Source organism: Rhodococcus sp. NPDC060090, from assembly GCF_042729855.1.
Taxonomy (GTDB): Bacteria; Actinomycetota; Actinomycetes; order Mycobacteriales; family Mycobacteriaceae; genus Rhodococcus.
On sequence record NZ_JBHWXB010000007.1, the window covers coordinates 1 to 56,152 of the forward strand.

The 56,152-nt window shown below is 65.6% G+C and carries 56 protein-coding genes, 1 tRNA gene and 5 pseudogenes (1 of these 62 cut by a window edge); 25 read left to right on the forward strand and 37 right to left on the reverse strand.

The features are described 5' to 3' along the window. Nucleotides 1-366: 366 nt before the first annotated feature. Together ACFWCF_RS11070 and ACFWCF_RS11075 are read right to left on the reverse strand one after the other, a co-directional pair. Complete coding sequence (locus ACFWCF_RS11070) at nt 367-1,500, reverse strand: IS630 family transposase (RefSeq protein WP_378560898.1); 1,134 nt, start codon at nt 1,498-1,500, stop codon at nt 367-369. Nucleotides 1,501-1,586: 86 nt separating this feature from the next. Beyond that, entirely contained in the window at nt 1,587-1,880 is a 294-nt protein-coding gene (locus ACFWCF_RS11075) for a DUF1214 domain-containing protein (RefSeq protein ID WP_378561458.1), read from the reverse strand. A gap of 682 nt (nt 1,881-2,562) precedes the next feature. Here ACFWCF_RS11075 and ACFWCF_RS11080 point away from each other — a divergent pair. Then, nucleotides 2,563-2,748 (forward strand): annotated as a pseudogene (locus tag ACFWCF_RS11080) (transposase); the annotation flags it as partial. Between the two features lie 255 nt (nt 2,749-3,003). Here ACFWCF_RS11080 and ACFWCF_RS11085 read toward each other — a convergent pair. From ACFWCF_RS11085 to ACFWCF_RS11105, 5 genes and pseudogenes are all read right to left on the reverse strand, one after another. Next, a complete protein-coding gene (locus ACFWCF_RS11085) occupies nt 3,004-3,138 on the reverse strand; it encodes a hypothetical protein (RefSeq protein WP_378492903.1) in 135 nt (44 codons plus the stop codon). 238 nt (nt 3,139-3,376) lie between these two features. After that, nucleotides 3,377-3,680, reverse strand: a pseudogene (locus ACFWCF_RS11090) (hypothetical protein); the annotation flags it as partial. A gap of 240 nt (nt 3,681-3,920) precedes the next feature. Further along, the gene (locus ACFWCF_RS11095) at nt 3,921-4,769 is read right to left on the reverse strand and encodes a F510_1955 family glycosylhydrolase (RefSeq protein WP_378560901.1); all 849 of its coding nucleotides are present in this window, start codon (nt 4,767-4,769) and stop codon (nt 3,921-3,923) included. A gap of 39 nt (nt 4,770-4,808) precedes the next feature. Continuing rightward, the gene (locus tag ACFWCF_RS11100) at nt 4,809-6,971 is read right to left on the reverse strand and encodes a copper-translocating P-type ATPase (RefSeq protein WP_378560904.1); all 2,163 of its coding nucleotides are present in this window, start codon (nt 6,969-6,971) and stop codon (nt 4,809-4,811) included. 54 nt (nt 6,972-7,025) lie between these two features. Continuing rightward, nucleotides 7,026-7,691, reverse strand: coding sequence for a DUF305 domain-containing protein (locus ACFWCF_RS11105; RefSeq protein ID WP_378560907.1), 666 nt, complete (start codon nt 7,689-7,691; stop codon nt 7,026-7,028). A 230-nt stretch (nt 7,692-7,921) separates the two neighbouring features. Between ACFWCF_RS11105 and ACFWCF_RS11110 the strand changes: the two genes are divergently transcribed. Continuing rightward, nucleotides 7,922-9,136, forward strand: coding sequence for an IS110 family transposase (locus ACFWCF_RS11110; RefSeq protein WP_378560910.1), 1,215 nt, complete (start codon nt 7,922-7,924; stop codon nt 9,134-9,136). 95 nt (nt 9,137-9,231) lie between these two features. Here ACFWCF_RS11110 and ACFWCF_RS11115 read toward each other — a convergent pair whose 3' ends face one another. Beyond that, entirely contained in the window at nt 9,232-10,752 is a 1,521-nt protein-coding gene (locus ACFWCF_RS11115) for a multicopper oxidase domain-containing protein (protein ID WP_378560913.1), read from the reverse strand. Continuing rightward, a complete protein-coding gene (locus ACFWCF_RS11120; RefSeq protein ID WP_378492898.1) occupies nt 10,745-11,032 on the reverse strand; it encodes an SHOCT domain-containing protein in 288 nt (95 codons plus the stop codon). The genes ACFWCF_RS11115 and ACFWCF_RS11120 overlap by 8 nt, the downstream gene beginning before the upstream one ends. A gap of 136 nt (nt 11,033-11,168) precedes the next feature. Here ACFWCF_RS11120 and ACFWCF_RS11125 point away from each other — a divergent pair, with 136 nt between their 5' ends. From ACFWCF_RS11125 to ACFWCF_RS11135, 3 genes are all read left to right on the forward strand, one after another. Then, the gene (locus ACFWCF_RS11125) at nt 11,169-11,945 is read left to right on the forward strand and encodes a winged helix-turn-helix domain-containing protein (RefSeq protein ID WP_378492897.1); all 777 of its coding nucleotides are present in this window, start codon (nt 11,169-11,171) and stop codon (nt 11,943-11,945) included. Further along, nucleotides 11,942-13,087, forward strand: a complete 1,146-nt coding sequence (locus ACFWCF_RS11130; RefSeq protein ID WP_378560916.1) for a sensor histidine kinase — start codon at nt 11,942-11,944, stop codon at nt 13,085-13,087. Before ACFWCF_RS11125 ends, ACFWCF_RS11130 begins: the two co-directional genes overlap by 4 nt. A 329-nt stretch (nt 13,088-13,416) precedes the next feature. Continuing rightward, nucleotides 13,417-14,394: an IS481 family transposase gene (locus ACFWCF_RS11135; protein WP_378560919.1), complete on the forward strand. Its 978-nt coding sequence runs from the start codon at nt 13,417-13,419 to the stop codon at nt 14,392-14,394. Here ACFWCF_RS11135 and ACFWCF_RS11140 read toward each other — a convergent pair. The 8 genes and pseudogenes from ACFWCF_RS11140 to ACFWCF_RS11175 all read right to left on the reverse strand — a co-directional run bounded on the left by ACFWCF_RS11140 (nt 14,344) and on the right by ACFWCF_RS11175 (nt 20,506). Then, entirely contained in the window at nt 14,344-14,646 is a 303-nt protein-coding gene (locus ACFWCF_RS11140; RefSeq protein WP_378560922.1) for a hypothetical protein, read from the reverse strand. The two genes, ACFWCF_RS11135 and ACFWCF_RS11140, sit on opposite strands and share 51 nt — an antisense overlap. Before the next feature lie 15 nt (nt 14,647-14,661). Next, nucleotides 14,662-14,946: pseudogene (locus ACFWCF_RS11145) on the reverse strand (cytochrome c biogenesis protein ResB); the annotation flags it as partial. A 16-nt stretch (nt 14,947-14,962) separates the two neighbouring features. After that, nucleotides 14,963-15,192: pseudogene (locus ACFWCF_RS11150) on the reverse strand (cytochrome c biogenesis protein CcdA); the annotation flags it as partial. 43 nt (nt 15,193-15,235) lie between these two features. After that, nucleotides 15,236-15,578, reverse strand: a pseudogene (locus tag ACFWCF_RS11155) (TlpA disulfide reductase family protein); the annotation flags it as partial. 70 nt (nt 15,579-15,648) lie between these two features. Then, nucleotides 15,649-16,929 carry an MFS transporter gene (locus ACFWCF_RS11160; protein ID WP_378560925.1) on the reverse strand — a complete coding sequence of 427 codons (1,281 nt, stop codon included), beginning with the start codon at nt 16,927-16,929 and terminating at the stop codon, nt 15,649-15,651. A 170-nt stretch (nt 16,930-17,099) separates the two neighbouring features. Continuing rightward, entirely contained in the window at nt 17,100-18,359 is a 1,260-nt protein-coding gene (locus ACFWCF_RS11165) for an IS701 family transposase (protein WP_378560928.1), read from the reverse strand. A gap of 331 nt (nt 18,360-18,690) precedes the next feature. Beyond that, nucleotides 18,691-19,095 (reverse strand): thioredoxin family protein, encoded by a 405-nt coding sequence (locus ACFWCF_RS11170; protein ID WP_378560931.1) that lies wholly within the window; start codon nt 19,093-19,095, stop codon nt 18,691-18,693. A 31-nt stretch (nt 19,096-19,126) separates the two neighbouring features. After that, nucleotides 19,127-20,506, reverse strand: coding sequence for a rhodanese-like domain-containing protein (locus ACFWCF_RS11175; RefSeq protein WP_378560934.1), 1,380 nt, complete (start codon nt 20,504-20,506; stop codon nt 19,127-19,129). 224 nt (nt 20,507-20,730) lie between these two features. On the opposite strand from ACFWCF_RS11175, the gene ACFWCF_RS11180 reads away from it, so the two are divergent. From ACFWCF_RS11180 to ACFWCF_RS11200, 5 genes are all read left to right on the forward strand, one after another. Then, nucleotides 20,731-21,345: a rhodanese-like domain-containing protein gene (locus tag ACFWCF_RS11180; protein ID WP_378560937.1), complete on the forward strand. Its 615-nt coding sequence runs from the start codon at nt 20,731-20,733 to the stop codon at nt 21,343-21,345. Then, on the forward strand, nt 21,333-22,211 hold the full coding sequence (locus tag ACFWCF_RS11185) for a sulfite exporter TauE/SafE family protein (protein WP_378560940.1): 879 nt from the start codon (nt 21,333-21,335) through the stop codon (nt 22,209-22,211). Before ACFWCF_RS11180 ends, ACFWCF_RS11185 begins: the two co-directional genes overlap by 13 nt. Nucleotides 22,212-22,278: 67 nt before the next feature. Then, nucleotides 22,279-22,593 (forward strand): rhodanese-like domain-containing protein, encoded by a 315-nt coding sequence (locus ACFWCF_RS11190; RefSeq protein WP_378560943.1) that lies wholly within the window; start codon nt 22,279-22,281, stop codon nt 22,591-22,593. 131 nt (nt 22,594-22,724) lie between these two features. Further along, a complete protein-coding gene (locus ACFWCF_RS11195; protein WP_378561461.1) occupies nt 22,725-23,102 on the forward strand; it encodes a BlaI/MecI/CopY family transcriptional regulator in 378 nt (125 codons plus the stop codon). Beyond that, nucleotides 23,099-24,040: a M56 family metallopeptidase gene (locus ACFWCF_RS11200; protein WP_378488903.1), complete on the forward strand. Its 942-nt coding sequence runs from the start codon at nt 23,099-23,101 to the stop codon at nt 24,038-24,040. The genes ACFWCF_RS11195 and ACFWCF_RS11200 overlap by 4 nt, the downstream gene beginning before the upstream one ends. Here the strand turns inward: ACFWCF_RS11200 and ACFWCF_RS11205 are convergent. Further along, a complete protein-coding gene (locus ACFWCF_RS11205; RefSeq protein WP_378488904.1) occupies nt 24,030-24,530 on the reverse strand; it encodes a hypothetical protein in 501 nt (166 codons plus the stop codon). The genes ACFWCF_RS11200 and ACFWCF_RS11205 overlap by 11 nt on opposite strands. Before the next feature lie 123 nt (nt 24,531-24,653). On the opposite strand from ACFWCF_RS11205, the gene ACFWCF_RS11210 reads away from it, so the two are divergent. The 7 genes from ACFWCF_RS11210 to ACFWCF_RS11240 all read left to right on the forward strand — a co-directional run bounded on the left by ACFWCF_RS11210 (nt 24,654) and on the right by ACFWCF_RS11240 (nt 28,498). Next, complete coding sequence (locus ACFWCF_RS11210; RefSeq protein ID WP_378560946.1) at nt 24,654-25,364, forward strand: DsbA family protein; 711 nt, start codon at nt 24,654-24,656, stop codon at nt 25,362-25,364. Further along, nucleotides 25,361-26,179, forward strand: a complete 819-nt coding sequence (locus ACFWCF_RS11215; protein WP_378488906.1) for a cytochrome c biogenesis CcdA family protein — start codon at nt 25,361-25,363, stop codon at nt 26,177-26,179. The genes ACFWCF_RS11210 and ACFWCF_RS11215 overlap by 4 nt, the downstream gene beginning before the upstream one ends. 103 nt (nt 26,180-26,282) lie before the next feature. Then, nucleotides 26,283-26,426 carry a hypothetical protein gene (locus ACFWCF_RS11220; RefSeq protein WP_378488907.1) on the forward strand — a complete coding sequence of 48 codons (144 nt, stop codon included), beginning with the start codon at nt 26,283-26,285 and terminating at the stop codon, nt 26,424-26,426. A gap of 564 nt (nt 26,427-26,990) precedes the next feature. Continuing rightward, nucleotides 26,991-27,260, forward strand: coding sequence for a metal-sensitive transcriptional regulator (locus tag ACFWCF_RS11225; RefSeq protein WP_378488908.1), 270 nt, complete (start codon nt 26,991-26,993; stop codon nt 27,258-27,260). A 34-nt stretch (nt 27,261-27,294) separates the two neighbouring features. After that, nucleotides 27,295-27,708, forward strand: coding sequence for a DUF302 domain-containing protein (locus ACFWCF_RS11230; protein ID WP_378488909.1), 414 nt, complete (start codon nt 27,295-27,297; stop codon nt 27,706-27,708). A gap of 306 nt (nt 27,709-28,014) precedes the next feature. Next, nucleotides 28,015-28,251, forward strand: a complete 237-nt coding sequence (locus tag ACFWCF_RS11235) for a hypothetical protein (protein WP_378489131.1) — start codon at nt 28,015-28,017, stop codon at nt 28,249-28,251. Then, a complete protein-coding gene (locus ACFWCF_RS11240) occupies nt 28,229-28,498 on the forward strand; it encodes an ATP-binding protein (RefSeq protein WP_378489115.1) in 270 nt (89 codons plus the stop codon). Before ACFWCF_RS11235 ends, ACFWCF_RS11240 begins: the two co-directional genes overlap by 23 nt. 243 nt (nt 28,499-28,741) lie before the next feature. Here the strand turns inward: ACFWCF_RS11240 and ACFWCF_RS11245 are convergent, their stop codons facing one another. Genes ACFWCF_RS11245 through ACFWCF_RS11255 form a run of 3 tightly spaced genes read right to left on the reverse strand, consistent with a single transcriptional unit; the run spans nt 28,742 to nt 32,690 of the window. Beyond that, nucleotides 28,742-29,263 carry a DUF6262 family protein gene (locus tag ACFWCF_RS11245; RefSeq protein WP_378488910.1) on the reverse strand — a complete coding sequence of 174 codons (522 nt, stop codon included), beginning with the start codon at nt 29,261-29,263 and terminating at the stop codon, nt 28,742-28,744. 2 nt (nt 29,264-29,265) lie between these two features. After that, nucleotides 29,266-31,770, reverse strand: a complete 2,505-nt coding sequence (locus ACFWCF_RS11250; protein WP_378560949.1) for a tyrosine-type recombinase/integrase — start codon at nt 31,768-31,770, stop codon at nt 29,266-29,268. Continuing rightward, on the reverse strand, nt 31,767-32,690 hold the full coding sequence (locus ACFWCF_RS11255) for a tyrosine-type recombinase/integrase (RefSeq protein ID WP_378561464.1): 924 nt from the start codon (nt 32,688-32,690) through the stop codon (nt 31,767-31,769). Before ACFWCF_RS11255 ends, ACFWCF_RS11250 begins: the two co-directional genes overlap by 4 nt. A gap of 403 nt (nt 32,691-33,093) precedes the next feature. On the opposite strand from ACFWCF_RS11255, the gene ACFWCF_RS11260 reads away from it, so the two are divergent. Continuing rightward, nucleotides 33,094-33,324, forward strand: a complete 231-nt coding sequence (locus ACFWCF_RS11260; protein WP_378488913.1) for a hypothetical protein — start codon at nt 33,094-33,096, stop codon at nt 33,322-33,324. A 377-nt stretch (nt 33,325-33,701) separates the two neighbouring features. Continuing rightward, nucleotides 33,702-34,703, forward strand: coding sequence for a hypothetical protein (locus ACFWCF_RS11265; RefSeq protein WP_378560952.1), 1,002 nt, complete (start codon nt 33,702-33,704; stop codon nt 34,701-34,703). A gap of 737 nt (nt 34,704-35,440) precedes the next feature. Here ACFWCF_RS11265 and ACFWCF_RS11270 read toward each other — a convergent pair. Further along, a tRNA-Thr gene (locus ACFWCF_RS11270) sits at nt 35,441-35,515 on the reverse strand. Between the two features lie 122 nt (nt 35,516-35,637). Here ACFWCF_RS11270 and ACFWCF_RS11275 point away from each other — a divergent pair. Then, a complete protein-coding gene (locus ACFWCF_RS11275; RefSeq protein WP_378488931.1) occupies nt 35,638-37,260 on the forward strand; it encodes a threonine/serine exporter ThrE family protein in 1,623 nt (540 codons plus the stop codon). Between the two features lie 9 nt (nt 37,261-37,269). Here ACFWCF_RS11275 and ACFWCF_RS11280 read toward each other — a convergent pair whose 3' ends face one another. The 3 genes from ACFWCF_RS11280 to ACFWCF_RS11290 all read right to left on the reverse strand — a co-directional run bounded on the left by ACFWCF_RS11280 (nt 37,270) and on the right by ACFWCF_RS11290 (nt 39,922). Next, entirely contained in the window at nt 37,270-37,509 is a 240-nt protein-coding gene (locus ACFWCF_RS11280; protein WP_378488932.1) for an MbtH family protein, read from the reverse strand. Beyond that, a complete protein-coding gene (locus ACFWCF_RS11285) occupies nt 37,506-38,894 on the reverse strand; it encodes a lysine N(6)-hydroxylase/L-ornithine N(5)-oxygenase family protein (protein WP_378560955.1) in 1,389 nt (462 codons plus the stop codon). Before ACFWCF_RS11285 ends, ACFWCF_RS11280 begins: the two co-directional genes overlap by 4 nt. Before the next feature lie 227 nt (nt 38,895-39,121). Continuing rightward, nucleotides 39,122-39,922, reverse strand: coding sequence for an alpha/beta fold hydrolase (locus ACFWCF_RS11290; protein WP_378560958.1), 801 nt, complete (start codon nt 39,920-39,922; stop codon nt 39,122-39,124). Between the two features lie 205 nt (nt 39,923-40,127). Here ACFWCF_RS11290 and ACFWCF_RS11295 point away from each other — a divergent pair, with 205 nt between their 5' ends. Together ACFWCF_RS11295 and ACFWCF_RS11300 are read left to right on the forward strand one after the other, a co-directional pair. Further along, nucleotides 40,128-40,295 (forward strand): hypothetical protein, encoded by a 168-nt coding sequence (locus tag ACFWCF_RS11295; RefSeq protein WP_378488935.1) that lies wholly within the window; start codon nt 40,128-40,130, stop codon nt 40,293-40,295. 31 nt (nt 40,296-40,326) lie between these two features. Next, entirely contained in the window at nt 40,327-41,832 is a 1,506-nt protein-coding gene (locus tag ACFWCF_RS11300; protein ID WP_378560961.1) for a trehalose-6-phosphate synthase, read from the forward strand. Between the two features lie 22 nt (nt 41,833-41,854). Here the strand turns inward: ACFWCF_RS11300 and ACFWCF_RS11305 are convergent, their stop codons facing one another. The 12 genes from ACFWCF_RS11305 to ACFWCF_RS11360 all read right to left on the reverse strand — a co-directional run bounded on the left by ACFWCF_RS11305 (nt 41,855) and on the right by ACFWCF_RS11360 (nt 53,628). Beyond that, nucleotides 41,855-42,442, reverse strand: coding sequence for a twin-arginine translocation pathway signal (locus tag ACFWCF_RS11305; protein WP_378560964.1), 588 nt, complete (start codon nt 42,440-42,442; stop codon nt 41,855-41,857). Next, the gene (locus tag ACFWCF_RS11310; protein WP_378560967.1) at nt 42,439-43,071 is read right to left on the reverse strand and encodes a hypothetical protein; all 633 of its coding nucleotides are present in this window, start codon (nt 43,069-43,071) and stop codon (nt 42,439-42,441) included. Before ACFWCF_RS11310 ends, ACFWCF_RS11305 begins: the two co-directional genes overlap by 4 nt. Beyond that, nucleotides 43,071-44,486, reverse strand: a complete 1,416-nt coding sequence (locus ACFWCF_RS11315; protein WP_378560970.1) for an MCE family protein — start codon at nt 44,484-44,486, stop codon at nt 43,071-43,073. The genes ACFWCF_RS11310 and ACFWCF_RS11315 overlap by 1 nt, the downstream gene beginning before the upstream one ends. Beyond that, on the reverse strand, nt 44,483-45,700 hold the full coding sequence (locus ACFWCF_RS11320; RefSeq protein WP_378560973.1) for an MCE family protein: 1,218 nt from the start codon (nt 45,698-45,700) through the stop codon (nt 44,483-44,485). Before ACFWCF_RS11320 ends, ACFWCF_RS11315 begins: the two co-directional genes overlap by 4 nt. Continuing rightward, the gene (locus ACFWCF_RS11325) at nt 45,697-47,025 is read right to left on the reverse strand and encodes an MCE family protein (RefSeq protein ID WP_378560976.1); all 1,329 of its coding nucleotides are present in this window, start codon (nt 47,023-47,025) and stop codon (nt 45,697-45,699) included. Before ACFWCF_RS11325 ends, ACFWCF_RS11320 begins: the two co-directional genes overlap by 4 nt. Beyond that, nucleotides 47,022-48,080 (reverse strand): MCE family protein, encoded by a 1,059-nt coding sequence (locus ACFWCF_RS11330; RefSeq protein ID WP_378560979.1) that lies wholly within the window; start codon nt 48,078-48,080, stop codon nt 47,022-47,024. The genes ACFWCF_RS11325 and ACFWCF_RS11330 overlap by 4 nt, the downstream gene beginning before the upstream one ends. Continuing rightward, a complete protein-coding gene (locus ACFWCF_RS11335) occupies nt 48,077-49,096 on the reverse strand; it encodes an MCE family protein (RefSeq protein ID WP_378488943.1) in 1,020 nt (339 codons plus the stop codon). The genes ACFWCF_RS11330 and ACFWCF_RS11335 overlap by 4 nt, the downstream gene beginning before the upstream one ends. A 2-nt stretch (nt 49,097-49,098) precedes the next feature. Then, nucleotides 49,099-50,277 (reverse strand): MCE family protein, encoded by a 1,179-nt coding sequence (locus tag ACFWCF_RS11340; RefSeq protein ID WP_378488944.1) that lies wholly within the window; start codon nt 50,275-50,277, stop codon nt 49,099-49,101. Between the two features lie 10 nt (nt 50,278-50,287). Next, nucleotides 50,288-51,136 carry an MlaE family ABC transporter permease gene (locus ACFWCF_RS11345; protein WP_378488945.1) on the reverse strand — a complete coding sequence of 283 codons (849 nt, stop codon included), beginning with the start codon at nt 51,134-51,136 and terminating at the stop codon, nt 50,288-50,290. A 13-nt stretch (nt 51,137-51,149) separates the two neighbouring features. Beyond that, nucleotides 51,150-51,914: an MlaE family ABC transporter permease gene (locus ACFWCF_RS11350; protein ID WP_378489116.1), complete on the reverse strand. Its 765-nt coding sequence runs from the start codon at nt 51,912-51,914 to the stop codon at nt 51,150-51,152. A 465-nt stretch (nt 51,915-52,379) separates the two neighbouring features. Further along, complete coding sequence (locus tag ACFWCF_RS11355; RefSeq protein WP_378560982.1) at nt 52,380-53,297, reverse strand: 3-oxoacyl-ACP reductase; 918 nt, start codon at nt 53,295-53,297, stop codon at nt 52,380-52,382. A 130-nt stretch (nt 53,298-53,427) separates the two neighbouring features. Beyond that, entirely contained in the window at nt 53,428-53,628 is a 201-nt protein-coding gene (locus ACFWCF_RS11360) for a ferredoxin (RefSeq protein ID WP_378488947.1), read from the reverse strand. A 105-nt stretch (nt 53,629-53,733) separates the two neighbouring features. Between ACFWCF_RS11360 and ACFWCF_RS11365 the strand changes: the two genes are divergently transcribed. The 3 genes in view from ACFWCF_RS11365 to ACFWCF_RS11375 are tightly spaced (at most 34 nt apart) and all read left to right on the forward strand, a layout consistent with a single transcriptional unit that may run on beyond the window. Further along, on the forward strand, nt 53,734-54,912 hold the full coding sequence (locus tag ACFWCF_RS11365) for an acyl-CoA dehydrogenase family protein (protein WP_378560985.1): 1,179 nt from the start codon (nt 53,734-53,736) through the stop codon (nt 54,910-54,912). 15 nt (nt 54,913-54,927) lie between these two features. Beyond that, a complete protein-coding gene (locus ACFWCF_RS11370) occupies nt 54,928-56,043 on the forward strand; it encodes an acyl-CoA dehydrogenase family protein (RefSeq protein ID WP_378560988.1) in 1,116 nt (371 codons plus the stop codon). Between the two features lie 34 nt (nt 56,044-56,077). Next, on the forward strand, nt 56,078-56,152 hold the start of the coding sequence (locus tag ACFWCF_RS11375; RefSeq protein ID WP_378560991.1) for a long-chain-fatty-acid--CoA ligase. 1,545 nt of this gene lie beyond the right edge of the window; 75 of the gene's 1,620 nt are visible here — the first part of the coding sequence; the start codon lies at nt 56,078-56,080; the stop codon falls past the right edge of the window.

Here is a 56,152-nt window from a genome sequence, read left to right on the forward strand (position 1 = left end):
ACTGGCCGTGCTGCAGAGGGGTAGTGGCTGTCGCATGACTCGAGGGGTCAATTTTCGGTTGCCGGAAAGGGGTCAGTTTTCAGGTGCCGTTGACAATTCTGACCGCCCTGTCACCGGAACTCCCCGCGGGACGAGGTCCCGGTTCAGTGTGAGAGCACTCATGCCTGGGTACTGTCCGCTGTCGCCGGGGCAGGATTCGGGTCGCACACACTCGCCCACCGAACTGCGACCAGGAGGCTTGTCTGCTCCGGCCCGCCAGGGCGTGTTGATCAAGTCGATCTCTGGTTGATCCTGGTGACGACTGGCGGGGCCCAGTCCCGTCGAGGATTGCTTCTTTCGGCCAGTACGCACGGATCTAGTGCCGCATCACGCAACGTTTGCCCTGTCGACGATCTCCCGTAGCCGCCGGTCCTCGGCGTGCTTGTTGCGCCAGATGATGTAGCGACGGATCATCGACGCCTGCTCGCGGTGACTGCTGTGGTCGGTGCCGTCGAGCGCGAAGTACCGCAACGCGGTGAACTGCGCCTCGATCCGGTTCAACCACGAACTGTTCGTCGGGGTGTACGCGAACTCGACGTTGTTCGCCTCTGCCCACTCGGCGACTCGCCGACATTTCTTGGTGGTCAGGTGCGGTGAGAAGTTGTCGCACACGATCGCAACACGGACATCGGCCGGATACAAGCTGCGCAGGTAACGGCAGAACTCGAGGAACTTGGTGCGGTTCTTCGTCGTCTTCACATGACCGTACAGCTTGTCCTTTCCCAGGTCGTATGCGGCGAACAGGTGCCGCACCCCGTGCGGACGGGTGTAGGTCGCCCGCCGCCGGCACCGCGGCTCCCGGTCCGGGTCCTTGTGCTTGCCGCCACGCTCGGCCCACTGCCGGCCCGGATGCGGCTGCAGATTCAAGGGTCCGAACTCGTCGAGACAGAAGATCACCTGTGGCTCATTGGGATCGGGCGTCACCTCACCATCGGCGATCGCATACAGATGCTCGACCCGGGCCTTCTTCACCGCGTACTCGGGGTCCCGAGATCTCTTCCAGGTCTTCACTTTTTGAAAGGAGACACCCTCCTCGCGGAGCAGCACGCGCAGAGTTTCGTGGCTGATGTCGTCGACCACCCCCTCGGCGACCAGGAACTCGGCGAGTTTGGTCAGGCTCCAGGTCGAGAACGGCAGATCGTGCTCGACGGGGGTGGACTTGGCGATCTTCTTGATCTCCCGGCGTTCGGGCAGGGTGAACTTCTTCGGTCGCCCGCCGGCGTACTTCGGGTACAGCGAGTCGAACCCATCGGTATTGAAGTTGTGGATGACATCGCGGACCCGGTCCGCGCTGGTGAAGCTGACCTCGGCGATCTTCGGCACCGGCATGCCCTGGGCCGAGAGCAGGACCATCTGGGCGCGTCGCCAGGTCACCACCGATCCGGTGCCTCGGCGGATGATCCGCACCAGCCGTCTGCCTTCGTCGTCGTCGAGTTCTCTCACTCGTACTCGTTCCGCCACTCGACCAGGCTGACCGATCCCGTGGCCGACACTCCGCAACCGGTCGGCGTGTCGGCCAGAACGGGCAAAGGTTCACGGGTGCGGCACTAGATGGAGAAGTCGTCGGCTGGTGCGGGGATCCAGTTGCTGTGCGGCGCGGATGTTGGTCGAACGTTGCCCAGGTAGAACGTGAGAGAGCCGTCATCGTCGCGGACAAGGTCGGGGTTCTTGGTGCCGAGCGAGTAGCGGCCAAGGTCGTACTCGAAATAGAAGTGATGCTTGTTGTACAACGTCATGGAGAAGAAGCCGTCCACGGGGGGCAGTTCCCCGGGTGCGAATGTGACGGTGTACTGATGGGTGCCGATGAGTTGGTCGCCGGCGGTGACGGTGTCGGTGAATATTTACTTCGTCTCCTGGGGCACGTTCTCGAACATGTTCGATCGGGCAATCGCGGTGCGGGTGAGGTAATCGGTCCCGAACGTGGAGTTGTTCTTCGGGGAGTAAGCCGTTTCCCGCGGCCGGGCCGTTGTGCTCCCACCGCAGCAGCGGGGTGATCACGTCTCGTTCGGTCTCCCTGGCCGCCTCGGCCAATGCCGCCTTGATAGCGGGGTCAGAGTCGGCTACCGCGAGCACGGCACGGAATTGCTGGTAGAACGCTTCCTCGCCGGGCAGGGGCGGCACAGCGTCGAGGACTTCTGGGAGGTGATCGAAGTAGCGGTCGGGGTCGACCCAGTGGATCTCGTCGGCCGGGACATCGCCCGGCACAGGGAACGAGGCACGGATGCCCAGTCATACTCCTTGACGGCACCGTCGAACTCGTCGAGCGGATAGATGTTGACCTTCCGGATGAGTTCGGCGACCGATCGCTTTCACATAGGCCGGTGTCATCACGGTTCCCGGCATGGGGCGGCTGCTGCTGCGGTCATCATGGCTCCTCATCTCGCGAACTCGTGTCTTCGACCAACCTATCCGCCGGTCTGCAGGCGTCAGGCCAGTAATGAAACACCAAACACACCCGGCATCGTCTCGGCTGCGTGCCCCGAGACGCTTGCGATGGTGACTCGAACTGAGGTCTCCGACGAGATGTGGGCCATGATGGAGCCGTTGCGGCCAGCAGTATTGGGGAGATCGCGGCCCTGGACAGACCACCGGCTCGCGGTCGAGGGAATGGTGTGGCAGCACCGCACCGGGGTGCCAGGCGGGACGTGCCGGAGGTTCGGGAAGTGGAACTCGATCTACAAGCGTTTCAACCGGTGGTCGGCCGACAGCACCTGGGAGCAGTCGAAACCTCGACACCAGTTCGACTGCATCTCGACGACCCGAGCAGTATGCGACCAGCGGCACTGCACCGATGTCAGCTCGACCAGCGGGTCGGCCGATCAGCGGCCGGGCTGGCAGTCAACGGCCGCTGGTGATCTGCCCGCTGGAGATTTACTCCGCGCGGAGCGAAACCGGGACCGCACGCCATCACCGCGATCGGGCAGGTCGACGTGCGCCTACGTGCCGCGGGATCAGGGAGATGTATCAACTTCCCGGCAATGCCGAAAGACAGTTGACGAGCCTCACGACCGGGATACCCAGCGGAATCAGGATGACCGTCACGCACAGCAGCGCACCGACGAGCCAGAGCACGGCCGCAAGGACCCCCGTACTACTCACCCAGGCCCCGTAGCAGTTCCATGTTGACCTCCTGTCCATTTCTGCGCGCCTGCGCTCTGGGGTGCACCTGGCTGTAGAGCAATTCTGCACACCGGAGCGCCGCATCCCAGGGACGGAAACCCCTGGGGCGGAAGCGAGAGCGTGACCTCGATGAGGCGGACACAAGCGTGTACGCAAGGCCGACGTGTGCTTCGAGCGTCTGAAGTGTCTGGTGATGGCAGCAGCACTGATTGCCCGATCATCTGGTCCGCAGCCAAAGCATGGCCTCCGGCCCGCCCGCGCCGCGATTCACCGGACACGGATGACCAAAGAAGCGGTAACTCTTCTGCGGCGACGCACTTTCCGAGGAAGTCAGCGTTGCAGCCAACCCAGCGAGGAAGATATCGATGCCGCGTTCGAGTTCGGCGGAGCCGTCGTACGAGGGCCAGTGACGACGCCAACCCGCGCAGGAGCGGGAATTCTCCGATCGGCAGCCGATGTAGCCCCAGGCGCAGTAGGTCGTCGGATTCTCCGGGCTGCTCGACAAGTTTTTGCTTTTCGTCACCGACCCGCACAAACCTTGAGTGATACCCCCCAGGTCACGAAAATGCGCCCGGCGTGCGCATTTTACCCCAATTTTTTGAGTGTGTTCATGCAGGCGACGTGCATCCACCGATCCTGTGCAGGACTTACAGGAAAACAAGGCTCCACCTGGAATTATGATAGAGAAGGCCGTACGATACTCCCGTATTTCCCGAGAGGCCGCGCGGGAATGTCGGTGAGATCGCGGGAGCTGAGGAAGTTCAGTTCAGTGGGTAGAGCATCTCGGCGGTCGCGGCGTAGGCGATGTCGAAGTCGACGGCCAGCACGGCTTCGACCCGCCCGACCACCGCGCGTGGTTCCCAGCTCTGCCCGGTGCGGCTGCGCCACGCGGTACCGGCGGTGTCGATGCCCCACAACGAGCCGTCCTGCGCGGCGGAGAGCAACGCCAAGGACGGGGCGCCGGGTACCACGGTGAAGGTGAGCCCGGAGTCGGTGCTGTGTTGCAGCCCGGCGGTGGTAGTCGCCCACACCCCGCCGTCGGTGACAGCGAGCGCGGCCGCGGCCATCGGAGCGCCTGGGGTCCAGCTGGTTCCGCCGTCGGTGGAGGTCAGCAATCCGGTGGTGCCGTCGAAGCCGACCAGCAACATGCCGTCGGTGGCCAGGGCGTGAAAATCCACCTCGCCGGTCAAGGATTTCGGGGTCCAGGTGCGGCCGCCATCGAGGCTGTCGATCAGCCCCAGCGGGTTCGGCGCCGAACTCGACGGCCCCGGATGCCCGGACGCGAACAGACGGTCAGTGCCCGGCACCCCGGTCAGACCCATGAAGTCGTCGTCGGAGCCCCCAACTCGGGTGGTGCGCCCGTTCGACGCGATCTCGACGAGGCCAGTATGGGTGCCGGCCAGCACCACACCGTCCGCATCGAGGTGCAGACCGTGCAGATGATCGAGTGCCGGTTCCAACGCGGTGGCGGACACTTCCGATACTGAGGCTGGTGAGTCCGAATCCGCTGGGGTGGTGGTTTGTTCATCGGTAGCACAGCCGGCGAGGACAGCCACCGCAGCAACAGGAGCCAGGACACGCGCCCACCGGCGCAGGGGAAGAATCGACATGAGAGAAAGGAACTCGTTTCGGATCGATGGGGTGCCGGCTCAGGAGCGAGCCAGGCGGGTGGGGTCGAGGTCGAGGCGGCGCAGCAACTGGGCGTTGAGTGCCACGACGATGGTCGAGACCGACATCAAGATCGCGGCGACCGCCGGGGAGATCGCAACCCCCGCGAAGGCCAGCACACCGGCGGCCAGCGGCACAGCGATGACGTTATAGCCGGTCGCCCACACCAGGTTCTGCCCCATCTTCCGATAGCTGGCATGGGAAAGTTCGATGATCGACAACACCGCCCGCGGATCGTTCGCCGCCAGCACCACCCCGGCGGATTCGATGGCCACATCGGTGCCGGCACCAATCGCCACACCCACATCGGCGCGGGCGAGCGCCGGTGCGTCGTTGACGCCGTCGCCGACCATCGCAACCTTGTGACCGCGATCCTGCAATTCGGTGACCTTGGCGTCCTTGTGTTCGGGCAGTACCTCGGCAAAGACCTCGTCTATACCGAGATCTGCGGCCACCGCCTCGGCGACCTGCCGCGCGTCACCGGTGATCATCGCGACCTTCACCCCGCGAGCATGCAACGCGTCGATCGCCTGGCGCGATTCCTCGCGCACTGAGTCTTCGAGCGCGACCGCGCCGAGGACCCGCTCACTGTCGGCGACGTGCAACACCGAGGCGCCGCGTGCCACCCACTGCTGGGCCGCGGCGGTGACGTCGGCCGGTACCGACAACGACAGGTCGCTGAGCATGGCCGGGCCACCGACAGTCACCTCGGTGCCGTCGACGAGTGCGCGCACCCCACGCCCGGGCAGCGACCGGAAGTCGGTAGCGATGACCTGCTCGGACGCCGGGACCCGAGACTCGGCCGCGGCCACGATGGCCCGCGCCACGGGATGTTCACTGTCGGCTTCGACCGCCGCGGCCAGCGCCAGCAACTGCTTCTCGCCGATGTCGGCGGTGGAGGTGACGCCGGTGACCTGATGCCGGCCCTGGGTCAACGTGCCCGTCTTGTCGAAGAGCACCACGTCGACGGTGCGCATGCGTTCGAGCGCGAGCCGGTCCTTGACGAGCACCCCGGCGCGGGCGGCGCGTTCGGTGGAGATCGCGATGACCAGTGGGATCGCCAACCCGAGAGCGTGAGGACAGGCGATGACCAGGACGGTGACGGTGCGCACCACGGCCTCGTCGATGTTGCCCAGCAGCGACCACACCGCGAACGTGAGCAGGCCCGCGACGGTGGCGAAGTAGAACAGGAACGCGGCGGCCTTGTCCGCCAGCGCCTGCGCGCGGGACGAGGAGGCCTGGGCGTCGGCGACCATCCGCTGGATGCCTGCTAGAGCGGTGTTCTCGCCGACCGCGGTGATGCGCACCCGCAGGGCACTGTCGGTCGCCACGGTCCCGGCGACGACGGTGTCGCCGACCTCGCGGGTGACCGCCTTGGATTCGCCGGTGATCATCGATTCGTCGACCTCGGCGCGGCCGTCGGTGACGGTGCCGTCGGCGGGTACCCGGGCTCCGGCGCGCACCAGCACCAGATCCCCGAGCGCAAGCTCCGACAAGGGAACGTCGGCGGTACCGGTGTCGGTGATCTTTTCCGCGGTGTCCGGCAGCATCGCCGCGAGGGCGTCGAGGGCGCCGGAGGCGGAGCCGAGGGCGCGCATTTCGAGCCAGTGCCCGAGCAGCATGATCACGATCAGCAGGGCCAGTTCCCACCAGAAGTCCAGGTTGAACCCGCCGAGACCCAAGGTGGTGATCCACGAGGCGAGGAACGCGACGGTGATCGCCATGGCGATCAGCAGCATCATCCCGGGTCGGCGCGAGCGTAGTTCGGCCCAGCCGCCGGTGAGGAACGGCATGCCGCCGTAGACGAAGATCGCTGTGCCCAGGATCGGGGGGATCCACATGGCGCCGGGGAAGTCCGGCATGGTGTAGCCGAGCAGGTCGGCGACCATGTGGCTGAAGAACACCACCGGTATCGAGAGCACCAGCGACACCCAGAACCGGCGGCGGAACATTTCCCCGTGTGCCCCGTGCCCGGCGTGCCGATCATGCCCGCCGTGGCCTGCATGGGCGTCGTGGTCAGCGTGGGTGTCGTGGCCGACGTGCGCATCGTGCTGCTGAGGTGGCGGGCTCTGGACGTCGGCGCCGGGCTCGTGTCCGGCGGGCGCCGGGTCCGGGTGGGGGTGTCCGTGCTCCGGATGCGACATCGAAAAGCCTCCTGGGGTGGCGGGGCCGAGAGGAAACCAGGCGGGACCTGCCGGTTACAGGGTGGTCAGCAGCTCACGCATGGTCTCGATCTCCTGCTGCTGGGTGTCGACGATGGTGCGGGCCATCTCCACCGCGTCGGGGAACTGTCCGTCCTCGATCTCGGTCTGCGCCATGTCGACCGCGCCTTCGTGGTGGGCGATCATCTGCTCGAGGAACAGGCGAGCGGCCTCAGTGCCCTGCGCATCGGACAGTGCCTGCATGTCCTCCTCACTCATCATCCCCTCCATCTGCATTCCCCCCATACCGTCCATGCCCTCGTCCATGTCCATGCCGGGCATGTCGTTGTTTCCGGTCTCGGGCATCTCGGTGGGCTCGCCCCACTGCTCGAGCCAGGACTCGAGCTGTTCGATCTCCGGGCCCTGAGCGGCCTTGATCTGCTCGGCCAGGGCGGTCACGTCCGCGGGAATATCCTGCTTGGCCAGCAGCATGTCGCTCATCTCGATGGCCTGACTGTGGTGCGGCAGCATCATCTGCGCGAACATCACATCAGCGTCGTTGTGCGCTGCGGCCTCGTCGGCGGCCGAGGTACTCGCCGAGGTCGTGGCGGGCGAGGTCGCGACGGTGGTGTCGGTGTCGGTCCCGGTGTCGCTGCACGCAGCGGCGGCGAACACCACCGCCAGTGCGGTGGCGCCGACGGCGAGAACCTTCTTGTTGTTCATGGGTAGATCCCTAAGTTTGTAGGTGTCTGGGGTAAGTGCCCTGGATGCCCAGAGCGGTGGGGTGTAGCTGATGGGTTTTTGCTTCGGTCGAGGCTCGGAAGGACTGGCTGCCCCACCGCGCTGGACGCTCCGACTGCTGATTGAGAGCTTGTTGCGGATCGTCGTCGCTGTTTAGGGATCTGTCGGCGGGGTTGTCCACGGGCATGAACTGCGAGGTCAGGAGCACACAGATGACAACTCACCCGGAGATATGGGTCGGAATCGATGTCGGCAAAACAACGCATCACGCGTGCGCCGTCGACAAGGCCGGCACGACGATATTCAGCCAGAGGCTCGCCAACGACCAGACCGCGATCGAAGCCGTCATCGCCCGCGCCGGCCGGACCGGCGATCAGGTGCGGTGGGCGATCGATCTGACCAGCCCGATGGCGCTGCTGCTGATCAGCGTGTTGCTCGCCGCCGACCAGACGGTGACGTACGTGCCTGGCCGGGTGGTCAACACGATGACCCACGGATTCCGCGGAGAAGGGAAAACCGACGCCAAGGACGCGAAGGTGATCGCCGAAACAGCCCGCCTGCGCCGAGACCTGAGCCAGGTCACGATGCCCGACGAGCTCGTAGTCGGACTGGCCCAACTGACCAGCTACCGCACCGACCTGATGTCGGACTGGGTCGCCGGAATCAACCGGCTGCGCTCGCTGCTCGGATCGATCTTCCCGGCACTCGAGGCCGCGTTCGACTACTCGAACCGAGCCCCGCTGATCCTTGTGACCGGCATGTGTACCCCAGCCGAGATCCGCGACGCCGGAACGGAAGGAGTCGCAACATATCTCGCCAATGGCGGCGCCTGGAAGCCGGGTATCGCCAAGACCGCAGTCACGGCGGTCGAGGCCGCGCAGCGGCAGACGCTGACCCTGCCGGGCGAAGCTGATACCGCGATGTTGATCAAGCGCATCGCGCGCAAGCTCCTCGATCTCGATCGTGAAATCAAGGACACCGACAAGCTCGTCACCACACGATTCCGTCAGCACCCGTGGGCGCACATCATCGAATCCCTGCCCGGGATGGGGCCGGGACTGGGCGCGGAATTCCTCGTCGGCACCGGCGGCGACCTGACCACTTTCGCCAGCGCTGGACGCTTGGCATCCTATGCCGGGCTGGTGCCCGTCCCACGTGATTCCGGCCGGGTCTCCGGGAACCTGCACCGCCCGAAACGCTACAACCGGCGCATGCGCAGGGTGTTCTACATGGCGGCGCTGTCCAGTCTGCGCTACAAGAACGGGCCGTCGCGACGCTTCTACGACCGCAAACGCAGTGAACGACAGGTCCATACCCAAGCTCTCCTAGCCCTGGCTCGACGCCTGGTCGATGTCCTGTGGGCACTGCTGCGGGACGGCCGAGAATTCAGCATCGACAACCCGGCTCCGGTCACGGCTGCGGCTTGACACGGTCATTGAGAGTCCTTTCTGGAGCGGTCGTCGACCAGGGAGCTGGTCGACGCGAGGCGGGACAGACAGGAATCCAGGCGGCAGACCTGAGCCTAAGCCAGGTAGGACACGGTGGTCATCATCCCGGCTTCCTGGTGATACGCGTTGTGGCAGTGCAGCGCCCACTGGCCGGGGTTGTCGGTGTCGAATTCGATCTCGACGGTGCGCATCGGCCCGATCGTGACGGTGTCCTTCCGCAGACCGGTGTCGGTGAGCGCGAAGGTATGTCCGTGCAGATGCATCGGGTGGAACATGTCCGACATGTTCCGCATCCGCATCCGCACCCGCTGCCCTTCGGTTACGTTCAGCGGCGGAATGTCGGGGTGGGCACGGCCATTGAGGGTCCACCGGTACGGCGTCATGGTCCCGCCCATATCCACGCTGTGATACACATCGTGGTCTTGCTCGGCCAGGCGCACATAGTCGCGGGGCGTGAGGTCGGTGCCGAGCAGCACCTGCCGGTCCAGCTCGCCGGGGCGAGGTTGGGCGGGTAGTTCGCCGGCGGCGGTGCGCACCAGGGCCTGTCCGTGCCCGGTCTTGCCTTCTGCCTGGGCGAACAACGGGAAGATGCCGTCGCCGAGGGTGACGAGCACATCGAAGCGTTCGCCCATGCCGATCAGCAGGGCGTCGGTGTCCTGCGGGACGACGGGGAAGCCGTCGGTGTGGGTGATCGTCATCCGGTGCCCGCCGAGGGCGACGCGGAAGGCGGTGTCGGCGCCGGCGTTGATGAACCGGATCCGTGCCCGCTGCCCGGGTGTGGCGGTGAACACGATCGGGTCCTCGGGGACCCGTCCGCCGACCAGGAAGTGCGGGTAGCTGACGTCCCCGGCGCCGCCGAGCAGCGGGGAGAGCATCGTTTCTTCACCCATGTCCATGCCGTCCATGTCCATGGCGCCGTGGTCCATCCCGCCCATCCCGGCATCGCCACTCTCACTCGGGGCGGCGCCGATGCCCAGGTCGCGGGCCACCTCGTCGGGGGTGCGGCCGGTGCCGTCGAGCCAGTCGTCGAGTACCACGATCCATTCGTGGTCGTATTTGCCGGGCTCGTTCGGGTCGTCGATGACCAGAGCCCCGTACAGGCCGCGGTCGAGCTGGAGCCCGGAATGCGAATGATAGAAGTAGGTGCCCGGATCCGGGACCGTGAACTCGTAGGCGAACCGCGCCCCGGCAGCGATGGGATCCTGGGTCAGCCCGGGCACCCCGTCCATGTCGTTGCTCAACGCCAGCCCGTGCCAGTGCACGCTCGTCTCGGCCGGAAGTTGGTTGTCGACCTCCACCCGCAGCAGATCCCCGGCACGGGCCCGGATCAGTGGCCCGGGCAGACTCTGGTCGTAGCCCCAGGTCGAGACGATACGCCCGCCGAGGTCCACCTCGACCGGGCGCGGCGTCAACCGGGCCGTGACCACCTGCTGGCCGCCCGGGCTGCGGCGCGCTTGCTCGGCACGGCGTACCGCAGTCGACGAGGGCTGCACGGGGGCACCGGTCGGCGAGCCCGAGCCGGAACAGGCCGCCAGGACTCCGGCGCCGGCAAGGACTGATCCGAGAAGGAAGGATCGGCGGGTCAGCTCAGCCATGGATATGCCCCTGCCGGTGATCGGTCGCGGTGGTGTCGTCGGGGTGCATCAGCACCTGCCGGCGGGCCATGAATTCGTCGAAGTCGATGTCGCCGCGGGCGAAGCGTGCTTCGAGCAGCTGCAGCGGATCGGCCTCCGCGGTGGTGCGACCAGGCCCGTGGGCGCGGTCGGTGCGGAACATCATGGCCACCAGGTAGATCACCACCGCCCAGAACGCGACCATGCACACGGCCATGACGATCCATCCGGTCCAGGTCAGCTCACCTGCCCAGCCCATCATGGTCGCCTCCTTTCCCAAGTTCGTGTCTCCAGCCTGGCGCGTGTACCCCCCGATTCCTGTGGAGGTCGTATGAAGATTTGCTCAAGAAGCCCCACCGAGGCGTCGACACCAGGAATGGCTGGCGAAGATGGACGACATGGACTCCTCCGCTCGCACCCCTACCGCGACCAGCGACCCGGCGGCGCCGCAGCGCCCACTGACCGGGTTGCGGGCGATGGTCGTCGAGGACGAGGCGCCGTTGGCGACCCTGATCGGCTCGTATCTCGAACGCGACGGGTTCGAGACCGCGATCACCGGTGACGGCGCCGACGCCGTCACCCTTGCCCGGCAGGTCGACCCCGATGTCGTGGTCCTCGATCTGGGCCTGCCCCATCTGGACGGGGTCGAGGTGTGCCGGCAACTGCGCACCTTCTCCGACGCGTATGTCGTGATGCTCACCGCCCGCACCGAGGAGATCGACACCCTCATCGGGCTGTCCGTCGGCGCGGACGATTACATGAGCAAACCGTTCAGCCCCCGGGAGTTGATGGCCCGCATCCAGGCCATGCTGCGCCGTCCCCGCACCGGTATCGCCGCACCGAGGCCGGCCGAAAGCGCCGCCGCGGATCTGGTCCACCGTGTCGGTGACCTGGCCCTCGATGTCGACGGCCGCGAGGTCACCGTCGCCGGGATGCCGGTGGCGTTGACCCGCACCGAATTCGACGTCCTTGCCGCCCTGGCACGCGATCCCGGCGTGGTGCTCACCCGGGCTCAGCTGATCGAGGCGGTGTGGGGGCCGAGCTGGACAGGGGATGAGCACCTCGTCGATGTGCACATCGGGCATCTGCGCCGCAAACTCTGCGACGACGCCACCCGCGGCCGTTACGTGCGCACCGTCCGCGGCGTCGGCTACCGGATGGGCACCGGAGCATGAACCCCCGAACCTCCGTGTCGGGGCCGTCGGAGCGGCGCGCGTTGACCGGGTCGAGCTTCGGCACCCGGCTGTTTCTCGCACTGACCGTGGTGGTGGTCGGCTGCGCCGTCAGCGCCTGGATCGTCGCCTCCGCACTCGCCCCCGGCATCTTCCACGACCACCTCGGCCAGGCCGGCATCGACCACAACTCCAGCCAGGCCGCCCACGTCGAAATGGCCTTCACCTGGGCGATCGTCCTCGCGTGGGGCATGGCGATTGCGATCGCGGTGCTACTGGCGCTGGCGGTGAGCTGGTATCTCACCCGCCGTGTCCAACGCTCGCTGACGGCGGTGACCACCTCGGCTGCCCGGATCGCGAGCGGCCGCTACGACACCCGCGTGCACAGCCCCGGGCTGGGCCGTGAATTCGACGAACTCGCAGTCACGGTCAATGAGCTCGCCCGCCGTCTCGAGGCCACCGAAAGCACCCGGCGCCGGATGCTGTCCGATCTCGGCCACGAGATGCGCACTCCAATCGCCACCCTCGACTCCTATCTCGAAGCCCTCGACGACGGCGTCCGCACCTTCGACGACGACACCCGCCAGGTGTTGCGCGGCGCCACCCACCGGCTGGGTCGTCTCGCCCAGGACATCACCGCGGTCTCACGCGCCGAAGAACATCTCACCCGCATCCGACCGGTGCCGACGACCACCGGTGCGCTGGTCACAGCCGCGGTCGATGCGGTGCGCGAACGCTACGAGAGCAAAGGCGTCGTGTTGCACAGCCGGATCGACGACTCCATGGTTGTAGCGGCAGATCCCGACCGTCTCGGTCAGGTGTTGGGCAACCTGCTCGACAACGCCCTACGCCATACCCCGGCCGGCGGCACCGTCACCGTTGCCAGCAGTCGAGCGAACTACGATCGGGTGGAGATCACGGTGGCTGATACCGGTGAGGGCATCGCCTCTGATCACCTCGATCATCTCTTCGACCGCTTCTACCGGGCCGATACCGCCCGCGACCGCAGCCACGGCGGCACCGGGATCGGACTGACCATCACCCGAACCCTGGTCGAGGCGCACCACGGCCGCGTCCGGGTCCACAGCGACGGGCCCGGCCGCGGAGCGTGCTTCACCATCGAACTGCCGATCATCAAGCTCTGATCTGCTGGGGCATCACACGATTCCACGCCCCGACATGCGCCGCAGGACGAACCGGAGAGGTCTTTCCCCTACGTGTAAGGAAAGCAGGCCGCAGGACTCTTTCACCTTGAATCGGCGGCATTCGTATCAACTCGAGTACCTCCGCGGCGTACCCGGCCTACTACCGCAACCGCGGCGGTCCCGATCAGGGCTTCGGTGAAGCTCAATCCCGGTGCTCCGGCTAGCTGTAATGACCAGGGACATTGTGCACGGCGTGGCAGCGACAGATAGGTGAGGACCTCCGGTATCGGTGTGGTTACCACAACTGCACCGACAACCGAGAGGTCCTCGTGTCCCACGCTAATGCCTTGCTCGCCCCGAAGGGCAGATTGAAACTCGCGATGACCATCGTTGTGGAGGGTTGGACGATCCGGCGCGCAGCCGAACGGTTCCAGTGCTCACCCACCACAGCCAAGAAATGGGCGGATCGCTACCGGGCCGGCGGCGAGGCGGCGATGGTCGACCGCTCCAGTCGCCCGCAACGCAGTCCTGGCCGTACCCCGACCAAGACTGAACGGCGAATCGTCAACCTGCGCTTCACGCGGCGCTGGGGGCCACACCGCATCGCCTTCCACCTGCACCTACCTCGGAGCACCGTCGGAACGGTGTTACGACGCTTCAAGATGCCGTTGTTGCGACATCTGGATCAGAACACCGGGTTGGCGGTCCGGCGGCCGAAGCCGGTTCGCTACGAACACGACGCGCCGGGTGATCTGATCCACGTCGACATCAAGAAATTGGGCAAGATCCCCAACGGCGGCGGCCACCGCAAGCTCGGGCGCCAAGAAGGCAAGCGCAACAACACACGCCAAGGTTTGGGCTACGCATTCATCCACCACGCCGTCGACGACCATTCCCGGCTGGCCTATTCGGAGGTCCTGGGCGATGAGAAGAAGGAAACTGCCTCAGCGTTCTGGATCCGCGCCAACGCCTACTTCAGCCTCCACAACATCATCGTCAAACGAGTCCTCACCGACAACGGATCCTGTTACCGATCAAGGCTATTCGCAGAAACACTCGGTGACGATATCAAGCACAATCGGACCAGACCGTACCGGCCGCAGACCAACGGCAAAGTCGAACGGTTCAACCGAACCCTGAATCAGGAATGGGCCTACGCTCACACCTACCTCTCCGAGGATGCCCGCGTAGCGACCTACCAGACCTGGGTCCATGACTACAATCACCACAGACCCCACACAGGCATCGGCGGAAAATCACCCATCGACCGCATCATTGTGCACAACGTCCCCGGGAAGAACAGCTAGCGAGGCCAGCGGCAGCAACGGTCCGTCGGTCTGTCCGAAGGCGAGACGGCCCCACGGAAGGCCACCGAACAGCACGCGCGCACGCACCGCCTCGGTGACCACCCAGGCCCCCGGCGATACCGGTTCCGGTGCGGTGCGGCATACCCGCACGGCCGCGAACTCGGCGACAAACAGCGTCAGCGCCAGCAGATACACGGCGAAAGTGGTTTCGAGCTCAGATCGGAGTAGCGGGCGAGGGTCCCGTCGATCCACATGCGCTAATGGTCTTTATGGGGAAGCCGCCGACGTGTCGAGTAGCAGGCGTTGGCACAGGTCGGTGAACTCCGATCCCCACCCCGCTTGGTCGGTGCGGGCCAGTCCCCCGGGCTCGACGGCGGTGGCTTCGCCGACGGGGCTCAGCCGCACCCAGATCCGGCAGCGTTTGATCACCAGCGAGGCCAGCAGTCCACCCATCATGGTGATGGCGAAGACCAGCACCCAGTTCTGGGCGGGATCGTGGGCGACCTGTGGATAAGCAAATTCCTCGGCGCCGTCGAACCTCACCGTCGTGCCAAGATGACCGCGAACGGGCGATGAGCATCACACCGCCGACGATCTGAATGTGTCGCGAATGCCGCCGTAGCCATCCGATACCGCGCAACGCCGACGCCGACCCGAATGCCACGGCCACGAACGGCAGGCCCAGCCCCAGGCACTACGCGACGATCAGCAGCACTCCGCGGGCTGCGGTGGCGCCTTCGGTGCGGCAGCCCCGGACAGCGTCGGGCCGAGGCACGGCGTCCATCCAAGAGCGAACACCACGGTGCACCCCGCGACGAACAGACCGGCGGCGACGGTGACCCCGTTCGATGACCGGTTGCAGGTCCTCGTCAACAGCGCTCGTAGGAATACCGCAGCCACCCGATGGCCACCCGATGCTGCCGACCGAGCACGGGATGACACCGGTGGGAAATTGTCGCCGAGGGCGGTCAGGGCGCGCATCGGCGGGTCGTAGATCAACGGGTAGGTGACCTGGTTGTCGATGACAAAGTCCTGCGCCTGGTCACGCTGGGGATCGCGGACGTTGATCCGAGAAACTGCACGTCCAGGTTGCAGGTAGCACCGAAGGCCCTTTCGAGGTAGTCGGTTTCGCTGCGACCCGGTGCGCACCACGAGGCCCAGAGATCGAGCAGTGGCGGTTGACCCTGTCCGCGGTGCCCCGTCGAGGAGACCGAGGGAGGACACCGAGCGCCCGATCGTGCAGCGGTCCTTGTCCTACCGATCGGCCGGGAGCGGTTGGTGGGTTTCGTACATGCGTACGGCCACGATCAGCGCGGACGTAGCGCTGGCGGCGGCGGCCACCCAGACGGCCGCGTGCAGACCCATCAGGTCGGCGACGATCCCGCCGAGGATCGCCCCGACCGCGTAGCCCAGATCGCGCCAGACACGGTAGACGCCGACGGCGCGTCCACGCCAGAGCGGGTGAGCGACGTCGCCGATCACAGCCAGGAGGGTCGGATAGACCATGGCCGTACCCGCACCGACCAGCACGGTGCCGATCGCCCAGCCTGTGAACGTGTCGCTCTGCGCGATGACCACCAGAGCGACCGCCTGAGTGATCATCCCCGCGGTGATCAGATGTTTGCGTCCGATCTGGTCCGAGACGGCTCCGGTGACAGATTGGCCTGCTCCCCACACTGCCGGATACAGAGCGAACAGCAGGCCGATCTGTGCCACGGTGAGATCCGCGGTGGCGAACAATAATGGGAAAAAACCCCACGAGAGACCGAAATTGAGGTTGTTGACCAGTCCCGCCTGGCTCGCCGAGGACAGAGCGGGTTCCCGCAGGCTCGTCTGGACCAGGATCTGCCGGTTGGTCAGATCCGCGTGGAGATGGTCGTGGAGACCGTCGGCGCGGGCCACGTGATGCCCGGCGTCGAGCAGCGCGTGCGCCCGGGTCTCCTTCACGAAGACACCCGACAACAGCAGTGCCAGAGCGGCATATGCCAGCCCCAGCAAGAAGGGCGCGGGCCGCAGACCGAAATGCTCGGCCAGGTAACCGGCGAACAACGAAGTCACGGCGACGGCACCGTAACCGGCAGCCTCGTTGAGGCCCATGGCCAGGCCGCGCCGCGACGGGCCGACCAGATCGATCTTCATCACGACCGTCGTGGACCAGGTCAGTCCCTGATTGATACCCAGCAGCACGTTGGCGGCCACCACCCACCACCAGTCGGGGGCGAGAACGAGCATCAGGGGCACTGGTAGGGCGAACAACCATCCCGCCAGCAGTACGGGTTTGCGTCCGTAGCGGTCGGAGAAGGTCCCGGCGAAGTAGTTGGCGATCGCCTTGGTGATACCGAAGGCCGCTACATAGGTGAAGATGAATGTGTAACCGCTCAAACCGAATTCGCCCTCAGCCAGCAACGGAAGTACAGTCTGCTGCTGACCGACCATGCCTCCGACCAGAGCATTGACGGCCACGAGGAGTGCGAACTGGGCGGCGTTGGCACGTAGGCCCAGCACCGGAGGCCGGGGCGTGTCCCTGGTGCTCACGACCCGGCCTCCACGGCCTGGGCTGACGATCCCGTCTCCGGGCCGGAGATCACCGCTTCGACCGCTACTAGTAGGACTTTGTTACGTCGGGAAGGCGTGGTGACACAGTGGGCAGGTACCGATCCAACGAGCAAGCGCGCGTTGGAGTTCACGGAGGATTCCGTAGAGGGTCAGTCCTGCCCAACCGCTTTTGGGTCGGTCAACCGTAAGGTGGTGATGAACAGGTGAGCGGCGGTGACCAAGGTGGCGTGGTGATGCCATCCCAGCCAGGAACGTCCCTCGAAATGGTCAAGCCCAAGACCGGTTTTCAGCTCCCGGTAGTCGTGCTCGATACGCCAGCGAATTTTGGCGAGGCGGACGAGTTCGGCCAGCGGCGTGTCTGCCGGCAGGGTCGACAGCCAGAAATCGGTGGGCTCCTCGGCACCGTCCGGCCACTCGGCCAGCAACCACACCTGCGGCAGCGTGCCGTCCTCACCGCGGGAGATGTCGCGGTTCGCCGGACGGACCCGCAGGGCGGCGAACCTCGAGCGCATCGCCGCGGTGGGGTTGCCGGGGTCGGCCTTGGTGCCGTGGCGCCACGTCACGTCCCGCAGAGCGGAGGTTCCGGCGGCGAGGACCAGATCCTTGCAGGTCGAATGCGGATCCTGGTAGCGCGGTGTCGGCGGGCGTCCGCGCCCGGTGTACGCCGCGGCCTCTGGGACGACGCCACCGGGATAGGCCGTGGTAGCGCCTTTGACGGCGACGACATAGCCGATGCCACGGTCGGTCAGGCCCTCACGAAACGCGGTGGCGTCGCCGTAGCCGGCGTCGGCGGCCACCATCGGCGGGACCCGGCCCCACTCGATCAGCTCGTCGATCATCTCGAGCGCCAACTCCCACTTGCGGCGATGATGCTCGCCGGTGGGGACCGCGGACCGCATCCGGCGAGCGGTGATCGCCGCGACCGCCTCGGGGTCGGTCGTGGACTGATCATCCCAGCTCTCGGGCAGAAACAGCCGCCAGTCCAAGGGCGCCGAGGCGGCATCGGTGGCGGCATGCACACTGACCGCGATCTGACAGTTGCCGACCTTGCCCAACGTTCCCGAATACTGCCGCGCCACCCCGGGCGAGCCGTCCCCGTCCTTGGCGAAGCCGGTGTCGTCGATGACCCACGCGTCCGGATCGATCAGATCGCATGCCTTACGCGAGAGCGTCTTCCGGACCGGGACCACGTCCCACGGCGAAGTCGTCACGAACTGCTGCAGGCGCTGGTGGTCCACACCGAGGCGCTGCGCCATCGGTTGCATCGATTTGCGGCGGCCGTCGAGCATCAACCCCCGCGCGTACACACCCGCGGTCGCCCGCTGATCCTTGCGCGTGAGCGAGGAGAACACTTCCTCGACAAACACATCGAGACGTTCACCGGCGTTCGTCAGGGCTGCAGCATCCACCCCGTCATCGTCTCGAGAATCACGCCGAATCTCGAGCCCTCACAGCCGAAGTGACAAACCTAACAAAGTCCTACTAGGAGTCGACGGATGGACATCGCGTGTGCGGCGATGGTCAGCGCCGGAACAGCGAACGCAAGGTGCGGCGTTCGGCGGTGGCCGGGGCGGTGGCCTGGCTGCAGGTACAGCGATCGGCGGCGGGCACGGAACGCATGACCGCGTCGACATGCTGTCCGCATCCACCCCATCCGGTTCTTCCGCAGTTCGAGCAGGTGACGGGGTAACACATGAGAGTTCTCCTCGATGAGAGTTGGATCCTGCACCAGTACAGGGGTCAGGAGCGGGAGGCCGCGCGTTGTTCGGCAATCCGGTTGTGGATCTCGGCCATGTCGAGGGCCTCGATCCAGGTGACCAGGTCCTCGAGAGCAGGTGCCGGCAACGCGCCGGGCTGTGAGTAGACGAGCACGCCTTCTCGGAAGGCCATGATCGTCGGAATCGAGCGGATGTTCGCCATGGCGGCGAGTTGCTGCTCGGTTTCGGTGTCGACCTTGGCATGCACGATCTCGGGGTGCGTCTGTGACGACTTCTCGAAGACCGGAGCGAAGGCACGGCACGGGCCGCACCACGGTGCCCAGAAGTCGACGAGCACGATGCCGTTGCCGTTGCCGTTGCCGTTGCCGTTGCCGTTGCCGACGATGGTTGATTCGAAGTCCGCCATCGTGAGGTTCTTCGTTGTCATGGGTTCCGTTCCTTCTTCGACGCCGGAATAATCAGGCGGGTACGTGGGATTCGGCCCACGCGTTGTAGCCGCCCAGCAGATCTGTAACGTTCTCGAAACCCTGAGCACGCAGCAGCGACGCCGCCACGCTCGAACGCCATCCACCCGCGCAGTGCACCACGATCGGCTTACCGGAAGGAACCTGGTCGAGTCGAGTACGCAACTGCGCCAACGGGATCGGAACCGCACCCGGAATGGTTCCGGATTCGAGTTCACCGGGATTGCGGATATCGACGAGGGTGACCGCATCGGCAGCAAGCAACCGGTCGAGCTCGTCGACCGTCGTCCGGGGTGCAGTCTCGATCAGATCGGCCAGTTCCGCGGGAAATACCCCATCGTGGTCGACATTCAGATAGCCTACGGCACCGTCGGATCCGATACGGGCCAGACGCATCGCGGCGTCCTGCTCCTCACCGCGATAGGTGATCAGCACGATCTTCTCACCGACCTCGGCGACCATGCCACCGGTCTCCGCGAAACGCCCGTCGAACCCGACGTTGACCGAACCACGCAGATGCCCGGCGGCGAAATCATCGACGCTGCGCGCATCGAGAACACGCGTGCCGACGACGAGTTCGGCCCTCACCTGCTCCGGAGTCAACTCCGGAATCATATGGTCCTGCATCAGGAGCGGATGGATCCGCTTGTTCATCGCTGCATCGACCGAGAAGTACGCCGGGGCAGCCGGCTGACCTTCGGTCACCAGGGCAACGAAGTCGTCCTCACTCATCGGCTGCACGGACGGGTTGGTGGCGCGCTGCTCCCCGATGGTGGAGGTGAGTTCGGTCGACAGGTTCTTCCCGCAGGACGAACCGGCACCGTGGGCGGGCATGACGACGACCTCGTCGGGCAGCGTCAGCAGCTTCGCGTGCACGGTGTGGAACATCGCACGCGCCAGATCACTGGTCGAGCCGTCCCCGAGGTTGACCAGGTCCGGGCGGCCGACATCGCCGATGAACAGCGAGTCGCCGGTGAGCACCGCTGCCGGGACGGCCTCGGAATGCTCGCGCACCAGCACCGAGATCGACTCCCAGGTATGTCCCGGCGTCGACAGGATCTCGAGTTCGACCTCACCGAGCGACAGCTTCTCCCCGTCGCGCAGGCGGCGGATGGGGTAGTCGGTCTCGGCAGCTTCGCCGAATCCGATCCAGGCGCCGGTGGCGTCGACCAGTTCGAGGTGGCCGGAGACGAAGTCGGCGTGGAAGTGGGTGTTGATGACGCCTTCGATGGTCAGTCCGTATTTTCTTGCGTCGTCGAGGTATTCGGTGATATCGCGACGGGGGTCGACGACGATCGCCCGGCCCGTGCTCTCGTCGCCGATGAGGTAGGACGCGTGGGAGAGGCACTCGATGTAGTACTGCTCGAGAATCATGGATTCCTCCGTAAAGGTCGTTTCGGTCTCGATGTAGACAAGGATGGCATATACCCCCTAGGGTATGTCAAGTACCCCCCTGGGTATCAACATCCGCATCGAAACTCGTCGTACCGTGCCGGTTGCACATACCCCTAGGGGTATGACTACGATAGTCGAGTAATACCCCCGGGGGCACCGTTGACAAACATCCCTCTCCAATTTCCCCGACCGAAAGGCCACCCATGACCGAGCCCGCTGCCAGTACTGTCGATTCGCACTCGTTGCGCGAGACGCTCGACTCCGGCAAGAACGTACGGATCGTCGACGTCCGGACTCCGGGCGAGTTCGAGTCGGTGCACATCCCCGGCGCCTACAACGTCCCCCTCGACCTGCTGCGCGAGCATCGCGACGAGTTCTGCGCCCATCTCGACGAGAACGTCGTGCTGGTGTGCCGCTCCGGCCAGCGTGCCGGCCAAGCCGAACAGACTCTGCGCGAAGCAGGATTGTTCAACCTTCACATCCTCGAGGGCGGCATGCTCGGCTGGGAATCGGCCGGGCTTCCCGTCAACCGCGGTGCCGATCGCTGGGATCTCGAACGCCAGGTCCGGCTCGTTGCCGGCTCGCTCGTACTGGGTTCGGTGCTCGGCAGCGTCGCCGTACCGAAGCTCAAGTGGCTCGCTGCCGGAATCGGCGGCGGATTGACCTTCGCGGCACTGTCGGATACCTGCGCGATGGGCATGCTGCTGTCCAAGCTGCCCTACAACCGCGGGGCAACGCGCGATCTCCAGAACGTCGTCACCCAGTTGGCCGGGGGCCCGTCCTGCCCGGCCGAAAGGAAAATGGCATGGTCGCGCTGACCGTATCTCTCGCGGTCCTGGTCGGTGTCGCTCTCGGGTTGCTCGGCGGCGGAGGCTCGATTCTCACCGTCCCCCTTCTGGCATACGTCGCAGGGATGGATGCCAAGGAAGCGATCGCCACGTCCCTGCTGGTCGTGGGTGTCACCAGCGCGGTCGGTGCGATCTCCCACGCGCGCGCCGGCCGCGTCCAGTGGCGTACCGGAATCCTGTTCGGGCTGGCCGGCATGGTCGGCGCGTACGGTGGCGGTCTGCTCTCGCGCTTCATCCCGGGCACCGTCCTGCTGCTCGCCTTCGCCGTGATGATGATCGCCACCGCGATCGCGATGCTGCGCGGCCGTAAGAACAAGGCTGTGGCCGAGGACGGCAACAAGGTCATGCCCGTGGGAAAGATCCTGCTCGACGGCGTGATCGTCGGCCTGGTCACCGGCCTGGTCGGCGCCGGCGGCGGCTTCCTCGTCGTGCCCGCCCTGGCGCTGCTGGGCGGGCTGCCGATGCCGGTCGCCGTCGGCACGTCGCTGATCGTGATCGCCATGAAGTCCTTCGCCGGGCTCGGCGGATACCTGTCCACCGTGCAGATCGATTGGCGTCTGGCAGCGATGGTCACCGGCGCCGCCGTGGTGGGCAGTCTGATCGGTGGCCGCCTGACCTCGCTGGTCGATCCGGACACCCTGCGCAAGAGCTTCGGGTGGTTCGTGCTGGTCATGTCCTCGGTCATCCTCGCGCAGGAGATCCACCCCGGTGTCGGGATCGCTGCGGCAGCACTCATCATGGTCGCCGCGGGCGTCACCTATGTCTGCAGCCGCAGAGAGCACTGCCCTCTCCAGCGGCTCGGGGGAGGCTCTCGCGCCTCCGTCGCGGCAGGCTGAGCCGAAGAGCGACAACCCCCGCCTACCTTCTGGTCCTTTGAGACAGACCTGAATCGAGGAGGTCACCATGCACGAAGTCGACATCGCCGCGCTTATCCGGGCCTGGGAGTCCGGAGCTCCGGTGCTGGACGTCCGCGAAGACTACGAGTACATCGAGGGCCATGTCTCCGGTGCCCGGTCCATCCCGCTTCCGGAACCGAGTGCCCGCGTGGGCGAGGTCCAGCCGGGAGACACCGTGTATGTGATCTGCGCGTCCGGCAATCGCAGCAAGCGCGGGGCCGAGATCCTCGAAGCCGCCGGACGCTCTGCGGTGTCCGTGGCAGGCGGAACCCGGGCATGGATCTCCGCGGGTCGGGAGGTTCGCCGTGGGCCCACTCCCTGAGAACGGCGGCCGAACTCCCCGCTCTACGGTCTGTGCACCGTCGCCGACGACGGTGCACAGACCGTAGAGTGGAACCCTGCCGGGCCCGCGCCCGGGCGGTGGGAGTGAACGGAAGCGGTGACACGGACTTGATGGGCCTGGGCGACCTGGAATCGGCGATCATGGATGTGCTGTGGCAGAGCGACGAATCCCTTCGCGTGCGCGATGTGCTGTCGCGGCTCGAGCCCGAACGGTCCCTGGCCTATACGACGGTGATGACGGTCCTCGACAATCTGCACACCAAGGACATGGTCAAGCGGAACCGGCTCGGCCGGGGTTACGGCTACCGGGCAACCCGCAGCCGCGAGGAGACCGCCGCGGAGCTTCTCCGTCAGGTGCTCCGAACCTCGGGCAACGCCGAGCAGGTCATGCTGCATTTCGCCAGTTCTGCGACCGAAGACGAATCCCGGATCCTGCGCCGAGCCGCGCGGCGGACCACGAACCGTACCCGTAGAAAACCGCTCTCGTGATCGTTGCCACAGCTCTGTTCGTGGCAGCGCTCGTGCTCGGCTTCGCAGCGCCACGGTGGCTTGCGCGTCTGACTGTCCCCGGTCGGGATCCACGTGGTGCGCTCACCGCATGGATATCGACGCAGGTGCTCTTCGTCGCCGCACTGGCCGGTGGACCACTGGCGGTGGCCACGAAGCCCGGCTTGCAGCTGGACCGGCTGCCCTTGCCCGTGGCGTGTGTACGAACGGCACGGGAGGACGGACTGTTACCGTGGCTGCCCTATCTTGAGACTGGACTGTGGGTCGTCGCCGGGGCAGTCCTGACACGGATACTCGTAGTGGTCTCGCGTTCTTACCGCAGGCATCGTCGCGAGACCGCCGCTCATCTCAACCTTGTCCGCATTCTCGGTGAGAGCCGGGCCGACGCCGACGGCGAAGTGATCTGGCTGCGGGATGCAGCCTGCGCCGCATACAGCATCGGTGGCCGCGACGGCACCGTCGTCGCCACCGAAGGGCTCAAGGCACTAGACCCGACCGCACGCCGAGCAGTACTCGACCACGAATACGCGCACATCCACGGACACCACCACATGCTCGTGGCGATCAGTCGTGCTTTGAGCAGCGCATTGCCTTTCGTTCCGTTGTGCCGGCAGGGCGGGCTGCGGATGCGGGTGCTTGTCGAATTGGCAGCGGATCGCCGGGCCGCGTATTCCTGTGGCCACGAGGCGGTTCGAGACTCGTTGCTCCAGTGCTCCCGGACCCACGAGGCGGCAGTCCGCGACGAAGCATCCGGCGGCTTTCTCGAAGCGCGGCTCCGGTGGCTGGCTCCCGCTCGTCGCTCCGGTCTCCCCCACTGCGTGCTCACCCGGCCTTTCGCGTTGGCTTATTCCGCTTTTCCCGCCTTGATCACTGGAGTTTCCGTCGTCGGGATCGTGACCGCGTCCTGCCTCACGGTGTGATCGCCACGCTCGGAGATTCACAGGAGTTGCCGCAGGGACGTTGGCGCCACCGGTAGAGAACCGCGCCGGCGAGAAGTGCCAGCGAGACGATGGCGAGGATCGGTTGTAGCGGGGCCCACCATCCGAGCGCTCCGGACGCGCCGATCGTGACGAGCACTAGTTTGTTGCAGATCGGACAGCCCACAGCGAACACGGTCAACATCACGCCGGCAGCGGGTGTTGCCGCCCGTGGCCCGTCGGAGCGAGAGTTCTGCACACCGAACCACAAGGCGGTCAGTACCACCGTCGCTCCCAGCACCGGATACTCCCACCACCGCACCGGAATCTCCCGGCCGAACCACGGGTTCGCGAGGATGTCGGTCGGTATGCCGACGAGCAGGACCGTGACCACCCCTGCTGCAGCGGCCCGGAACACCGCCGTGACCCGATCCGGAATCTGCTGTACTGCAGGATGATCGCGCGTGCGCCGATCTACGCGTGGGGTTGTCACATCTGATCCTTGTCGAAGGGAAGGGGCTCGATCTACTAAGCCAGATAGTAGCTCGAGCTACTATCTGGCTTAGTAGATCGGGGTGATCGCCCCACCCCGGGACGACCGACCGTGGAGGAACGCATGACCCCGACGAAGCAATCCGCCCGTTCACGCCGAGACCTGTGGCTACTCGGCGCTCTCGGCGTCGTCGTGGCGGTGCTGTTCGCGTTTCTCGTCGTCGACCGCACTGGCGCAGACGAGACAGTCAAACCTGCATCGACTCCACAGATCGGGCCGGTCGGAGACATGTCCCGACGCATCGACGGTGACCCGTTGGCGATCGGCTCCGTGGACGCTCCCGTAGTGATGGTCGCGTACTCCGACTACCGCTGCCCGTTCTGCGCCAAGTTCAGCCGGGACACCGAACCGGCCTTGATCGACAAGTACGTCGACGAGGGCATTCTGCGCATCGAATGGCGCGACCTTCCGATCTTCGGCGAGCAGTCGATGGCTGCGGCCCGCGCCGGCCGCGCCGCTGCCGCACAAGGGAGGTTCTGGGAGTACGCGACGGCCCTGTATGCAGCCTCTCCCGATCGCGGACATCCCGACCTGACCGCGGAGGCACTGCGCGGTTTCGCGGCGACGGCCGGAGTTCCCGACCTGGGTCGGTTCGACCAGCAGGCCGCCGGCCCGTCCGTGGACCAGGACATCTACGCCGACATGCTCGAGGCGAACACTATTGGCGTATCGAGCACGCCGTCGTTCGTGATCAACGGCACCCCGGTCCTTGGCGCACAACCGATCGGGGTCTTCGAACAGGTCATCGAGGCAGCAGCCGGGTCGGAAGAGTGACCGAGATCGGTCTGCTCGGAGCCCTGCTCGGCGGCGTTCTCTCCCTCCTCAGTCCATGTTCGGCCCTTCTGCTGCCCTCGTTCTTTGCGTATGCCTTCGACGGCATGGGACGCCTGGCGACACGCACCGCACTCTTCTTTGCCGGATTGGCCGCGGTGCTCACGCCCCTGGGAGCCGGACTGGGATTGATCGGTGCGCTCCTGACTCAGCATCGCGCCTGGATCACCCTGGTCAGCGGCATCGTGCTCATCGGCCTCGGCATCATGACCGTTGTCGGCGGAGGTTTCGCGTCGAAATCGGCGCAGCGAGCAGCGAACTCGCTTACCGGCTCCGGCGCCCTGTCGGTGTTCGTGCTCGGAGCCGTGTACGGATTCGCGGGATTCTGCTCCGGCCCCCTGCTCGGGAGCGTGCTGACCATTGCGGTCGCCGGCGGTCACCCACTCCACGGTGCGACGCTGATGGCCGTTTACGCCCTCGGCATGGCACTGCCGTTGTTCGCACTCGCCGTCGTGTGGAAACGGTTCGATCTGCACAAGCGCACCTGGCTGCGAGGACGTCCCGTTGTGCTGGGCCCATTGCGAACTCATACCACCTCGCTGATCTCGGGGCTGCTGTTCGTCGGCATCGGCGTGCTGTTCCTCGTCACCGACGGGACAGCAAATCTGACCAGCCTGATGGGCGTCGACGAGCAGTTCGACCTGCAGGTCGAACTCGGACGATGGGTCGCAGACATGCCTGGTCCCGGGATACTCCTGATCGCCGCGCTCGGCGCGTTCGCTGCTGTCGCAGTCCGCGTGGTTCGGCAACGACGGTAGAGCCGAGATCGGTTCCGTGCCGGTGCGCGAACGACATCGACACTGGGTCGACCGTGCCCGTCCGGGGTACAACTGCCAGAGCATCCCGACGGAAAGGATCGAAATGACGTTTGCGCTCACGCTCGGCTTCGGCGCCGTCATCGGCGTGCTGCTCATCCTGCTCGGTGGAGGGAGATCGAACCCTGCGGTCCCGGCGCGAGTCTTCTGCCTGATCCTGCTCATGGACAGGCCATCTCGATCCCACTGACCGTCGTCGGCGTGGCATCAGCAGTGGGGCGCTGCAGAAAGTGCGCGTCCACCAGGTCGAGTGAGGTCTGGCAGGCATCTTTGCCGCCACCGGCATTCCGGGCCACCTTTGCGGGCAGTGCCGTGGGGTTGCTTCCGGACCGTGCACTGCCGACCGGCCTCGCGGGCCTGATCTCGCGCCTGAGAGGCACGAGCATCGACTGGGCGATCACCGCCGCCTTCGACGGCTCCGTCAGCAGCGCACAGCACGAACTGCGGCCGTCTCGACGGGGTCCCCCGGAGGGAGAGGTCTGGGAGCACTACACATCCGGCTACCGCTCGTCGATCGCCGCATCGATGATCGATGCGGCCGAACGCATCGTCGCTCCCGTCAACAACGAATTCGACTGCGCCCGCGAACTCGGCCTCATCGGCGGAGCCGAAGCCTGCCGGCCGACAGGCTTTGCGTCCGCACGTGTGGGTGCCACACACATCGTCGGCCGAGGCAGGTCCGGTCGCACAATTCACACCCAGGAAAGATACCCCCGGGGGTACACTGGTCGACACAACCAGGAAAGGACGTGCCATGGTCGGCGACGAAGACAGCATCGCTTCGGTACTCAACCGGCTGCGCCGCGCACAGGGGCAGCTCGGCGGAGTGATCACGATGATCGAACAGGGCCGCGATTGCAAAGATGTCGTGACCCAGCTCGCCGCAGTCTCGCGTGCCCTGGACCGCGCCGGATTCAAGATTATAGCGAGCGGTCTACGGGAATGCCTCACCGGAACGGCCCAGGACGGCAAGGAACAAATGGCCGAGAGCGAGCTCGAGAAGCTCTTCCTCGCTCTCGCTTGACCCCCACCCCCTCCGCAGAGAAAGCAGGACACTCATGACACTCGCACTCTCGACCACCCTGCGCACTTCGTTCGCCGACGCAATCGAGCGCACCCGCAAAGCACTGTCGGAACAGGGATTCGGCGTTCTAACCGAGATCGACATGAAGGCCACCCTGAAAGCGAAGCTCGGCGAGGACATGGAGGACTACGTCATCCTCGGCGCCTGCAATCCGCCACTGGCACATCGCGCGGTGACCGTGGACCGGCAGATCGGACTCCTGCTCCCCTGCAACGTCGTGGTCCGCACCGATCCCGAGTCCCCCGGAACGGTGGTGGTCGACGCGATGAACCCGCAGATGATGGTTCAGGTCGCCGATCGGCCGGGACTCGCGGAGGTCGCCGACGACGCAACCACCGCGTTGCAGGCCGCCATCGACTCCCTGAAAGCAGATACAGCACAGAACTGATGCCCTCGACACTTCGGTGGGACGATCCATGGTGCCGGTTTGTGCACCAGACGCAGCAGGTCGACCCGGTTCGTGAACCGTCGCGACCACGCCCGTTCACGGCATGATCCGCGGCGCGGACCGTCCTGGCCGGATCACCATCCTGGCGAACAAATCCTGGCCCCGAACCAACGGTTCGAGTCGGGACACAAGGCGGGCGCGGCGGCGGAAGGTGAGGCGCCCACCACGCCGATCGACTGTCCCACCCGACGGCGATCGTGATCGCGCAGACTGCAGCCGAGTACGGGAGCTGCGCCGCCTCCCGTCGTGACCGACGCGCTGATGTTGACCCGCGACAACATCGCCGACGTCATCGACGCCAAGGCGATGATGTGCGTGCACGGCGATGCCGGGGTGGGAAAGACGTTCTCGGTCAACGCCTCACTGCGCGAACTCGCTGCGGACACGGTATGCCGGGTGCAGTTCCGGGCGCGGCCCCTTCGATGCGCTCGGTGTCGCCGGGGTACCGCCACTGCGGCCCATCGAGTTCGACCAGACACTTAAAAGCGTGCTGGCCGAACGGTTCCGGGTGCTGGTCTGCGATGAGGCGCAGTGGATGTCGCGGGAGTGTTTCGAGTACTGGCGGCATCTGTGGGACGACCGGCGCACCGACATCGCGATCGTATTCGTCGGTGGCGGGGACTGCTACCACGTGCTCTCCCGGGAGCCGATGCTTCTCTGGGGGAAACCCGGAAGGAATGTCGGATCTGAAGACGTTTGTGCAGCTCAGAGGCTCTCGGGCAAACTGTAACAGATCACGACAGGTGTGGTGCACGAACTGGTGTGTGCGGTGTCGGTGTGGCATCACTGGCGGGTGCCCGAGAGCGGCCGGGAAGGCCCGGGCTGCAGGATGCCCGCAGCGCCGGGAATCCAGCGGACCCGATGACCATCGGGGAGAATCCTTGTTGCACGTCGACCTTCGCCGACCACGTGGTGCGACGCGGATGTCCGACTTCTGCTGGGACCCGCGCGGGAACACCCACCAGCTTCCTTGTCAGTGCGGTTTGTTCATTCTGGCGATCAGTTCCCGGTTCGTGGCCCGGGCTGCGTCGAGCTCCTGATCGCGTTCTTCCAGCTGAGCGCGCAGCTCGACGATCTGCTGTTCCAGGGCCACGATCTGCCGCTGCACCTGGTCGACCGCGACCGGGGGTCCGAGTCCGGACTCACGCCAGGCGTCGTGGCCCAGCAGCTCGGACAGTCGTTTCTCGAGCTGCTTGTTGCGTCCGGCCAGGCGCGCGATGCGGGCCTGGGCGTTGGCCACGTCGGCCCGCAGCGACGCCATCGTCACCGACGCCGCGGTCCCGTCGGGCGGCGGCGGGCTGGTTTGGGCGGTGTGGATCTGGGCGAGCAGGTCCGGATGCCGATAGAGAAAGCTGCGGTCGACCCCTGCGGCGCGAGCGATCGCTGAGACGCTGATCTCGCGGCCGTCCTCGTGAGCGGTGTTCAGTGCCTCGGTCACTCGCTTCCGTCGTCGTGCGGAGTCGGCTTTCCGGCCTTGGATCATGGTGTTGGTCATGCTCAGTCAGTCCTGTCCGGGCGAACATCGGGAAGAGACTGTCGGACCCGCGGTAACCCGAGCCCGACGACGGTGTTGCGGGCGCGGCGCACAACACTGACAGCTTCGGTGATCTGGGCGCGGTCCTCGGCGGACAGCTCATCGACATCGTCCTTGATGCCGGAGAGCAGGCGACGGATGCGGGTGATTTCCTCGTCCGACGGCATGGCCTCGGCCTTGGCCCAGTCATCGGCGGCGAACGCGGCGTGCAGCCGTTCCCGGCTGCGCAGCAGATCGGCCAGATATGCCTCCAGGTCCGGCAGGTAGGACACGTCCGTGGAGAAATGCGCGCAACCGACGCAACGGAACCGGACCGGGCACTCGCCGCCGCCGGCGGTGACGTTGCCGGGTTCGCTGCAGGTGCCGTAGGGAACGGCGACCTCGCCGACGGCGCGGCGCAGGTGCTCGGAGTCCAGTAGTGCCCTGGCGTCGCGCCAGAGGCGGTTGCCGTGCCGGTCGAACTGCATCGTGGTGACTCGGTCGACGGCATCCCTGCGGCGTTTGTCCCCGACGCGGTAATAGCCCTGAGTGGTGGTCATCTGGCGATGGGACATCAGTTCCATCAGGACATCGACTGCGACGCCGGCGTCAGCGTGACGCTGGGCGAAAGAATGCCGGTACACATAGGGAAAGATCTTCTTCTTGTCGAACGGCAGCATCCTGTTGGTCGGCTTGCCCTCGACGTGGTCGGTGCTGGGTACCAGGATGTCCGGGAGAGCATCGACCCATTCGCGATGCCGGGTGGAGATGGTGTCGCCGGTCAGCGGTTTCCCGCCGTGCGGGTTCTTGATCGGTGAGGGCAGCAGCTTCAGCCGATCCATCGGCTCGGTCGGGTAGCGATGCCGGACTCGTTGCTGCTGGCCTTCGATCAACTCGGCCGTGGTTTCGTGGATGGGAAGGCGGCGTCCCAGGCGGTGGGATTTGACGTTGTCATAGACGAGGACCGGTCTTCCTTGCTCGTCTCGTTCGAGACAATCGAGTGCGAGCCGGCAGATTTCGTCGGGCCGGCGCCCCGTGTCGATCAACAACTCGACGCCGACCCGGGTTTCTCGGTTGGCCATCGCCTCGAGCAGGTCCAAGTGTTGGCAGAGGTGTCGCATGACCTCGACCGGCAGATCCTTGCCGGCCTCGGTGTCCTCGGGGTCATCGGGAAAGTCGTGGACGGTGACCGCGAAGTCGTCGGGAAGCCTGTGCAGTGGTTGATCGGGGCGGGTCAAGCCGAGTGTGCGCATCCGCTCCAGGATTCGGCGCAGATTCCGCACCGTGTTCAGTCGCTGGTAAGCGCTGATGGTCCCCTCCCTCTGCAAGAACGCCAGCCGGTTCAGACAGTCCGTGATGTCGGTTCGGCTCAGGACCGATGGATCGGCACCGTGGTCCTGGCGTTGCAGGTGCAAGCTCTCCGACAACTGCACCAGGCTGTTGATCTTGGCCTGGCAGGTGCCCGCGACACCGGATCCGCGGCGACGCGGCAGATCGTCGAGGGCCCAGGCTTTCGCCGCCTCGCGAAGCCATCGTTGCGCGAGACCTGTGAAGCGCACTGTTCCCCCTGAGCAACCGAAAATGACTGCGTCCCACTCGTTTTTGAGTCTTTCTGTGTGCGGGTGACTGCGGTGACGATGCAAGGCCAGCAGCGTTGCTCGGAGCACCTTTGCTGCGCCCTCCCCTACCGCCGTCGGGTCCAGTTCTTCGAGACTTCCGCATTCCAGCCGTCGCGCGGCATCGCCGATGCTGCGGAGCGTGGAGGCAGTGGTCTTCGCGCCCTGGGCGATCCGGTGCTGCAGGCCGAACAGCAACTCGGCGATCATTCGATCGGGCAGGCCGCGCACACTGATCTCGCCATCGGCGGCGATCCCGCCCTGGGTCCGACGCCAGTGCTGCTCGTCCCATTCGCCGGTGCGGATCTTGCCCTGCTTCCGCAGTGCGCGTATGCGCTGCATGTGCAGGTGGCAATACGGGCCTGTGCCGGTCCTGTCCCGCGTGCACGCTGCAACCTCACAGGGGCCGAACGACGGCAGTCCGACGACCTGGGGATGGTGCAGAAACTCCGCCAACGGCAGCTGGAGGACGAATCGTTGCTGATAGTGGTGCGTGTCGCAGACTGCGGCTGTCGCGGTCTTCCACGGACGCCGGCAGCCGGCAACAGAACACGGCTGCACCCGCAGTCGACGAACCTGCGCTCGTTCGACGGCACTGAACCCCTCGGGTGGTGGTTGGCCTGCCGCCATCCAGCGCTGGTGACACATGCTGCAGAAACCATGGCGGCTCATACCCCTCTGATCGCAGTTCACTACTGCGCAACCCCGCCAGCCCAGAACCGGGTGGTGTTGCGGAAATCTGAGCACTCGGCGTTCGTCGGACCAGTTCACCAGCTCGAGTAGCTCCGGCGAGAGCGCAGCCCACAACTCTGCGGTGATCTCATCGGTGTCGTCGCGGACCGCAGCGGCAGCGATCACGTTGCGCGCGGTCACCGGAGTCCCTCGAGCAGTCCCCGGGCAGACGGCACCCGCTCGACCGCGGCGCGTAATCGGTCCGACGAGGGATGCAGGTACGGTTGGGCGGATGTGGGGCTCGCGTGCCCCAACAGCATCTGGATCTCATCGAGCATCGCCCCGGAATCGGCGAGGTTGCTGGCGAAGCCATGCCGCCCTTGATGCGGCGAAATCGACCGAGGCAACCCTGCTCGCCGGCTGAGTGCCTCGAACAGTTCGTTCAGCGCATCCGGTGGCATGGGTGCGCCCAGGGGCTCGCGGAACAAGTTGACCAGAAGAAAGTCGCAGTCTGCGGCCGCGGACAGTGCGTCGCGTTCGATCAGGTAGAGGTCGATCGCCCGGACGGTGAGGAAGTCCAGCGGAACCGCCCGGTTGTGGCGCGATTTCGCCCAGGCGCCGTTGGGGTTGTCTCGGCGGATCACGTGCAGGTGCGCGCCCTGGAGCCGGCAGTCGTGGACTGTGTTGTCCGGCAGCAGGTGCAGATCGCTGCGGCGCAGGCCAACGGCTTCACCGCGGCGCAGACCGGCGCGCGACAGCATCAGCACGATCAGCCGGTCCCTGGCTGAGTGGCAGACCCGGAACAACGCGACGATCTCGGCGTCGCTGGCGCGGTCCACCCTGGTCTCGGGCTCATGCAGGCTGTGGCGAGCGCGCAGCCGATACCGCAGCCGACTCGCCTCGCCCTGAGCCACCGTCGGCAGGTCTCGGGTGTCACCGATCTCGAAGAGCTGATCCATCACTTCGCCCGGTGCCTCCCTGGCCGTCACCGCGAACACCAAAAAGCCGCGTGTCGCCACGAGAATCTTGTTGATCCGCGACTCCGTGCGGACCGGTGCGGCCCCGGGCCCCATCACCACCCACCCACCACCGCGGGCCGGAGTGTATTTCAGCCACACCATGAACAAGCCGAACTCCTGTGCTGCAGTGCGCCATTCCCGATTCGTGCTCGCGCACCAGCGCAGGTAGAGCGACACACTCTCGGCGTAGGCCTTCGTTGTCGACTCGGCCCGATCCCGCCCGAACCGCAGCTCTCTCAAGTACCGGTCGGCAACCGGCTCCACCTCATAGTTCTCATCGATCACCGTCCAGTACCGGCCACCCGACGGCATCCTCACCAAAAATGCTCGCACCACCACTCCGTTCTCCGTTCTCGATCGTTACGGAGCCACAGAGCTACACGCCCCAGAGAACCGACGCAAAACCCCTCCGGAGTGTCAGCGACACGACATCACGCCACGGGTCCAGTTCCCCCAGAGAACGATGCTCTCGAGCCGGGTGTACGTGTGGCAGGAATTCCGTCGGATGACCCCGGAACAGATACTCCGGGTGATTCCGGCGTTCCACCCGGTGTGGGAGCACATCGATCCGGACGTCCTCTCCTTCGCCGATGCGCACGCCGGGCACGGCAACTTCCGGTCCTGGGCCAAGCTCACCGCGCACACCGTCCGTGCACTGCAGCGCCTCGACCGCGACTGTGTCGACCGCGAGGTGCTCGGCTCGGTGTTCGCGAAGATGGCCGGCCGCAGCGGGTGACGCGACGTCCCCGCCCACTGGTGCCCACGCCGCCGCTCTCACCCCGGTCACCGTGCTGCTCGACCGGGACGACGACGCACACCTGACCCACACCCTGCTGCGGGCCCACGACCCTGCGTCCGCGGTGGTGACCCTGCACCCCACCCCCGGGATGTCGACCGCGGTCATGCTGGCCCACGACCTGCTGCTCGCGCTGGGGCACTCGCTCGACCGAGCGGGGGCAGCAGGAGCGACCGGCCCGGACTCGGCGTGGCGGGCGGTGACCGCATGGGTCCACGGCGACGGCATCCGGCACCTGATCGTGCTGCGCGCCCACCGACTGTCGACCGCTCAGCACACCCGGCTGCTTCGGCTACGCCACGACCGGGCTGCACCTCGTGCTCGTCTGGCACTGCCGCGACCCGCTCACCTCCCGCCTCGAGATGCCGGCCGGGGTGCGCCACCACATCACCGACGACCTGACCGCCGTCACAGACCGTCTCGCTCCCCCGCGACGCGACACCCGCCCGCCGACGGACACGACGGAACTGCCCGCAGTGCCCGACAGCGACTGCGCTACTTTCCTCCTCGACGCGGCCGCCGTACTCTCGCGCGCCGACTACACCCGCGTCGCCGCCATCTACCATCACGCTGCCGAGACGACCGGCAGGCGGTTGACCACCTGCGGCCGGTCCCCCGATCTGGCGCAGCGGATGCTCGCCTACCTGCCCGCGCAGCGCTCCCACCTACGCACCCTCTACGGCACGATCCCGCACGGTCGGGCCCGCCGTTGGCATGCCACCGTCGGCCTCTGCCGACTCCTCGGTGATCTCGTGGCCGACAGTCCCGGCCGCACCCACACCCTCATCCGGCTCCGCGGTGCCCGGGCTGCGTTCGAACGGCACGGTCTGACGCTGACGTTGCCGCCGAACCTGAACCACATGGTCGGGGTGGGCCTGAGCACCACCCCGATCACTGAGCAGGTCATCGCCCGGATCCGGGCCCACGTCGCGAACCCGGCGCACGCCGCCGCGCTGGCCACCGTGTTGTTCACCGGCGCCGCCTATCGGGAGCTGACGTTTCTTCAGCGGTGCGCCGTCACCGGGGACACGATCATCTTCACCGGTACCCGCGGTGCCGGTCACCCGGCCGACCTGGGTGTGTGGGTGATCCCACCACCGGCGAGACCGTTGCTGCACGCCGCCGTCGTCTTCCAAGAAACACGCACCGGACCCGCTGATCGGTTGTTCGCCGAGGCGATCGGCAGGGACGGCGGACTGCACCGCACCGCCCGCATGTGCGGGCTGATGCTGCCGGCCCTGCACCCGTGGCGCGACGGCTGGCTCCACAGCACCGCCGTCCTCAACCTTCCCGGGATGTTCCCCGACGCCGTGTGCTGATCCCGCCCGTCCAGCCTGGTCGGACCGGGCCCCTACCAACATCGAGTGGAAGCCCACTACCACGGAGGGAAACCCCAGCTCACCGCACTGACATCCCCGGGACGGACTCTCTCCGCGGCCACTGACATTCTCGTGACGAGAGCCACTGACATGCACTGACGAAACCGCAGGTCGCACCACTGAAATTTTCGTGCAGAGTCTCAGGGAAGTCTCACGTCGCCCTTCGAGTGGCATAGAAACCAAGAAATAGGATAAATCGGGCGCTTTTTCGTGACCTGGGGGTTTGTCACTCCTGGTATGCGCGGCGTGACCGACGAAAATTGTCATTATCGCACCGTCTCCCCCAAACCTCCTGGTGAGGACGTTTTCCTCGCGCAGAGGTGTCGGAGCAGACCGGTAGCCTCCGGTCTCGTGCACAGCGACCAGCCGAATCCCCCACCGCAGAGCGTTCCCGTGCCCGTAGAGACGTCCGGGCACCGTCCGCAGCCACCGTGCCGAGGCTTTGCGCCTCGAGCCCGCGCCCTTGCTGACGCCAAAGCGCTCGCCCACGACCTGGCCGAACGTAACGTCCCCGTCCGCGATATCGGTGCGATCCTCGACGTTACCTTCCAACGAGCCAGCCAACTCGTGAACTCGTAACTCACACCACGCATGAGGTGAGGCGCAGCCCGTCACGGGACCTGGATAGCAAAAGACGGGACCCTGACCACCATTTCGGCTGGTCAGAGCCCCGTCACTGGAGCCCCCTGTCAGGATTGAACTGACGACCGCTCGCTTACAAGGCGAGTGCTCTACCACTGAGCTAAGGAGGCATCTCGAGCGCGGCCCATCATATAGTGCGTCACACTCGCCGCGCACATCCACCCTGTGTGGCTACCGTGGGTCCCATGCGTTTCACCCTTGCCTGCCACGAGTTCGCTGTGGACGGTCGCCGGTGAACATCCTCAATGACGCCGCGAATCTGATCTTCGGGAAGCGCCGCGCGACCATCGACGCGGTCACCGCCGCACCCGCGCCGCTCCAGCCGATCGACCTGACGGACGACGCAGTGGTCGCCGAAGCCCTCGATGTCGCAGTCCGCGTGGGTGAAGTTCTGCTCGCCGCGGGCACCGGCGCGATCGATACCGCCGAACAGGTACGGTTCGTCGCCGCGACGTACGGACTGGCCCAGTGCGACGTCGACGTCACATACAACTCGATCGTGCTGTCGGCCTATCGCGGACAGACGATGCCTCCGGCGAGCAGCATGCGCGTGGTGCAGTACCGGTCGATGGACTTCACGCGTCTGGCCGCGGTCGATCGCCTCACTCGAAGAATCCGACGCGACGCGATCTCTCCGGCGCAGGCCCACGAAGAACTCATGGCGCTCACCACAGCGCCTCACCCCTACAACCGTTGGGTCGCCACGGTCGCATGGTCGGGCATGGCCGCGGCGATCTCCGTGTTGCTCGGCGGCGGGTTCCTCGTCGCATTGGTGGCCTTCGGGTCGACGTTCGTCATCGACCGCGCCAACCGGCTTCTCAACGGTGCAGGGTTGCCGTTCTTCTTCCAGCACGTGATGGGCGGCATCATCGCGACGGCCCCCGCAATCACCTTGTACGGGTTCCGCGAAACGCTCGGTTTCGAGATTTCGCCGGGACTGATCATCGCGGCGGGCGTCACGGTGCTGCTGTCCGGCCTCTCTCTGGTCGGCTCGGTGCAGGACGCCATCACGGGCGCACCGATCACCGCATCTGCGCGGTTCTTCGAGTTGCTGATGATGACCGGCGGGATCATCGCGGGCGTGGCGACGACGCTGCGCATCGCCGAAGTGTTCGGAGCCGAGCTTCCCCTCATCACCTACGCTGCGCTACCCGATCTGGCTCAGTTGCCTACGAAGGTCACTGCGGGTGCCGCGGCCGCCCTGTTCTACGCCCTGGCCTGTTATGCGGAGCGCCGGGCACTGACGGTGGCGGCACTTGCCGGCGCCGCCGGTGCCCTCGTCTACCAGTTGTCGCTGGGGCTGAGCCTCGGTCCGATCGTCTCGTCGGCAACAGCCGCGACGGTGATCGGCTTCGCGGGTGGTCTGATGGCTCGCCGCGCTCTGATCCCGCCGCTGGTCGTCGCGGTTGCCGGTATCACTCCCCTGCTGCCGGGTCTGGCCCTGTACCGGGGTCTGTACGCGATGCTGCGCAACGAGGTCACCAGCGGCATGACGGCGCTGTTCTCGGCGTTCGGCATCGGGTGCGCCCTCGCCGCGGGGGTGACCCTGGGTGAGTGGCTCGCCCGCACGACACGTCATCCTCGTTTTCTCCTCGGCGCCGCAGCGAGCGGGTTGCGCCGGCCGCAGATGCGTCGGACCGGGTCGCGGACGGCCAGGGAAGAAGCAGAGGATCGCCCCAGCGCCACCGCAACGACCGGACCGATACCGGTCATCGACGGCACCACCGGGGCCCTACCCATGTTCGACGGCACAGGACCGCTTCCGACGTCACCGCTCTCCACCGCACCGATGCCTACACAAAAGACGAGAGTCACGCAGCGATTTCGTCGGCTGCGTGACTCTCGTCGAATGTAGAAGAAGTTCCTAGGCGCTACCCTGGCGGGCCTTCTGGTCGGCCTCCATCGCGTCGCGCAAGCTCTTGGGACGCATATCGGTCCAGTTCTGCTCGACGTACTCGACGCATGCGGCGCGCGACTCTTCGCCGAATACCACCCGCCACCCCTGCGGGACCTCGGCGAAGGTCGGCCACAGCGAGTACTGCTCCTCGTCGTTCACGAGAACGTAGAAGCGGCCGTCTTCGTCGTCAAATGGATTCGTGCTCATCTCGCCTCACTTGTTGCGTAGGTGTGCTGGTTCGGTATTCTACCAAGCTCGCCGATCCCTGCGTGTTCCACCGATTGCTCCCGCAACCGGCGCTCGAGGACCGAGGAGAGGACCTCTCCCGCCCGAACCGCCGCATTCGACAATAGCGACGCGGTCAAACCGTGAGTCTTCTCCGTCCCTCCCAGCAGGTACATGTCGGCTGCGACGTCGTCCGGCAACTCCAGACGGTAGTCGCGCGCCACCGGCGGCACCGGGGTATCCCACGCGAGATCTCCGAGCACCGAGCCGAGCTGCGTCGGCTCGAAGCCGGTCGCGAGGACGACGGCGTCGCACTTCAGTGTGTCGGACACGCCGTCCAGGTTGTTACGAATTTCCACTTCCATGCCCGCAGCGGTCTCCGTGGCCGCGACCACCTCGGATGCACGACGCATGAACAGGCGGCGCGGCCCACGCACCCGCTCCCGGTATTCGGCTGCGTACAACGCTTCGATCAGTTCGGGCGCCACGACCGCGTAGTTGGTGCCCTTGTGCAGCGCGAGGAGACGTTCGCGCTCCTCGATCGGGGCTCCGTGCAGTTCGTCGACCACTTCGGGGTCGAAGATCCGGTTGGCATACGGGCTGTCGTCGGCGGGGCTGTAACCGAACCGGCCGAAGACGTTGTGGACTTCGGCCTGCGGGTAGTTGGTGTGCAGGTACTGCACCACTTCTGCAGCACTCTGACCGGCACCGACCACGACGAATCGCTGGTGGACCGGCGCAGGCATCTCCTCGAGGTGGAACAGGAAGTCGTGGTTGTGGAAGCAGCGCGACGACTCGCTCGCCCACTCCGGAACGCGGGCCCGCAGGCCGACACCCATCACGACCGTCCGAGCATGCACGACGCTTCCGTCGGCAGCACGGATCGCGAACAGGTCCGCGGTTCCCCGCGCGTTGCGCAGCGGCTCGACGGACACGATGCCTGAGTCGTAGCGAACCTCGGCAGTGACCCGTCGAGCAGCCCATTGCAGGTAATCCTGGAACTCGAGCCGGGTAGGAAAGAACGTCTGATGATTGACGAAGTCGACGAGCCGGTCGTGCTCATGAAGGTAGGAGAAGAAGCTGTAGCTGCTGGTCGGATTGCGGAAGGTGACCAGATCCTTGGGGAACGCGATCTGCATGGTGGAGCCTTCGAGGAGCATTCCGGGATGCCATGCGAACTCGGTACGACGCTCGAAGAAACACGCGCGAACCTCGTCGCGCGGAGAGGTTTCGTTGTGTTCCTCGATCGCGATGGCCAACGCCAGGTTCGCAGGTCCGAAACCGATACCGACGAGGTCGAAGACCTCCCCGTGCGGGTCGCCCTGCACCTCCGATTGACCGGTGAATGTGCTGGATCGGTCGATCATCACTCAACTTCCGTTGTCGGGGGCAAGATGCCCGCAGCCGGCTCGCCTCAACCCCCTGAACAAAGCTCAGGCTAACCTTGGTTCGGGGAGCGTACCAAGCGAAGTCCGCTCCGTGGGGACCTCCGATCGGACACATCCCGACCGATCCCGAAATGCCCGGAAATGCACGAGCGCGGCGGAACCCCATAGGGATTCCGCCGCGCTTGCCACGCGTTCTACTGCCGCTTCTAGTCGGCCAGGAAGTCCAAAAGGAGCTTGTTCACAGCCTCCGGACGCTCGAGGTACCCGTAATGGCCGGCGTCCGGAATCTCCTCGTACCGAGCATTCGGAATCGCATCGGCGACCTCACGCGACAGGTACGACGGAATCATCCGGTCGTCGGCGAAACCGACCGACAGACACGGCACACGCACCGCCCGGTAGGCAGCACGGCGATCGAATTCGCGATCCATCCCCAGCTGGGCTCGCACACCCGGGGATGCGCGACCACCACTGAATTCGAACACGTCGAGCCAGTCGCGGGCGGTGTTCTCGTCGGCCAGCGACGCAGGCGACAGGTTCATCACCGCGGTGAGCGCGGCCTTGTACTTCGCGGGCAGTTCCACTCCACTGTCGTACAGCTGACGCTCACCTTCGGTCAGCGTGATCTGGAAGTGATCCATCCGAGCATGCCCCGCGAGGAACACGGCCTTTCGCACGAGATCCGGCCGGGCCAGTGTGAGTTCCTGCGCAACGCGCGAACCCATCGACGTCCCGACGACGTGCGCCGGCCCTCCGAGCAACTCGATCAGACCCGCGGTGTCCTTCACCATGTCCTCGATGGTGATACCGCCGAGGCTCTCCCCCGACGGTGCGATACCGCGATTGTCGAACGTCGCGACGCGGTACCCCTCCTTCACCAGCGCAGGAACCTGATGCAGATCCCACACACGGCCGGGGCTGCCGGTTCCCATGATCAGGACGACCAGGTCGCCGGAACCCTTGACCTGGTAGTTCAGTGGGATTCCGTTGATCGTGGCGATGGGCATGAAAACCTTCCTCGGCGAATAGCGAACAGCGCCACGCGTCGACGCGGTGGCGCAACTCCCGATACACCGTACCGTGGTGGGTCATCGCCCCGCCCGGTCCAGGTACCGAACTCGGTCCAGCGGAAGGCGGGTGGCGTCGAGGTGTCCAATTCTCATAGAGTCAGGTAGAGCGCCTGCTCACAGCAGTCACCCCGGGAGGATAATCATGGCCGCGGAACCCACGGCGAAAGACATCGCGGACGAGGATCTCGAACCCCTCGCCGACGAAACCGCACGCCAGGCGCAGCGCGTCGTCGCCGCATACGCCGAGGATGCGGATGAGTGCCGCATGCTCCTGTCGATGCTCGGCATCGCCCCCGTCGACAAGCACTGATCACACAAACCACAGGCGGAGAGGACACGATGTGACGACTGGCGAGGCGATACCACGCCAAGATTCCGACACGTTCACCGAATCGGATTTCGTGGTCGTGGCGAACCGCCTCCCGGTCGACCTCGAACGCCTACCGGACGGCACGACACGCTGGAAGCGCAGTCCCGGCGGTCTCGTCACCGCGCTCGAGCCGATCCTGCGCAGCAACCGCGGCGCATGGGTCGGCTGGGCGGGTGTCGCAGACGCGGACATCGACCCCATCGTCGAAGACGACATGGTCCTGCACCCCGTACCACTCAGTGCAGACGAGATCTCCGACTACTACGAAGGCTTCTCGAACGCGACCCTGTGGCCGCTTTATCACGATGTCATCGTGCGCCCGGAGTACCGGCGCGAATGGTGGAACTCCTACGTCGAAGTGAACCGGCGATTCGCCGAAGCCACGGCGAAGGCCTCCGCGCAGGGCGCGACGGTGTGGATCCAGGACTACCAGCTCCAGCTGGTGCCGAAGATGCTCCGCATGCTGCGGCCCGACCTCACCATCGGGTTCTTCCTCCACATCCCGTTCCCGCCGGTCGAGCTGTTCATGCAGATGCCGTGGCGCACCGAGATCGTCGAGGGCCTGCTCGGCGCCGACCTCATCGGCTTCCATCTCGCGGGCGGCGCCACGAACTTCCTCTACCTCGCCCGTCGCCTCGCCGGACACCAGACGTCCCGCGGGACGGTCGGTGTGCGGTCCAAACTCGGTGTCGTGCAGGTCGGGTTCCGCACCGTGAGGGTGGGAGCGTTCCCGATCTCGATCGCGTCCGGAACGTTGGACGAGCAGTCTCGAAGCAAGGAAATCCGGGCGCGTGCCAAGGCCATCCGCAAGGAACTCGGCAACCCGACGAAGATCCTGCTGGGCGTCGACCGGCTCGATTACACCAAGGGCATCGACATCCGGCTCGACGCACTTCGGGAGCTCATCGCCGAAGGTCGCGTCGACCCCGCGGATACGGTGATGGTGCAACTCGCGACACCGAGCCGTGAACGCGTCGAGTCGTACGTGCAGATGCGCGGCGAGATCGAGATGGTCGTCAGCCGCATCAACGGCGAGTATGCCGAAGTCGGCCGCCCCGTCGTGCACTACATCCACCGCCCGGTCCCCCGCGAAGACCTGATCGCGTTCTTCGTCGCAGCCGACGCGATGCTCGTGACTCCCCTGCGCGACGGCATGAACCTCGTCGCCAAGGAATACGTGGCGTGTCGCAGCGACCTGGGCGGAGCGCTGGTTCTCAGCGAATTCACCGGTGCCGCCGAGGAATTGAAACAGGCATACCAGTGCAACCCGCACGACCTCGAAGACGTCAAGGACAAGCTCGAAGCCGCACTGACACAGACCCGCGAGGAAGGCCGCAAGCGGATGCGGGCCCTCCGCCGTCAGGTGCTCACCCACGACGTGGATCGATGGGCTCGCGCGTTCCTCGACGCGCTCGCACACGAGGGGGCCGCCGGACCGGCGCTGATCGCACCCGGGGAGGCAGGCGAGCCGAACTGACCGGCGCCCCCTCGGGACACCCTCAGATGGGGGTCAACCGGTTCACGAGCCAACGCCCGTCCTGATGCTCGAGTTCCACCCGCACCCGGCTTCCGCTACTCACCGCCTCCGGATTCTCCGAACTGGTGGTGATCTGGTTCAGGAACAGCAGCGTCACTGCGTGATCGGCGTCGGCCGACACCACCGACGACGCCTGCACGTTCACTTGCACACTGATCGACTTCTCCTTCGCGCCGGGCGCGATGATGTTCTGCATCAGATTCATGTATTCGTCGCGGAAGTCACCGGTGAGTCCGTCGGCCGCGGCCGCGGTCTGCTCGTCGACGTTCTCGAAGTCGTACGCGAGCATCGCAACTGCCTGCTCCTGCGCCGCGGCCACTGCGTCCGCCCGGGCTGACTCGGCGGCCGCATCCTGGATCGTGCCGTAGCCCAACCAGCCGACGAGCACCGCGAACACCACCGCCACCACACCGAGGGCACCGGCGATCAGCGGCAGATGCGACTTCGACGGCTCGACATCCGACACACTCCCGGCGGCGGTCTTGGTCTCGGCGTCGGTGGTGTCGGCGTCCACAGCTGTCACAGGGTCTTCCTTCCGGTCATCACTCATGGCACGAACTCCACCTTCGATGCCAACAAGCGGCCTTCCTCGTCACAGATCGTCACCCGGAGCCGGAAGTCGCGGGGTGCGGGCTCGGTCTGATCAGCATTGCTCACCATCGCCCGTGACGCCACGAGCGATGCCGTGCAGGGCCCGTCCTCGGTTTGAATACCCGCTTCGAGCACTTCGCCGGTGGTCGTGACCCCCGCTTGCTGCACGACCTCGACGAATGGTCCCTCTCGGCCTTCGAACTCGGCCTTGAAGTCTCCGGTCGCGCCTTCCATGAGCCGCTTGACGTCGGCATCGGCGGTCTCGGCCTGAATGCTCGTGAGGTTGAGGACTGTCTGCCGTGCTGCCTGCAGATACTCTTCGCGTCGGTCGTTGCGGTCGGCGGCGGACTGCCTCTCGAACAGCAACCACGCCCCCGCCGCAATGAGCGCGACAACCAGTACCGACGCTACGACGGTGACGAGCTTCGCCCAACGCGGGCCCGCAGAGGGAGCCGGGTCTACGCGCTCAGGTTCCGAATGCCGTTCGGGATCGTCGGCCTTCGTCAGGTCGACGGCACTGTCCGATTCGATGGCACTGTCCGATTCGACCGGAGCTTCGCGGTCCTTCTTCTCTTCGTCGTCGGCCATCAGCCCTGCTGCGCCTTCATGTAAGTTTCCAAACTCGCTCCATCTCCGAGGTCGGCGTGCCGGAACACGTTGCCTTCCGGACCAATGTACGTGCCCGTTTTCGGATCGATCCGTCGCGCGGTCACGCCTGCCGGAACTTCGTCGGCACCGCTTTCCGTGTGCGAAGCCGGTGTCGGCATGTCGTTCTCCGATGCGACCGGCGTGGGCGGGCCCCGCCACGGATTGTCCGTGTAACCCGGCGTGTAACCCGTGCGGCACATGTCGGGGGTCGGCGCACGTCGCCCCGGGTACTCCATGCACGGTACATTCCGTGCACCGCGTACGGCATTCGGATCCGATTGCGGCAGTTGGCAGAAGATGTCGTCGGGCGTGTCCACCATCGACGTGTCCGCCGGGCTTCGCCACTCTTCGGGAGGCACGAAGCCGGACAGGCACGGCGGCGGGTCGTGCAACTGCAGGTGGAAGTCCACGACCGCACCGTCTTCGGCGGGGCCGCCGCCCGCAGCGGTGATCAACGCGGTCGTCATCGGCGGGTACAGCACGAGGATCTGCTCGATTCCCGCGTTGTAGATGACGCCCACTTCACCGACACTCACCAGGTTCGCGAGCAGCAGCGGCAACGTCGGGCGCAGTTCCTGCAGAAGAGTTTCCGCCTCCGCAGCAGCGGCGGGACCCTTCTCCATGACGGAACGTATATCCGGGTCGCTCTCACGGAGTCGGTCGGTGAATGTGACCATGTCGCGGGTCCACGATCGGATCGAATCGCTGGTGACCACCTGGGTGTCCAGTAGTGGCCCGAGCTCGTCGAGGAGCCTGCGCGTTTCACCCGAGTTCGCCGAGGCCTCCTGTACGAAAAGCCGTGTGGAGTCGAGGAGCTGCTGCAGTTCCGGGCCGGTCCCGTTGAACGCGTCGAATGCCTCGTCGACGACGGTCTGCAATCGTGTGTCGGAGATGCTGGCGAGCAGAACATCCGCTTGATCGAGCAGCGCACCGACCTCCTGCGGAACCGTGGTCCGATCGACCGGGATCACGTCGCCGTCGGCGAGATGAGCATCTGCCGATGCGCCTTCGTGCGGCACGAGGTCGACGTACTGCTCGCCGACCGCCGAGACGCTGCGCACCGCGGCATCGACGTCGGCGGGAATCTTCTGGTCGGAATCGATGGCCAGTACTGCATCGACACCGCCGGGCGACAACGTCACGCTCGTGACCTTGCCGACGGCGTTTCCGCGATACGTCACGTTAGAATGCGGATACAGCCCACCGGTCGACTGGAGCTCGACGGTGACGTTGTACTGACCGATACCCACCAACTGTGGAAGACGCACGTACATCAACGACATCACCACGAGCCCGATCACGGTGAGTACCGCGAAGATCGAGAGCTGGATGCGGACGAACTTGGTGAGCATCATGGTGTCGGCACCTCCCAGGGCAGTCCCGGAATCTTGATTTCGCCGATGCCCGGGATGGTCACCGTCCCTTCCGTGCCTTGCGGCGCCGGAGGGGGAGGCGCCAGCGGCGCTTGGAACGGGTCTACCGCCTGTGCTGCGAGTCCTGCATCCGTACCGAGGATGCCTTCGGGGCCCGCCAGTCGTCCGGCCAGTGGGGTTCCGGTCAGGAAGTTCAGGTCGAGCCGCTCGAGAGTCAGGTCGATGGTCATCGCGAGGTTCGCGTAGTCGCCGCGGATGACCTGATCGATCCCCGCCTGCGGGAAGGGGTAGGTCAGCAGCACACCGAGCACCTCCGTGAGCGCACTACCCGAATCGGCGAGCGCACGTAGCGTGGGAGACAGCGCCTGCAGGTTCGTCTTCAGATCCTCACCGCTGTTCTCCACGAGCCGGCTCGCGACCGTGCTCATCTCTCCCAGCGACGTCATCGCCGCCGTGAGGTTCTGCCGCTGACCTGCGAGTACCTCGAGCGCGGGAGGAAGTTCCTCCAATGCTCTGACCAGCGTCTCGTTCTGATTGTCGACCGTGGACGCGAGACGATCCATACCCTCGAGTGCCGACACGATGTCGTCGCGTTGGGTGTCGAGGGTGGAGACCAGCTCGTCGACACGCGGCAACAGATTGCGGATCGAATCCTCGCGCCCCACAAGGGCCGCATTGAGTTCGGTGGTGATGTCGTTGATCTGCGCGAGTCCGCCGCCGTTGAGTACCAGCGACAGCGACGAGAGGGTCTGCTCCGTCGTGGGGTAGGCGCCCGCACGCTCGAGGGGAATGATGTCGCCGGGTTCGAGCCGGCCCTGCGGAGGCTCGGCGGTCGGCGCCGCCAATTCGAGATGCTGCGATCCGAGCAGCGAAGTCTGACCGATGCGGGCGGTCGCGTTGGCGGGTAACTCGACGTCCCCTTCGAGCGACACCGTCACCAGCGCGTGCCAGTTCTCGACCTCGATGTTCTCGATGGAACCGATGGTGACGTCGTCGATTCGCACGGGCGAATTCTGTGTCAGTGTCGTGACATTCGGCATTCGTATCTGAACCTGGTACGAGTCGGCGCCGCGACCCGCCGCACCGGGCATCGGAACGGAGTTGAGCCCGTTCCATTCGCACCCGGACAGCGTGGCCGCCGCGATCACCGTCGTTGCCGCTGCGGCGAACCGCACTGCTCTGCTCTGAATTCTCATCGTCCTCCTCCCGGCTGCAGCAGCGACCCGAGATCGCCCGGAACCGTGATCCCTGGAAGCCCCGGAAGCACACTGTCCAGCGGCGAAGCAGGCATCGCGGGCTGTTCCGGAGCGGTTCCACGCCCGGCCGACGCCTCTTCGAGCCCCGGCTCGGAGTACTCGATCTGGTCGGGGAACGCCTGGACACCGGCCAACGGATTTGCCAGGACCGGAAGGTAATTGGCTTGGATCGAGGACAAGACCGGACCGAGATGCTGTCGGCACAATTCTTCGCTGCGCTCGGACGTCGCATTCGCCGCAGCACCCACCGACCCGCACATCCACTCGATCGGGTTCGCCGTGTTGTTGATGGCGAGTGCGCCGGTGAGCGAGCCCTGGGCCGGCTTGTAGATGTTGTAGAAGTTCGACAGCGCCGTCGGGCCGGAGTGCAGCACACGTTCGATCTCGGGGCGCTTACGGGCGAGCACCTCGGTGGCGTCGGCGAGTCGCTCCACCGATTCGGTCAGCCCTGCGCGGTTGTCCTGGATGAACCGCTGGACGTCCCCGACGGCGATATTGAGATCGGAAAGGGAGACTCCCAATTGGTCGGAGCTTTCGGCCAGCACATTCGACACGGATGCCAGGCGACCGCCGAACTGCACGATCTGCTCGTTGCTCTGCGACAACACCGACACGAAGGCCTGCAGATTACGGACAGTGCCGAACAGGTCGGTGCGTCCCTCCGACAGCGTGTGCATCGTGTCGGACAGTTCCCGAAGGGTGCTGTTGATCGTCGCACCGTTGCCCTCGAGGTTCTCCGCAGCGGTGTCGATGAACCGTCCGAGCGAACCCTGCGGGTCGAGCTCTTCCGGTCCGAGTGCCTCCGACAACCGCATCAGCTCGGTCTTGATCTCGTCCCATTCGACGGGGGATGCGGTGCGCTCCACCGGGATCGTCGCTTCGTCGGCGATCTCTTCTCCGCCCGAGTAGACCGGTGTCAGCTGGACGAACCGCGCCGAGACGAGACTCTGGGCGATGATCACGGCTTTGGCGTCGGCCGGGACATCGACCGAGTCGTCGACCTGCATGGCCACCCGCACGATCTCGTCGCCGGGATCGATGTCGGTGATCTTCCCGACCGACACCCCGAGCACCCGCACGTCGTCGCCTTCGTACAGGCCACTCGTGGAGAGGAATTCGGCATGGATCGTTCGTTTACCCAGTCCGGAGAACACTGCGAGTCCGACCGCGACGAGCGCGATGACCACGACGCAGGCGATCGTGGGGAGGAGCCATTTCGGTCGGCTGCGGGCCGCGCTCTCGGCGGGTGTGGTGTGGGCGTTCATTCGCCATCCCTCTTGATCGACGGCGGTTCCTTCGGAATCACGTCCTGTAGATCCTGCGGCAGCAGGTCGGGTGCCAGTTGACTGTCCACTATGGCCTTCCACCACGGCGCCGGGAGGATGTTCGACACGTAGGCGTTGAAGAACGGTCCGCTCGCAACGGATTCGCCGAGAGCGCTGATGTAGGGACCGAGCCCGTCGAGAGCGCCGGCGATGTTCTCCTTGTTCGCCTGCAGATTCTCGGTCACCCTGTTGAGCACCTCAAGCGTCGGTCCCATCTGGGCCTGGTTGTCCTGCACGAGGCCGGTCAACTCCCGCGACACCGACGAGATGTTCGCGATGAGTTCGGTGATGGCGTCGCGCCGCAGGCTCAGCTCACCGAAGAGCGAGTTCGCGTCGACGATCAGCTCGTTGACCTGATCGCTGCGCTCCGACAGGATGCCGGTGACACCCTCCGCGCGGGAGAGAAGCTGTGACAGCGATTCGTCGCGCGCGTTGATCGACTGCGACAGGCGTGTCATGCCCTCGAGGGCCCCGCGGATCTCGGGCGGCGTGTCCTGCAACGTATCCGACAGTGCCTCGAGCGATTCGTTGATCTGGTCGGTGTCGAGTTCGGACGTGGTCGTCGTGAGGTCGCCGAGGGCGTCCGTCAGCGAGTACGGCGAGTTGGTGCGTTCGAGGGCGATCACCGAACCCGGCCGCATCACACCCTGGCCGCCGGGACGCACCGCGAGGGACTTCGCACCGAGCACGGTGTTGGTCTTGATGTCGGCGCCCGTGCCGTCGCCGAGGCCGATGCCGTCGCGGATCCTGAAGGTCACGAGCACGGCATCACCGTCGAGGGCGACGTCGGTGACCGCACCGACGTCGACGCCGGAGAGGGTGACGTCGTCGCCGGACACGAGACCGCCGGCATCGGCGAACCGGGCCGAATACGTCAGCCCTCCGGACAGGAACTGCAGTTGGTCGTATTGGAGTCCTGCCACGACGATCGCGACGGATACCGCAAGACCGACCGCGCCGATCCTGAGTGTGTCGGGTTCTCGTATTCCGCTCATTCGAGTTTCGCGCACCTTCCGGTCGTCTGTGCGGCAGTCGTGAATCGGATGGTCGTCCCGTCCGGTCCCGAGAGCTTGAAGGTGTTGGCACACAGGAAGAATTGGAAGAAGTTTCCGTACGCACCGACGCGGATCAGCTTCTTGTAGTCCGACGGCAGCCGCGAGAGTGTCGTGTTGATGTCGTCCTCTCCCATGTCGAGCTGCGTCATGGTGCGGTTGGTTTCGGCGATCACCGACTGGAGGTCGGGACGCGTGTTCTGCAGCAGTGCAGCGAGATCGGCCGTACCTGCGGCGATCTGCGGAATGGCAGCGCCGATCGGGTCGCGGTCGTCGGCGAGTCCGCCGACCAGGCTGTGCAGCTGATCGATGGTCTCGGTGAACTCACGATCGTGATCGTCGATCGTCCCGAGAACGCCGTTGAGGTTGTCGATGACGTCGCCGATCAACTGGTCGCGGTCGGCAAGCGAGTTGGTGAACGAGTTGGTGGAGCCGAGCAGCGACACCAGGGTGTCGCCCTGCCCCTGGAAGACCTGCAGCAACGCACCCGACAGGTCGTTGACCTGCTGGGAATCGAGGCCCCTGAGCAGCGGCTTGAATCCGCCGAGCAGAAGATCGAGGTCGAGGGCGGGTTCGGTCTGTTCGAGGGGGATGCTGCCGTCCGCAGCGAGGATGTCGAGACTGCCGGGTCCTTCGAGAAGTTCGAGATAGCGGTCGCCGACCAGGTTCTCGTAACGCACCGTCGCGCGAGTGCTCGCAAACAGTGTGTGCTTGGAGTCGACATTGAAATCGACCTCGGCGTGATTGCCGTCCCCGATGTCGACGCCCGTCACCGACCCGACCTGAACTCCTGCGATACGCACCTTGTCGCCTGCTTCGAGCCCTGATACGTCGTCGAATGTGGCGTGGTAGTCCTCTGTTCCGGTGAAGCGTGCCTGGCTGAACACCACCGTGAGGCCGGCGAACACCAGCACCATGACGAGGGCGAAGATCGAGAACTTGACTGTGGATTCCCTCATGGTCACTGCCCTGCCGGAAGGTAGTCGCCGAACAGGAATCCGAAGATCGTCGGGTACCGGATCCATGCCTCAGTGGCGGGCTTGAACGGGACCGTCGCTGTGTCGGTCACCAGGAACGGCGCATTCCCGTCTCGGACCGGATCGAAATTCGGCATTCCGTGGCAGTTGGGGCCGCCCGACGCACCGACCACCGGAAGGTCCTCCTCGTGGTTGTAGGGGGTCGCTCCGCCCATGAAACTGGTACTGAGCGTCAATGCCGCGTACTTACCGGTGCCCGCCATCGGCTCGAACGCGACCCGCGCATCGTTGAGACCGGTGATGAAGCAGGTGAGTTCGGGCGAGTACTCGCCGAGCAGCGTGGTGGTATGAGTCAGGGCATCGAGCGCGGTGGTGAGCTGGGCTTCGTTCTCCCCCAGTACGTCCCGCCCAGTATTGGCGAGACCGGTGAGGTTCATCAGCAGCAGATCGAGTTGTTCCTGCTCGTCGACGACGGTGTTGCCCACCTCCGTCGCATTCCCGATCGTGGTCATCAGATCGGGCGCGACATCGGCGTAGAGCTGCGCGACAGTCGCGCCGACCTCGAGGTCGTATTCGAGTTGTGGCAGAGACGGGTTCATCTCGGCCAGGTACTCGTCGGCCGCGACGAGGGTCGCGCCGAGTTCGTCCCCGCGCCCGTTGAGCGCTTCGGACAACGCGCCGAGGGTTGCGTTGAGCTTCTCGGGCTGGATCTGCGCCAGGACGTCGGAGAGATGTTCGAAAACGGTGTTGAATTCGACGGTCACGCTGTCGGCCGCGATCACCGCGCCCTCCTGCATCGGCGTCGACGACGGGTCGTCGGGGACGATGATGTTGACGAACTTCGCCCCGAACACCGTGGTCGATTCGATCGCTACCTGAGCATTCGACGGGATCAGGTCCATCTGTCCGGGCTGCATCGCGAGTTCGAGCACGGCGCCGTTCGGGCTGTGCTCGATCGATGCGACCCGGCCCACCTCGACGCCGCGCAATTTCACTTTGGCCTCGGTCTCCATCACCAGCCCGGACCGGGCCGAGGTGACGGTGATCGGTGTCGTCGACGTGAAGCCACCGACGAACAATGTCAGCGCCACGGCGACGATCGCCACCAGTCCCCCGACCAACCCGAAGGCGGCAAGCTTCTTCTTCCACGAAGGAGTATCCATGCGCGCCGCCCTATCCCGACAGGTTGAAGTTGCCGGAGGTGCCGTACACCGCGAGGGAGATGAGGAGGGTCACCGTCACGACCGCGATCAACGAGGCCCGCACCGCGTTGCCGACCGCGACACCGACGCCGACGGGGCCTCCACTTGCGGTGAAACCGTAGTAGGTGTGGATGAGCATCACCGCGACCGCCATCACCATCGCCTGCACGAACGACCACAGGATGTCGGTGGGTATGAGGAAGGTCGAGAAGTAGTGGTCGTAGACGCCGCCCGACTGCCCGTAGAGCACGACGGTCGCGAACCTGCTGGCGATGAACGACGCGATGACCGCCAGCGAGTACAGCGGGATGATCGAGATCATTCCTGCCATCACGCGGGTCGAGACGAGGTAGGGAATCGACGGGATCGCCATGGTCTCGAGGGCATCGATCTCTTCGGAGACACGCATCGCGCCGAGCTGCGCGGTGGAACCGGCGCCGATCGTCGCGGCGAGTCCGATACCTGCGATGGTCGGGGCGGCGATGCGCACGTTGATGAATGCGGCGAAGAAGCCGGTGAGGGCCTCGACTCCGATGTTGCCGAGCGAGCTGAATCCCTGCACGGCGATGATTCCGCCGGTGAACAAGGTCAGGAAGCCGACGATCACCACGGTGCCGCCGATGACGGCGAGCGCGCCTGTGCCCATGCTGATCTCCGCGATCAGCCGCACGGTCTCCTTCGGGTAGTGCATCACCGCGCGCGGCATGGTGCCGAGTGCGCGGGCGAAGAACAATGCTTGCTCGCCGAGCCTGTCGATCGATTTCGACGTCTTGCCGAGTCGTCGCGTAGTTCTGGGGAATCGGCCTGTCATCAATGCCATCGTGTGTGCCCCCTCATCCGCCCGTGAGCTTGATGCCGACTGCGGTCACGAGGAGATTGACGACGAAGAGCGCCATGAATGCGAACACCACCGTCTGGTTGACGGCGTCGCCGACACTCTTGGCACCGCCCCTGACGTTCAGACCGAGGTATGAGGCGACGAGTCCGGCGATCATGCCGAACAGGCCTGCCTTGACCTGGGAGATCATGAGTTCTCCGAATCCGGTGAGCAGAGTGATGCCGTTGACGAAGGCGCCCGGGTTCACGCCCTGGAAGAAGACGGAGAAGCCGAAGCCACCGAGGATGCCGATGGTGCAGACGAGTCCGTTGAGTAGAAGCGCGACCACGGTGGACGCGAGGACCCGCGGTACGACGAGGCGCTGGATCGGATCGATACCGAGCACCTTCATCGCGTCGATCTCCTCGCGAATGGTGCGGGCGGCGAGGTCGGCGCAGATCGCGGTGGCTCCGGCGCCGGCGACGATGAGCACGGTGACCATGGGCCCGACCTGGGTGACAGCACCCAAGGCGGCTCCCGCACCGCTGAGGTCGGCCGCGCCGATCTCCCTCAGCAGGATGTTCAGCGTGAAGCTGACGAGCACGGTGAACGGGACCGCGACGAGGATGGTCGGCATCAGGGAGACCCTGGCGACGAACCATGCCTGATCGATGAATTCGCGGCGCTGGAACGGACGGACGAAGGCGGCACGCGCGGTCTCGCCTGTCATGGCGAACAAGCCACCGACGGCCCGCAGGGGGACTTCGAAGAGGTCTACCACCGCGTTTCCCCTTCGTTCGATGATGTGCTTGCCCCACGCCACAGCAGCAGTATTGCTGTGACCCGCGTCATATTAACTAGAACGTGTTCACGTGTCAAAGATGCGTCGCTTCCACGGTTGGAATGTCGGTGCTACTGACGAAAAAACATGGGCGGGTTCAAAGATCCCAAGCGGACATAAGCCGGTTTACACTGGGGTTTTGATGAGAATGCGCATCACCGGGCAACCTTTCCGAATTGCCGACGCCATGCTGCCGCTACATCGAAATCGACTTGCTCCGGCAGAAAAACTAGAACAGATTCCCATGTTGTTTCGGCATCGAGAAAGCTGCTCTTCTTCACAGCCGGAGCCGGGCGCCGACGCCCGGAGGCGCGCGGAGTGCAACAGTAACCGACACTGCCGGTTGCAGTAAACCCGATCCGGACGAGCGTCCGGATCGGACCTGCCACGAAGCTTAGAGGCGAATTACAGGGCGAGCGCGGCAGATGCCGAGAACGTCCTGCCCGGATCCCGGTCCGAGAAGTACCCACCGAGTTCGGAAGCGAGCGCAGCAGGGGTCCACTGCCCGTCGGCGTCGAAGCGCTGCTCGACGGTCGGCGCTGCCATCAACGCAACCATCGGGCCGTAGACGATGAAGACCTGGCCGTTGACGTTCTCTGCCGCGGGAGAGGCCAGGTAGGACACCAGCGATGCGACATGATCGGGCGAAAGGGGATCGATCTCGCCGTCGGGCGCATCCCCGAACACCGCTTCGGTCATCGCGGTGCGCGCCCGCGGGCAGATCGCGTTGGCGCGGACGCCGTACCGCGCCAGACCGCGCGCCGCCGATACGGTGAGCGAAGTGATGCCCGCCTTCGCGGCACCGTAATTGGCCTGCCCCTCGGGGCCGAGCAGTCCGGCTTCGGACGAGGTGTTCACGATCCGCGCGTAGACCGGGCCACCGATCTCCTTCGACCTGCCACGCCAGTAGGCCGCGGCGTTGCGGCACAGGAGGAAATGGCCACGCAGGTGCACCGAGATGACGGTGTCCCATTCCTCGTCCGACATGTTCGGAAGCATCCGGTCGCGGACGACACCGGCATTGTTGACCACGATGTCGAGCCCACCGAACCGATCCACAGCACGGGACACCAGCGCATCGGCGGTGGCACGTTCGGCGACACTGCCGGGCACGAAGTCGGCGTCGACCCCCAGCGCACGGATCTGCGCGAGGGTTTCCTCCACCGCGTCGCCCGGAGCGAGATCGTTGATGATCACCCTCGCTCCCGCACGGGCGAGACCGAGCGCCTCGGCGCGTCCGAGTCCCGCGCCGGCACCGGTGACGACCGCAACCTTGCCCTCGAGCGACACATCCCCGTCGCGACCGTTACCGACAGCACTCATTCACGCACTCCCTTGCGAAGTCGGGCAAGACATCCAAGATGCCCTCACCCGTGGTCCACCCCGGGGATCCGAAGCCGCCCCGGAATCTAGAACTTGTTGCTGTTTATGACAAGACCCGACGAACTCGCCGTCAGCTCGTCGCTGCCGAAACCTCGGACAGCGCCGCGCGCGGGCACTGCGCGATCGCATCACGAACGAGATCCTCACTCCCCGCGGGAACGGGATGCACGACGATCAGTTCGTCGTCGTCGTTCAGATCGAAGACGTCGGGTGCGATACCCACGCACACACCGTTGGCCTCACAGCGGTCGAAGTCGACCTCGACATCCATCTCCGGACCTCATTCCTCACCGTAGGAGTCATTCGAACTCAGACTAGAACGCGTTACAATTCTGTGCAATGATTCGTCGGATCCTAAGACGACGGAGGAGCGTTCGTGGACATCGACTACACCCCCGGGCAGCAACGGCTACGCGAGGAACTGCGCGAGTACTTCGCAGACCTGATGACGGAAGAACGACGCGAGGCACTCGCCGCCACCACCGGCGAGTACGGCTCGGGCAACGTGTACCGCGAGGTCGTCCAGCAGATGGGCAAGGACGGGTGGCTCACACTCGGCTGGCCGGAAGAGTTCGGCGGCCAGAATCGCCCCGCGATGGACCAGCTGATCTTCAGCGACGAAGCCGCCGTCGCAGGCGCGCCTGTTCCATTCCTGACCATCGACTCGGTCGCGCCGACGATCATGCACTACGGCACCGACGAACAGAAGGACTACTTCCTCCCGCGCATCTCCGCCGGTGAACTCCACTTCTCCATCGGATATTCCGAACCGGAGGCAGGCACCGACCTCGCGTCACTGCGCACGAGCGCCGTACGCGACGGCGACGAATGGGTGATCAACGGCCAGAAGATGTGGACGAGCCTGATCGCCTACGCCGACTACGTGTGGCTCGCAGTACGCACCGATCCTGATGCCAAGAAGCACAAGGGAATCAGCATCCTCATCGTCCCCACCGACGCCGAGGGTTTCTCCTACACGCCCGTGCACACCATGGCCGGCCCCGACACCAGCGCCACCTACTACCAGGATGTCCGAGTCCCCGCCTCCGCACTCGTCGGCGAGGAGAACGGCGGCTGGGCCCTGATCACCAATCAGCTCAACCACGAGCGGGTCGCGCTGACCTCCGCCGGCCCCGTCCTGAGTGCACTGCGCGAGGTTCGGGCCTGGGCACAGCACACGCACCTTCCCGACGGGCGGCGTGTGATCGACCAGGAATGGGTTCAGGTCAACCTGGCGCGGGTGCACGCGAAGGCCGAGTACCTCCAGCTCATGAACTGGGACATCGCCTCCGGCACCGGCCCCCTCGGACCCGCGCCTGCCTCGGCCAACAAGGTCTTCGGAACAGAGTTCGCCACCGAGGCGTACCGCCTGCTCATGGAGATTCTCGGCCCGGCGGCGACAGTGCGGCAGAACTCCCCCGGCACACTGCTGCGCGGACGCATCGAGCGGATGCATCGCAGTTCGCTGATCCTCACCTTCGGCGGCGGCACCAACGAAGTGCAGCGCGACATCATCGCGATGACCGCACTCGGCCTGCCGCCTTCCAAGCGCTAGAAAAGGACGTCCACCGTGGATTTCACTCTCACCGAAGCGCAGCAGGACCTCTCGGAACTCACGCGCAGCATCGTCACCGACATCGTCACCAACGACCATCAGCGCAGTCTCGATGCCGCCGACGATCGCACCGACCACACTCTGTGGGATGCCCTTGCCTCCTCGGGTGTGCTCGGCGCGGCGTTGCCCGATTCGGTCGGCGGCGACGGATTCGGCCCCCTCGAACAGGCCGCCGTCCTCATCGAACTCGGTCGCGGCGCCGCGACCGTCCCCTATCTGACGTCGATCGTCGTATCCGCTTCCGTCATAGCAGAATTCGGGACCGAGTCACAGCTCGAGGAGTGGGGTGCACCAGCCGCATCCGGCGAGAAGATCCTCACCGCCGCGCTGGCCGAAGAGGTCCACGACGATCCGCTCCATCCCACCACCTCGGCCATCGTCTCCGGTTCCGGCCACGTGCTGAACGGCACCAAGATCGTCGTCGACACCGCACCCGTCGCCGACGGCTTTCTCGTGCCCGCCGCGACGGACGACGGGGTCGCGGTGTTCCTGGTCCGCGCCGACGATCCCGGTGTGAGCGTCACTCCGCAACAGACCACCGGTTTCGGGTCCACCGGCATCGTCACACTGGACGGGGTCGCTCTCGGACCTGACCGCATTCTCGGTTCCGACGGTGCAGCCGTCGCAGCCCGGCTGCGCGACCACCTGCTTCTCGGATCGGCCGCCTACCAGTGCGGTGTCCTCGACCGGGCGCTCCAACTCACCGCCGAGTACGCCCGCGAGCGGGTCCAGTTCGATCGTCCCATCGGCAGTTTCCAGGCCGTCGCACAGCGCTTGGCCGACGCGTACATCGACGTCAGAGGCGTGCGCCTGACGCTGTGGCAGGCAGCCTTCCGCATCGCCAAGGGCGATCCTCACGAACAGGAACTGCGCACCGCCGCATTCTGGGCCGCCGACGCCGGGCATCGGGTCGCGCATACCGCGGTGCACGTGCACGGCGGTGTCGGGCTCGACGAGGACCATCCCGTTCACCGGTACTTCCTCGTTGCGAAGCATCACGAGTTCTTGCTGGGATCGGCCACGGCGCAGTTGCGTGCACTCGGCAGGGAACTCGCCGACGCTCCTGCCTGACGCTCCCCTGCCCTGACGTTCGGAGGAAGTCATCATGCCCGACACCGTTACTACACTGCTCCGGCGTCTCGACACGGTCGACGACCGGGGCATGCGGCTCGAGGACTCC

Excerpts from the sequence above, each read along its gene's own strand:
- ACFWCF_RS11095 (WP_378560901.1), bottom strand. The coding sequence starts at position 4,769 with ATGTCGATTCTTCCCCTGCGCCGGTGGGCGCGTGTCCTGGCTCCTGTT.
- ACFWCF_RS11320 (WP_378560973.1), bottom strand. The coding sequence starts at position 45,700 with ATGAGAATTCAGAGCAGAGCAGTGCGGTTCGCCGCAGCGGCAACGACG.
- ACFWCF_RS11285 (WP_378560955.1), bottom strand. The coding sequence starts at position 38,894 with ATGATCGACCGATCCAGCACATTCACCGGTCAATCGGAGGTGCAGGGC.
- ACFWCF_RS11105 (WP_378560907.1), bottom strand. The coding sequence starts at position 7,691 with ATGAACAACAAGAAGGTTCTCGCCGTCGGCGCCACCGCACTGGCGGTG.
- ACFWCF_RS11310 (WP_378560967.1), bottom strand. The coding sequence starts at position 43,071 with ATGGCCGACGACGAAGAGAAGAAGGACCGCGAAGCTCCGGTCGAATCG.
- ACFWCF_RS11295 (WP_378488935.1), top strand. The coding sequence starts at position 40,128 with ATGGCCGCGGAACCCACGGCGAAAGACATCGCGGACGAGGATCTCGAA.
- ACFWCF_RS11280 (WP_378488932.1), bottom strand. The coding sequence starts at position 37,509 with ATGAGCACGAATCCATTTGACGACGAAGACGGCCGCTTCTACGTTCTC.
- ACFWCF_RS11345 (WP_378488945.1), bottom strand. The coding sequence starts at position 51,136 with ATGGCATTGATGACAGGCCGATTCCCCAGAACTACGCGACGACTCGGC.
- ACFWCF_RS11335 (WP_378488943.1), bottom strand. The coding sequence starts at position 49,096 with ATGAGGGAATCCACAGTCAAGTTCTCGATCTTCGCCCTCGTCATGGTG.
- ACFWCF_RS11330 (WP_378560979.1), bottom strand. The coding sequence starts at position 48,080 with ATGAGCGGAATACGAGAACCCGACACACTCAGGATCGGCGCGGTCGGT.
- ACFWCF_RS11325 (WP_378560976.1), bottom strand. The coding sequence starts at position 47,025 with ATGAACGCCCACACCACACCCGCCGAGAGCGCGGCCCGCAGCCGACCG.
- ACFWCF_RS11245 (WP_378488910.1), bottom strand. The coding sequence starts at position 29,263 with ATGACCAACACCATGATCCAAGGCCGGAAAGCCGACTCCGCACGACGA.
- ACFWCF_RS11340 (WP_378488944.1), bottom strand. The coding sequence starts at position 50,277 with ATGGATACTCCTTCGTGGAAGAAGAAGCTTGCCGCCTTCGGGTTGGTC.
- ACFWCF_RS11130 (WP_378560916.1), top strand. The coding sequence starts at position 11,942 with ATGAACCCCCGAACCTCCGTGTCGGGGCCGTCGGAGCGGCGCGCGTTG.
- ACFWCF_RS11170 (WP_378560931.1), bottom strand. The coding sequence starts at position 19,095 with ATGACAACGAAGAACCTCACGATGGCGGACTTCGAATCAACCATCGTC.
- ACFWCF_RS11120 (WP_378492898.1), bottom strand. The coding sequence starts at position 11,032 with ATGATGGGCTGGGCAGGTGAGCTGACCTGGACCGGATGGATCGTCATG.
- ACFWCF_RS11190 (WP_378560943.1), top strand. The coding sequence starts at position 22,279 with ATGCACGAAGTCGACATCGCCGCGCTTATCCGGGCCTGGGAGTCCGGA.
- ACFWCF_RS11355 (WP_378560982.1), bottom strand. The coding sequence starts at position 53,297 with ATGAGTGCTGTCGGTAACGGTCGCGACGGGGATGTGTCGCTCGAGGGC.
- ACFWCF_RS11110 (WP_378560910.1), top strand. The coding sequence starts at position 7,922 with ATGACAACTCACCCGGAGATATGGGTCGGAATCGATGTCGGCAAAACA.
- ACFWCF_RS11175 (WP_378560934.1), bottom strand. The coding sequence starts at position 20,506 with ATGATTCTCGAGCAGTACTACATCGAGTGCCTCTCCCACGCGTCCTAC.
- ACFWCF_RS11290 (WP_378560958.1), bottom strand. The coding sequence starts at position 39,922 with ATGCCCATCGCCACGATCAACGGAATCCCACTGAACTACCAGGTCAAG.
- ACFWCF_RS11255 (WP_378561464.1), bottom strand. The coding sequence starts at position 32,690 with ATGGTGTGGCTGAAATACACTCCGGCCCGCGGTGGTGGGTGGGTGGTG.
- ACFWCF_RS11115 (WP_378560913.1), bottom strand. The coding sequence starts at position 10,752 with ATGGCTGAGCTGACCCGCCGATCCTTCCTTCTCGGATCAGTCCTTGCC.
- ACFWCF_RS11305 (WP_378560964.1), bottom strand. The coding sequence starts at position 42,442 with ATGAGTGATGACCGGAAGGAAGACCCTGTGACAGCTGTGGACGCCGAC.
- ACFWCF_RS11195 (WP_378561461.1), top strand. The coding sequence starts at position 22,725 with ATGGGCCTGGGCGACCTGGAATCGGCGATCATGGATGTGCTGTGGCAG.
- ACFWCF_RS11225 (WP_378488908.1), top strand. The coding sequence starts at position 26,991 with ATGGTCGGCGACGAAGACAGCATCGCTTCGGTACTCAACCGGCTGCGC.
- ACFWCF_RS11100 (WP_378560904.1), bottom strand. The coding sequence starts at position 6,971 with ATGTCGCATCCGGAGCACGGACACCCCCACCCGGACCCGGCGCCCGCC.
- ACFWCF_RS11360 (WP_378488947.1), bottom strand. The coding sequence starts at position 53,628 with ATGGATGTCGAGGTCGACTTCGACCGCTGTGAGGCCAACGGTGTGTGC.
- ACFWCF_RS11180 (WP_378560937.1), top strand. The coding sequence starts at position 20,731 with ATGACCGAGCCCGCTGCCAGTACTGTCGATTCGCACTCGTTGCGCGAG.
- ACFWCF_RS11230 (WP_378488909.1), top strand. The coding sequence starts at position 27,295 with ATGACACTCGCACTCTCGACCACCCTGCGCACTTCGTTCGCCGACGCA.
- ACFWCF_RS11185 (WP_378560940.1), top strand. The coding sequence starts at position 21,333 with ATGGTCGCGCTGACCGTATCTCTCGCGGTCCTGGTCGGTGTCGCTCTC.
- ACFWCF_RS11210 (WP_378560946.1), top strand. The coding sequence starts at position 24,654 with ATGACCCCGACGAAGCAATCCGCCCGTTCACGCCGAGACCTGTGGCTA.
- ACFWCF_RS11315 (WP_378560970.1), bottom strand. The coding sequence starts at position 44,486 with ATGATGCTCACCAAGTTCGTCCGCATCCAGCTCTCGATCTTCGCGGTA.
- ACFWCF_RS11260 (WP_378488913.1), top strand. The coding sequence starts at position 33,094 with ATGACCCCGGAACAGATACTCCGGGTGATTCCGGCGTTCCACCCGGTG.
- ACFWCF_RS11125 (WP_378492897.1), top strand. The coding sequence starts at position 11,169 with ATGGACTCCTCCGCTCGCACCCCTACCGCGACCAGCGACCCGGCGGCG.
- ACFWCF_RS11220 (WP_378488907.1), top strand. The coding sequence starts at position 26,283 with ATGACGTTTGCGCTCACGCTCGGCTTCGGCGCCGTCATCGGCGTGCTG.